Source organism: Lysobacter sp. P5_B12 (genome assembly GCF_056400425.1).
In genome coordinates this window covers 283,501-339,612 of record NZ_JBFULG010000001.1, presented here as the reverse complement: position 1 = coordinate 339,612, position 56,112 = coordinate 283,501, and the positions used below count along the sequence as shown (strand labels likewise).

52 protein-coding genes (2 of these 52 cut by a window edge) are annotated in these 56,112 nt (G+C 67.6%); 26 read left to right on the top strand and 26 right to left on the bottom strand.

Going from position 1 to position 56,112, the window contains the following annotated elements:
• Together fmt and def are read right to left on the bottom strand one after the other, a co-directional pair.
• A protein-coding gene (gene fmt / locus AC1DOM_RS01565; protein ID WP_498959546.1) for a methionyl-tRNA formyltransferase crosses the window boundary here: on the bottom strand, positions 1-641 show its 5' portion. Its footprint begins 286 nt before the window's first position; only the first 641 of its 927 coding nucleotides appear in the window; the start codon lies at positions 639-641; the stop codon falls past the left edge of the window.
• Between the two features lie 7 nt (positions 642-648).
• Positions 649-1,164, bottom strand: coding sequence for a peptide deformylase (gene def / locus AC1DOM_RS01560; protein WP_498959544.1), 516 nt, complete (start codon positions 1,162-1,164; stop codon positions 649-651).
• A 155-nt stretch (positions 1,165-1,319) separates the two neighbouring features.
• Here def and AC1DOM_RS01555 point away from each other — a divergent pair, with 155 nt between their 5' ends.
• From AC1DOM_RS01555 to AC1DOM_RS01520, 8 genes are all read left to right on the top strand, one after another.
• Positions 1,320-2,468: a LysM peptidoglycan-binding domain-containing protein gene (locus AC1DOM_RS01555; RefSeq protein WP_498960195.1), complete on the top strand. Its 1,149-nt coding sequence runs from the start codon at positions 1,320-1,322 to the stop codon at positions 2,466-2,468.
• An 82-nt stretch (positions 2,469-2,550) separates the two neighbouring features.
• Positions 2,551-3,453 (top strand): DNA-processing protein DprA, encoded by a 903-nt coding sequence (gene dprA / locus AC1DOM_RS01550; RefSeq protein WP_498959542.1) that lies wholly within the window; start codon positions 2,551-2,553, stop codon positions 3,451-3,453.
• A gap of 35 nt (positions 3,454-3,488) precedes the next feature.
• The gene (locus AC1DOM_RS01545) at positions 3,489-3,980 is read left to right on the top strand and encodes a DUF494 family protein (protein WP_498959540.1); all 492 of its coding nucleotides are present in this window, start codon (positions 3,489-3,491) and stop codon (positions 3,978-3,980) included.
• A gap of 184 nt (positions 3,981-4,164) precedes the next feature.
• Positions 4,165-6,654, top strand: coding sequence for a DNA topoisomerase I (locus AC1DOM_RS01540; RefSeq protein ID WP_498959538.1), 2,490 nt, complete (start codon positions 4,165-4,167; stop codon positions 6,652-6,654).
• Complete coding sequence (gene tsaC, locus AC1DOM_RS01535) at positions 6,654-7,217, top strand: L-threonylcarbamoyladenylate synthase type 1 TsaC (RefSeq protein ID WP_498959535.1); 564 nt, start codon at positions 6,654-6,656, stop codon at positions 7,215-7,217. The genes AC1DOM_RS01540 and tsaC overlap by 1 nt, the downstream gene beginning before the upstream one ends.
• 54 nt (positions 7,218-7,271) lie before the next feature.
• Positions 7,272-7,916: a DUF4124 domain-containing protein gene (locus AC1DOM_RS01530; protein WP_498959533.1), complete on the top strand. Its 645-nt coding sequence runs from the start codon at positions 7,272-7,274 to the stop codon at positions 7,914-7,916.
• Between the two features lie 25 nt (positions 7,917-7,941).
• On the top strand, positions 7,942-8,577 hold the full coding sequence (locus tag AC1DOM_RS01525; protein WP_498959531.1) for a DUF4124 domain-containing protein: 636 nt from the start codon (positions 7,942-7,944) through the stop codon (positions 8,575-8,577).
• Positions 8,578-8,733: 156 nt separating this feature from the next.
• The gene (locus AC1DOM_RS01520; protein ID WP_498959529.1) at positions 8,734-8,967 is read left to right on the top strand and encodes a KGG domain-containing protein; all 234 of its coding nucleotides are present in this window, start codon (positions 8,734-8,736) and stop codon (positions 8,965-8,967) included.
• Positions 8,968-9,019: 52 nt separating this feature from the next.
• On the opposite strand, the gene AC1DOM_RS01515 is transcribed toward AC1DOM_RS01520, so the two are convergent.
• A complete protein-coding gene (locus AC1DOM_RS01515) occupies positions 9,020-10,780 on the bottom strand; it encodes a PQQ-dependent sugar dehydrogenase (protein ID WP_498959527.1) in 1,761 nt (586 codons plus the stop codon).
• A gap of 77 nt (positions 10,781-10,857) precedes the next feature.
• Entirely contained in the window at positions 10,858-11,634 is a 777-nt protein-coding gene (locus tag AC1DOM_RS01510) for an SDR family oxidoreductase (protein WP_498959525.1), read from the bottom strand.
• Positions 11,635-11,690: 56 nt separating this feature from the next.
• On the opposite strand from AC1DOM_RS01510, the gene AC1DOM_RS01505 reads away from it, so the two are divergent.
• Positions 11,691-12,005 carry a hypothetical protein gene (locus AC1DOM_RS01505; protein ID WP_498959523.1) on the top strand — a complete coding sequence of 105 codons (315 nt, stop codon included), beginning with the start codon at positions 11,691-11,693 and terminating at the stop codon, positions 12,003-12,005.
• A 28-nt stretch (positions 12,006-12,033) separates the two neighbouring features.
• Here the strand turns inward: AC1DOM_RS01505 and sppA are convergent, their stop codons facing one another.
• Both sppA and AC1DOM_RS01495 read right to left on the bottom strand, forming a co-directional pair.
• A complete protein-coding gene (sppA, locus tag AC1DOM_RS01500; protein ID WP_498959521.1) occupies positions 12,034-13,932 on the bottom strand; it encodes a signal peptide peptidase SppA in 1,899 nt (632 codons plus the stop codon).
• A gap of 95 nt (positions 13,933-14,027) precedes the next feature.
• Positions 14,028-15,401, bottom strand: coding sequence for an MATE family efflux transporter (locus tag AC1DOM_RS01495; RefSeq protein WP_498959519.1), 1,374 nt, complete (start codon positions 15,399-15,401; stop codon positions 14,028-14,030).
• A gap of 89 nt (positions 15,402-15,490) precedes the next feature.
• On the opposite strand from AC1DOM_RS01495, the gene AC1DOM_RS01490 reads away from it, so the two are divergent.
• Both AC1DOM_RS01490 and AC1DOM_RS01485 read left to right on the top strand, forming a co-directional pair.
• Complete coding sequence (locus AC1DOM_RS01490; protein ID WP_498959518.1) at positions 15,491-16,660, top strand: DUF3667 domain-containing protein; 1,170 nt, start codon at positions 15,491-15,493, stop codon at positions 16,658-16,660.
• 1 nt (position 16,661) lies between these two features.
• Positions 16,662-16,973 carry a DUF4286 family protein gene (locus AC1DOM_RS01485; RefSeq protein ID WP_498959516.1) on the top strand — a complete coding sequence of 104 codons (312 nt, stop codon included), beginning with the start codon at positions 16,662-16,664 and terminating at the stop codon, positions 16,971-16,973.
• Positions 16,974-16,981: 8 nt separating this feature from the next.
• Here AC1DOM_RS01485 and AC1DOM_RS01480 read toward each other — a convergent pair whose 3' ends face one another.
• Positions 16,982-18,541 carry a DUF3106 domain-containing protein gene (locus AC1DOM_RS01480; protein WP_498959514.1) on the bottom strand — a complete coding sequence of 520 codons (1,560 nt, stop codon included), beginning with the start codon at positions 18,539-18,541 and terminating at the stop codon, positions 16,982-16,984.
• Between the two features lie 494 nt (positions 18,542-19,035).
• Between AC1DOM_RS01480 and AC1DOM_RS01475 the strand changes: the two genes are divergently transcribed.
• Positions 19,036-21,234 carry a primosomal protein N' gene (locus AC1DOM_RS01475; protein ID WP_498959512.1) on the top strand — a complete coding sequence of 733 codons (2,199 nt, stop codon included), beginning with the start codon at positions 19,036-19,038 and terminating at the stop codon, positions 21,232-21,234.
• 52 nt (positions 21,235-21,286) lie between these two features.
• Positions 21,287-22,540, top strand: a complete 1,254-nt coding sequence (locus AC1DOM_RS01470; RefSeq protein WP_498959511.1) for an NAD(P)/FAD-dependent oxidoreductase — start codon at positions 21,287-21,289, stop codon at positions 22,538-22,540.
• 54 nt (positions 22,541-22,594) lie between these two features.
• On the opposite strand, the gene rpoH is transcribed toward AC1DOM_RS01470, so the two are convergent.
• Positions 22,595-23,476 carry an RNA polymerase sigma factor RpoH gene (rpoH, locus tag AC1DOM_RS01465; protein ID WP_498959509.1) on the bottom strand — a complete coding sequence of 294 codons (882 nt, stop codon included), beginning with the start codon at positions 23,474-23,476 and terminating at the stop codon, positions 22,595-22,597.
• 395 nt (positions 23,477-23,871) lie between these two features.
• Between rpoH and AC1DOM_RS01460 the strand changes: the two genes are divergently transcribed.
• A complete protein-coding gene (locus AC1DOM_RS01460) occupies positions 23,872-24,435 on the top strand; it encodes an outer membrane beta-barrel protein (protein WP_498959507.1) in 564 nt (187 codons plus the stop codon).
• Positions 24,436-24,633: 198 nt separating this feature from the next.
• Complete coding sequence (locus AC1DOM_RS01455) at positions 24,634-25,254, top strand: hypothetical protein (RefSeq protein WP_498959505.1); 621 nt, start codon at positions 24,634-24,636, stop codon at positions 25,252-25,254.
• A 60-nt stretch (positions 25,255-25,314) separates the two neighbouring features.
• Here AC1DOM_RS01455 and AC1DOM_RS01450 read toward each other — a convergent pair whose 3' ends face one another.
• The 5 genes from AC1DOM_RS01450 to AC1DOM_RS01430 all read right to left on the bottom strand — a co-directional run bounded on the left by AC1DOM_RS01450 (position 25,315) and on the right by AC1DOM_RS01430 (position 28,327).
• Positions 25,315-26,352, bottom strand: coding sequence for an NAD(P)H-dependent glycerol-3-phosphate dehydrogenase (locus tag AC1DOM_RS01450; protein ID WP_498959503.1), 1,038 nt, complete (start codon positions 26,350-26,352; stop codon positions 25,315-25,317).
• 6 nt (positions 26,353-26,358) lie between these two features.
• Positions 26,359-26,862 carry a protein-export chaperone SecB gene (secB, locus tag AC1DOM_RS01445; RefSeq protein WP_498959501.1) on the bottom strand — a complete coding sequence of 168 codons (504 nt, stop codon included), beginning with the start codon at positions 26,860-26,862 and terminating at the stop codon, positions 26,359-26,361.
• A 92-nt stretch (positions 26,863-26,954) separates the two neighbouring features.
• Positions 26,955-27,389, bottom strand: coding sequence for a rhodanese-like domain-containing protein (locus tag AC1DOM_RS01440; RefSeq protein ID WP_498959499.1), 435 nt, complete (start codon positions 27,387-27,389; stop codon positions 26,955-26,957).
• Between the two features lie 71 nt (positions 27,390-27,460).
• Complete coding sequence (locus AC1DOM_RS01435) at positions 27,461-27,877, bottom strand: hypothetical protein (RefSeq protein WP_498959497.1); 417 nt, start codon at positions 27,875-27,877, stop codon at positions 27,461-27,463.
• 39 nt (positions 27,878-27,916) lie between these two features.
• Positions 27,917-28,327, bottom strand: coding sequence for a YiiD C-terminal domain-containing protein (locus AC1DOM_RS01430; protein ID WP_498959495.1), 411 nt, complete (start codon positions 28,325-28,327; stop codon positions 27,917-27,919).
• Positions 28,328-28,427: 100 nt separating this feature from the next.
• Here AC1DOM_RS01430 and AC1DOM_RS01425 point away from each other — a divergent pair, with 100 nt between their 5' ends.
• Genes AC1DOM_RS01425 through hemF form a run of 4 tightly spaced genes read left to right on the top strand, consistent with a single transcriptional unit; the run spans position 28,428 to position 32,441 of the window.
• Positions 28,428-29,207: a uroporphyrinogen-III synthase gene (locus tag AC1DOM_RS01425; RefSeq protein ID WP_498959493.1), complete on the top strand. Its 780-nt coding sequence runs from the start codon at positions 28,428-28,430 to the stop codon at positions 29,205-29,207.
• Between the two features lie 33 nt (positions 29,208-29,240).
• Positions 29,241-30,212, top strand: coding sequence for a uroporphyrinogen-III C-methyltransferase (locus tag AC1DOM_RS01420; protein WP_498959490.1), 972 nt, complete (start codon positions 29,241-29,243; stop codon positions 30,210-30,212).
• Positions 30,213-30,223: 11 nt separating this feature from the next.
• The gene (locus tag AC1DOM_RS01415; protein WP_498959489.1) at positions 30,224-31,462 is read left to right on the top strand and encodes a heme biosynthesis protein HemY; all 1,239 of its coding nucleotides are present in this window, start codon (positions 30,224-30,226) and stop codon (positions 31,460-31,462) included.
• A 34-nt stretch (positions 31,463-31,496) separates the two neighbouring features.
• Positions 31,497-32,441: an oxygen-dependent coproporphyrinogen oxidase gene (hemF, locus tag AC1DOM_RS01410; protein WP_498959487.1), complete on the top strand. Its 945-nt coding sequence runs from the start codon at positions 31,497-31,499 to the stop codon at positions 32,439-32,441.
• Here hemF and AC1DOM_RS01405 read toward each other — a convergent pair.
• Together AC1DOM_RS01405 and polA are read right to left on the bottom strand one after the other, a co-directional pair.
• A complete protein-coding gene (locus AC1DOM_RS01405) occupies positions 32,438-32,911 on the bottom strand; it encodes a DUF421 domain-containing protein (RefSeq protein WP_498959485.1) in 474 nt (157 codons plus the stop codon). The genes hemF and AC1DOM_RS01405 overlap by 4 nt on opposite strands.
• A gap of 306 nt (positions 32,912-33,217) precedes the next feature.
• Entirely contained in the window at positions 33,218-35,992 is a 2,775-nt protein-coding gene (gene polA / locus AC1DOM_RS01400) for a DNA polymerase I (RefSeq protein ID WP_498959484.1), read from the bottom strand.
• A 92-nt stretch (positions 35,993-36,084) separates the two neighbouring features.
• Here polA and AC1DOM_RS01395 point away from each other — a divergent pair, with 92 nt between their 5' ends.
• The gene (locus AC1DOM_RS01395; RefSeq protein WP_498959483.1) at positions 36,085-36,399 is read left to right on the top strand and encodes a DUF2782 domain-containing protein; all 315 of its coding nucleotides are present in this window, start codon (positions 36,085-36,087) and stop codon (positions 36,397-36,399) included.
• A gap of 21 nt (positions 36,400-36,420) precedes the next feature.
• Positions 36,421-36,618 (top strand): hypothetical protein, encoded by a 198-nt coding sequence (locus tag AC1DOM_RS01390; RefSeq protein ID WP_498959481.1) that lies wholly within the window; start codon positions 36,421-36,423, stop codon positions 36,616-36,618.
• 316 nt (positions 36,619-36,934) lie between these two features.
• On the opposite strand, the gene uvrD is transcribed toward AC1DOM_RS01390, so the two are convergent.
• From uvrD to AC1DOM_RS01360, 6 genes are all read right to left on the bottom strand, one after another.
• Positions 36,935-39,112, bottom strand: a complete 2,178-nt coding sequence (gene uvrD / locus AC1DOM_RS01385; protein ID WP_498959479.1) for a DNA helicase II — start codon at positions 39,110-39,112, stop codon at positions 36,935-36,937.
• 140 nt (positions 39,113-39,252) lie between these two features.
• Complete coding sequence (locus AC1DOM_RS01380; protein WP_498959477.1) at positions 39,253-39,894, bottom strand: TIGR00645 family protein; 642 nt, start codon at positions 39,892-39,894, stop codon at positions 39,253-39,255.
• A 68-nt stretch (positions 39,895-39,962) separates the two neighbouring features.
• The gene (locus AC1DOM_RS01375; protein ID WP_498959475.1) at positions 39,963-41,675 is read right to left on the bottom strand and encodes a GAF domain-containing protein; all 1,713 of its coding nucleotides are present in this window, start codon (positions 41,673-41,675) and stop codon (positions 39,963-39,965) included.
• Between the two features lie 16 nt (positions 41,676-41,691).
• Complete coding sequence (locus AC1DOM_RS01370; RefSeq protein ID WP_498959473.1) at positions 41,692-42,291, bottom strand: biliverdin-producing heme oxygenase; 600 nt, start codon at positions 42,289-42,291, stop codon at positions 41,692-41,694.
• Positions 42,292-42,406: 115 nt separating this feature from the next.
• Complete coding sequence (locus tag AC1DOM_RS01365) at positions 42,407-44,740, bottom strand: S9 family peptidase (RefSeq protein ID WP_498959471.1); 2,334 nt, start codon at positions 44,738-44,740, stop codon at positions 42,407-42,409.
• A gap of 125 nt (positions 44,741-44,865) precedes the next feature.
• Positions 44,866-45,549: a YdcF family protein gene (locus AC1DOM_RS01360; protein ID WP_498959469.1), complete on the bottom strand. Its 684-nt coding sequence runs from the start codon at positions 45,547-45,549 to the stop codon at positions 44,866-44,868.
• A 166-nt stretch (positions 45,550-45,715) separates the two neighbouring features.
• Here AC1DOM_RS01360 and AC1DOM_RS01355 point away from each other — a divergent pair, with 166 nt between their 5' ends.
• Genes AC1DOM_RS01355 through AC1DOM_RS01335 form a run of 5 tightly spaced genes read left to right on the top strand, consistent with a single transcriptional unit; the run spans position 45,716 to position 51,459 of the window.
• On the top strand, positions 45,716-46,936 hold the full coding sequence (locus AC1DOM_RS01355) for a beta-ketoacyl-[acyl-carrier-protein] synthase family protein (protein ID WP_498960193.1): 1,221 nt from the start codon (positions 45,716-45,718) through the stop codon (positions 46,934-46,936).
• Positions 46,933-47,712: a beta-ketoacyl synthase chain length factor gene (locus tag AC1DOM_RS01350; RefSeq protein ID WP_498959467.1), complete on the top strand. Its 780-nt coding sequence runs from the start codon at positions 46,933-46,935 to the stop codon at positions 47,710-47,712. The genes AC1DOM_RS01355 and AC1DOM_RS01350 overlap by 4 nt, the downstream gene beginning before the upstream one ends.
• Positions 47,709-48,551, top strand: a complete 843-nt coding sequence (locus tag AC1DOM_RS01345; protein ID WP_498959465.1) for a glycosyltransferase family 2 protein — start codon at positions 47,709-47,711, stop codon at positions 48,549-48,551. Before AC1DOM_RS01350 ends, AC1DOM_RS01345 begins: the two co-directional genes overlap by 4 nt.
• On the top strand, positions 48,548-50,215 hold the full coding sequence (locus AC1DOM_RS01340) for an NAD(P)/FAD-dependent oxidoreductase (RefSeq protein WP_498959463.1): 1,668 nt from the start codon (positions 48,548-48,550) through the stop codon (positions 50,213-50,215). Before AC1DOM_RS01345 ends, AC1DOM_RS01340 begins: the two co-directional genes overlap by 4 nt.
• An 8-nt stretch (positions 50,216-50,223) precedes the next feature.
• Complete coding sequence (locus AC1DOM_RS01335) at positions 50,224-51,459, top strand: cation:proton antiporter (protein WP_498960191.1); 1,236 nt, start codon at positions 50,224-50,226, stop codon at positions 51,457-51,459.
• A gap of 3 nt (positions 51,460-51,462) precedes the next feature.
• Here the strand turns inward: AC1DOM_RS01335 and AC1DOM_RS01330 are convergent, their stop codons facing one another.
• The 5 genes from AC1DOM_RS01330 to AC1DOM_RS01310 all read right to left on the bottom strand — a co-directional run.
• Positions 51,463-52,071: a hypothetical protein gene (locus tag AC1DOM_RS01330; RefSeq protein WP_498959461.1), complete on the bottom strand. Its 609-nt coding sequence runs from the start codon at positions 52,069-52,071 to the stop codon at positions 51,463-51,465.
• A 64-nt stretch (positions 52,072-52,135) separates the two neighbouring features.
• Positions 52,136-52,861: a 3-oxoacyl-ACP reductase FabG gene (fabG, locus tag AC1DOM_RS01325; protein WP_498959459.1), complete on the bottom strand. Its 726-nt coding sequence runs from the start codon at positions 52,859-52,861 to the stop codon at positions 52,136-52,138.
• The gene (locus AC1DOM_RS01320) at positions 52,858-53,301 is read right to left on the bottom strand and encodes a hotdog family protein (protein ID WP_498959457.1); all 444 of its coding nucleotides are present in this window, start codon (positions 53,299-53,301) and stop codon (positions 52,858-52,860) included. Before AC1DOM_RS01320 ends, fabG begins: the two co-directional genes overlap by 4 nt.
• Positions 53,298-55,637, bottom strand: a complete 2,340-nt coding sequence (locus AC1DOM_RS01315; RefSeq protein WP_498959455.1) for an MMPL family transporter — start codon at positions 55,635-55,637, stop codon at positions 53,298-53,300. Before AC1DOM_RS01315 ends, AC1DOM_RS01320 begins: the two co-directional genes overlap by 4 nt.
• Positions 55,634-56,112, bottom strand: partial view of a LolA-related protein gene (locus AC1DOM_RS01310; RefSeq protein WP_498959452.1) — the 3' portion only. 193 nt of this gene lie beyond the right edge of the window; the window shows 479 of its 672 coding nt (coding positions 194-672); the start codon falls outside the window, past its right edge; it ends in the stop codon at positions 55,634-55,636. The genes AC1DOM_RS01315 and AC1DOM_RS01310 overlap by 4 nt, the downstream gene beginning before the upstream one ends.

Below are 56,112 nucleotides of genomic sequence, written 5' to 3'. Positions count from 1 at the left end.
GACCAATCCAGGCGCGCTTCGGATTTCTCGAGCTTGCGCGCGTAAGTCGCACCGGCTTCGGGCTGCGGTTGCGGCACCGGGCGCATGCCCGCGCGCAACAGGCCGAGGCCATCGGCGAGCACCTGTGCACCGAGCGTCGAGAGGCGATCGTGCAATTGGCCGGCGGTTTCGTATTGGCCGATCTCGAGCGACTGCTTCAGCAGCACCGGGCCGGTGTCCAGGCCTTTTTCCATCTGCATCAGGCACGCGCCGGTCTGCGTGTCGCCGGCTTCGATCGCGCGCTGGATCGGCGCGGCGCCGCGCCAGCGCGGAAGCAAGGAGGCGTGCACGTTCCAGCAACCGAACTTCGGGATGTCGAGGATCGATTGCGGTAACAGCAGTCCGTAGGCGACCACGACGAGCACGTCGGGTTGCAGCGCGCGCAGGACATCGCGCGCGAGCTCGGTCTTCAGCGTTTCGGGTTGCAGCACGGGCACGCCGCGCTTCAGCGCTTCCTGCTTGACCGGCGAAGGCGTCAGCGCGCGGCCGCGGCCCGCGGGGCGATCGGGCTGCGTATAGACGGCAACCACTTCGTTGCGTTGCGCGGCCGCGACCAGCGACGGCACGGCGAATTCCGGCGTGCCGGCGAAGACGATGCGCATGCGTGCGTCAGGCGGCCGCGCTGCGGCGCGCTTTCGCGAGCTTCTTGCGGACCATCTCGCGCTTGAGCGGCGAGAGGTAATCCACGAACAGCTTGCCTTCCAGGTGGTCCATCTCGTGCTGGATGCACACGGCGAGCAAACCATCGACGTGCATTTCGAACGGCTGGCCGTTGCGGTCGAGGGCCTTGACGGTGATCTCGTTGGCGCGCGTGACGTCGGCGAAGATGTTGGGCACCGACAGGCAACCTTCCTGGTAGACCTGCTCGCCCGCGCGTTCGAGGATTTCCGGATTGACGAACACCAGCGGCCGGTTCTTCTCTTCCGACACGTCAATCACCATGAAGCGCTGGTGGACGTCGACCTGGCTCGCCGCCAGCCCGATGCCCGGCGCTTCGTACATGGTCTCGAACATGTCGTCGACCAGGCGCTGGAACGCCGGGTCCGCCACCTGTTCCGGCGTCATGGGGGCGGCCTTCGTGCGAAGACGCGGATCGGGAAACTCGAGGATGGGGAGAAGGGCCATGGTGTCGAAATGGGGGCGCCGGTCACAGGCGCAAGCGATGGGGTGTCCTAGGGTCGCGATTGTAACGCCGCGCGCTTGCAAAGGCCCGAGGATTGTGGGCTATAGTGGCCCGGCTTCAAGGGGAAAAACTCAAGGGGAGCGGGCACATGGCCGCCATGCTTAAACGGCTTCTTCCGGTTTGCGCGGTCGCGTTGCTGACGGTCGGCAGTTATGCCGCTGCCGTGGAAACGCGCGGCGACCATCCGGACACCTACGTCGTCAAGAAAGGCGACACGCTGTGGGATATCGCGGGCAAGTTCCTCAAGCGCCCGTGGCTCTGGCCGGAAATCTGGCAGGCCAACCCGCAGGTCCAGAACCCGCATCTGATCTACCCCGGCGACGTGCTGTCGCTGGCCTACCTCGACCGCGTCGCGGTGCAGGAAGGCCCCCGCGAGGAGGCGCCGATCACCGGCGTGCCGCTGTCGGAGGTCGAACCGTTCCTGAAGGACCTGCGCGTCGTCGACGAATTCGAGCACCTGCCCTACGTGGTCGCCCTCGAGTCGGACCGCAACCACGCGATTTCGGGAATGTCCGCCTACGTGAAGGGCCTGGAGGGCGCGCAGCCCGGCCAGCGCTACCTGATCGTGCGCCCCACCGTGCGCTTCACGTGGCTGGACCGCACGCAGTGCTGCGACTTCGGCTACAAGACCGACCTGGACTTCCGCGGCGTGCGCGTGTTCGCCGACTACCAGGAGTACTGGACCACGGCCGTCACCCCGGACAAGGGGTACGAGCAGCTGGGTTACGAGCTCCGGACGATGAACGCCGGTTCGGTGACCCAGGTGGCAGGCGGCGGCGTCGAAGCCACCACCGTCGTGATGGATGCCGGCGGCATGGAAGTGCGTGTCGGCGATCGCCTGATCCCGGTGCAGGCACAGCCCTACGACCTGCAGTTCTTCCCGCATCCGCCGCGCCAGCAGTTCGAATACGGCCGCGCGCAGGTGATCGGCGTGCCCGATGCGCTGTATACCGGCGGCACGCGCGATGTCATCGCGCTGTCGGTCGGTACGCGCGAAGGCGTCGACAACGGCACGGTGTTCTCCGTCTGGCGCGTGGGCAGCAACGTGCCCGATCGCGTGGAGTACTCCAACAACCGCAGCGAAGACCTGTTCGGCGATGCCAGCCGCGTGCGCCTGCCGGATGAATTCGTCGGCCACGTCATGGTGTTCCGCACCTTCGACAAGATGAGCTACGGCCTGCTCATGGACGGCATCAAGCCGACCCAGATCGGCTACGAGCTCAAGCATCCGGACGCGATGCAGTAAGACTCAAGAATCAGGATTCCCTGACGCAACAACGCGACGGCGCCCCAGGGCGCCGTCGTCGTTTGCATCGCACGCTTGCGCGATGCATGAACGCCTGACGCTCGACCACCCCGACTACCCCGCCTTGTTGCGTCGCCTGCCCGACGCGCCGGCGCAGTTGTACGTGCGCGGCGACGTCGCGTGCCTGTGGCATCCGGCCATCGCCATCGTCGGTAGCCGCACCGCCACGCCCAACGGGTTCGACAATGCGCGCACCTTCGCCCGGGCCTTCGCGCGTGCCGGCTGGTGCGTGGTGAGCGGGATGGCCGCCGGCATCGACACCGCCGCGCATCGCGGCGCGCTTGATCTGCAGGCGCCGACGGTCGCCGTGCTCGGCACAGGCATCGACCAGGCCTATCCGCCCGGCAACGCCGCGCTGATGGAAGAGATCGCGCAGGCCGGCGCGGTCGTCAGCGAATACCCGCCCGGCACGGCGGGCCACCGCGGCCAGTTTCCGCGGCGCAATCGCATCGTGGCGGCGCTCTGCCTCGGCACCGTGGTCGTGGAGGCGCAGTACAAGTCCGGCGCCCTCATCACCGCTCGCCTGGCCGCCGATGCCGGGCGCGAGGTGTTCGCCCTCCCCGGTTCGATCCACAACCCCATGGCGCGCGGCTGCCACCGGCTCATCCGCGAGGGCGTGCAACTGGTCGAGACCCCCGCCGAAGTCATCGACGCATTGAAGCCGCTGCTGACGGCCTACGCGGGCGACTTGCGCGCGCGCCTTCACGTCCCCAACTCATCGGTCGTGGCACGAAGCGATTCATCTGGCTTCGATGCGAACACCAAGCGCTTGTGGGATGCGCTCGGATACGACCCAACCCCTATGGACGTGCTGGCGGCGAGAACTGGATTGACGAGTGCGCAACTTGTCTCCATGCTGCTGGTCATGGAGCTGGAAGGGCGCGTGGTTTCCGAACACGGCCGCTACACCCGCAAGGCATCCTGAACCTCCACAGCGCCCACGGGCGCAGGCCGAGGGAAATGAAAGAGAGCATCCTGGACGTCCTGCTTTACCTGTTCGAGCACTACTTCACCAACGACACCATTCCACCGGTGGGCGACCGCGACACCCTCCAAAGCAGCCCGTTGTTCTCCGAACTCACCGGAGCGGGTTTCAGCCCTGCGGAAATCACCAAGGCCTTCGACTGGCTGGACGCCCTCGCAGAGCAGCGTCCCGAGTCGGCCGCGCCCCGCACCAACGGCCCCACCCGCGTCTTCCACGGCCCCGAACTCGAGAAGCTCGACGTCGAATGCCGCGGATTCCTGCTGTTCCTCGAACAGCACGGCGTCCTCGACCCCGACCAGCGCGAACTCGTCCTCGACCGTGCGATCGCGCTGGACCAGGACGAACTGGACCTCGACGACCTCAAATGGGTGGTCCTGATGGTCCTGTTCAACCAGCCCGGGTCCGAGGCGGCCTATGCCTGGATGGAGACCCAGATGTTCCTGGACGAGCCCGAACCGGTCCACTGAACGCCGGTCCGGGCTTCGATGGGGGTCGCCATTCGGGGGGATGGACGGCGGTCCGGCTTGACACGGCCGCCGGCCGCGTGACACCACTAAAAAAGGAATCCACTCACGCCCGTGGCCAGATGGCCCCGGGCGTCGCCTTCTTCGCGTTGGGAATTCCCGACGCCGCCGGACCCATCCAGCCCCCATGGCCAAGAACCTCCTCATCGTCGAATCGCCCGCCAAGGCCAAGACGATCAACAAGTACCTCGGCCCGGACTTCACCGTCCTGGCCTCCTACGGCCACGTGCGCGACCTTGTGCCGAAGGAAGGCGCCGTCGACCCCGACAACGGGTTCGCGATGCGCTACGACCTCATCGACAAGAACGAGAAACACGTCGATGCGATCGCCAAGGCCGCCAAGAGCGCGACCGCCCTGTTCCTCGCGACCGACCCGGACCGCGAAGGCGAGGCGATCTCCTGGCACATCGCCGAGATCCTCAAGGAGCGCGGGCTGCTGAAGGACAAGACGCTGCAACGCGTCGTGTTCACCGAGATCACGCCGCGCGCGATCCGCGAAGCGATGACGCACCCACGTGCGATCGCCTCGGACCTGGTCGATGCGCAGCAGGCGCGCCGCGCGCTGGATTACCTGGTCGGCTTCAACCTCTCGCCGGTTTTGTGGCGCAAGGTGCAGCGCGGTTTGTCCGCGGGCCGCGTGCAGTCGCCGGCGTTGCGCATGATCGTGGAGCGCGAGGAAGAGATCGAAGCCTTCGTCGCACGCGAGTACTGGAGCATCGAAGCCGAACTCGCGCATCCCTCGCAGAACTTCACCGCCAAGCTGACGAAGCTCGACGGCAAGAAGTTCGAACAGTTCACCGTCACCGACGGCGACACCGCCGAGGCCGCACGCCAGCGCATCATCAAGGCTGCCGGCGGCGCGCTGCACGTCACCGACGTCGCGAGCAAGGAACGCAAGCGCCGCCCCGCGCCGCCCTTCACCACCTCCACGCTGCAGCAGGAAGCCGCGCGCAAGCTCGGCTTCACCACCAAGCGCACGATGCAGGTCGCGCAGAAGTTGTACGAAGGCGTGGCGATCGGCGATGAAGGCACCGTCGGCCTGATCAGCTACATGCGTACCGACTCGGTGCATCTGTCGGCCGAAGCGCTGAGCGAAATGCGCGATGTCATCGCCCGCGATTTCGGCACGCGCGCACTGCCCGACAAGCCGAACTTCTACCAGACCAAATCCAAGAACGCGCAGGAAGCGCACGAAGCCGTGCGCCCGACCTCCGCGCTGCGCACGCCCTCGCAGGTCTCGCGTTATCTCAACGACGACGAGCGCCGCCTGTACGAATTGATCTGGAAGCGCGCGCTGGCTTCGCAGATGGTGCCGGCCACGCTCAACACCGTGAGCGTCGACCTGGCCGCGGGCAGCGAACACAACTTCCGCGCCAGCGGCACGACCGTCGTCGACCCGGGCTTCCTCGCCGTCTACGAAGAAGGCAAGGACACCAAGTCCGCCGACGACGAAGACGAAGGCCGCAAGCTGCCCGCGATGAAGACCGGCGATCGCATCCCGCTCGACCGCGTGCACGCCGACCAGCATTTCACCCAGCCGCCGCCGCGCTTCACCGAAGCGGCGCTGGTCAAGGCGCTCGAGGAATACGGCATCGGCCGTCCGTCCACGTACGCCTCGATCATCCAGACACTGCTGTTCCGCAAGTACGTCGAGATGGAAAGCCGCAGCTTCCGTCCGACGGATGTGGGCCGCGCGGTGTCGAACTTCCTCAGCAGCCACTTCACGCGCTACGTGGACTACGACTTCACCGCCAAGCTCGAAGACGAGCTCGATGCGGTGTCGCGCGGCGAAGAGGATTGGGTGCCGCTGATGGAGAAGTTCTGGGGCCCGTTCAAGGAACTGGTCGAGGACAAGACCGAAAGCGTCGACCGTTCCGAAGCCACCGGCGCGCGCGAACTCGGCATCGATCCCAAATCCGGCAAGCCAGTGAGCGTTCGCCTGGGTCGTTATGGACCCTACGTCGCCATCGGCACGGCCGAAGACGAAGACAAGCCGACGTTCGCGTCGCTGCGTCCCGGCCAGTCGATGCACACCATCTCGCTGGAGAATGCGCTGGAGCTGTTCAAGCTGCCGCGCAAGCTCGGCCAGAGCGACGGGCACGAAGTCAGCGTCGGCATCGGGCGCTTCGGTGCGTTCGCCAAGCGCGGCACCACCTACGCCTCGCTGAAGAAGGACGACGATCCGTACACGATCGAGCTGGCGCACGCCGTCGCCCTGATCGAGGAAAAGGAAGAGATCGCGCGCAACCGCATCATCAAGTCCTTCGACGGCAGCGACATCCAGGTGCTCAACGGGCGCTACGGCCCGTACATCAGCGACGGCAAGCTCAACGGCCGCATTCCCAAGGATCGCGAGCCCGCCTCGCTGACGCTGGAGGAAGTGCAGAAGCTGATGGAGGAAACCGGCAAGCCGATGCGCGGGCGCTTCGGCAAGAAGTTCGCTGCGAAGAAGACGGCGGCGAAGAAGGAACCGGTCGAGAAGGTCGCGAAGAAGACGGTGAAGAAGGCAGCCAAGAAGACGGCGAAAAAGGCCGCGAAAAAGGCGACCAAAAAGACCGCCGCTAAGAAAGCCACCAAGAAGACCGTTGCGAAGAAGACGGTTTCCAAAGCGACCTGATGCAACGCCTGTCGCCCGCCGCTGCCGCATCGCTGCTGCGCGGCGGCGGCGTGCTCGCCTATCCCACCGAAGCCGTGTGGGGCCTGGGCTGCGATCCCTTCGATGAAGCCGCGGTCATGCGCCTGCTCGCGATCAAGCAGCGGCCCGTCGACAAGGGCGTGATCCTCGTCGGCGCCGATGTCGCGCAATTCGACGAACTCCTCGCATGGGACCAGCTCCCACGCGAACGCGCCAGCCTCGTGCGTGCGCAATGGCCCGGCCCGCGTACGTGGATCGTTCCGGTGACCGCGCGCGTGCCGCGTTGGATCACCGGTACGCATACCGGCGTCGCCGTGCGCGTGAGCGATCACCCGGAGGTGGTGGCGGTGTGCCGCGCCTTCGGCGGCCCCATCGTGTCGACCAGCGCGAACCTGGCCGGCGAGCCCCCGGCCTTCACTTTCGATGCGCTGTCGCCGGCCGTGCTGGCGCAGGTCGACGGTGTCGGCAGTGGCGAAACCGGCGGCCTGCGCGCGCCCACCGCCATCCGCGACGCCGCCACGGGTGCCGAACTGCGCGCCGGCTGAACCGCCGGTCGGCCGCCCCGATCCGGCCGCTTTCAATCGGCGCAAGATGCGCGCATGGCACGTGCAACCCGCGAGATCGTCCTGCTGATCGCCGGCCTGGCGGCCCTGGGCGCGCTGCACGTCGCGCACGCACAGGACGTCACGATCTATCGCTGCATCGACGCCAAGGGCCACCTCACGCTGCGCGACACACCGTGCGAGAAGGACCAGAAACAAGAAGCGCGCACGATGGCGCGCCCGCAGGACGCACCGCGCAAACACGCCGCGCCTGCCGCCAACGAGCCGCCGCCGCAGCAGGACGAATACGAACAACCGCAGGTCGCCACGCGCGATACCTATCTCGCGCCGCCGCGCCCGATGTACGAATGCATCACGCCCGACGGCGTGAGTTACACCAGCGACACCGGCGACGGGAATCCGCGCTGGGTGCCGCTGTGGACGGTGGGTTACCCCGCCTTCAACCGGGTGGGCTCGGGAATGATCGGGCCGAGCTGGAGCGGACCGAGCAACTACAACGGCACCTACGTCCGCGACACCTGCTACATGCTGCCGCCCGCCGACGTGTGCGCGCGCACGCGCGACCGCCGCGACGAAGTGCGCACGCGCTTCTTCAACGCGATGCCCAGCGAGCGGGATGTGCTGCGCGTCGAGGAACGCAGCCTCAACGCGCGCCTGGACAACGATTGCGGCGGTCAATGACGTTTTCGTGTGGCACGCTTGCCGCATGAGCCGCGCCTCTTCCCTTGCCCTGTTCGCCTTGCTGTTGGCGCTGTCGCCTTTCGCCGGGCGGGACGCGCACGCAACCACGATCTACAAATGCACCGATGCCAAGGGCACGGTGACGATGCAGAACGACAAGCCGTGCGCACCGGGCGAGAAGCAGGAAGTGCGCACGATCGGCGAGCTGCCCACGGCGCCCGCGCCCGCACCGCGCGCGGAGACCGTGAAACCGCCGAGCGAGCCGCCCGCGGGCGCGTCCTTCGAACTCGTCCGCGGCCCGGCGACCGAGGCGCTGCCCGAATCGCAGGTGCCCGTGGCCGATCGCAAGCCGCCACCGCCCCTGTTCGAATGCAAGACCTGGGAAGCCAAGGTTTATCTCAGTGAAAGCGATACGCCCGAAGAGCGCTGCGCGCCCATGGACACCGTGGGCCTGAATGGCGGTGGTGGCGCCGGCCAAGCCTGCGAAATCAAACGCGATGTTTGCACCGCCCTCACCGACAAGGCGCTCTGCAGCGGTTGGCAGCGCCGCATCGACGAAGCGAAATTCCGCATGACTTACGCCGCGCCCGCCGACAAGGCGCAGCGCGAAGCCGATTTCGAGCGCCAACGCACTGCATTCATCGACAGCACGTGTCGCTGACACGGCGCTGAAACATTCCGTGCGTTGATGACGATTCGCGCCCGATGCGTGGATGAATTGCGCCGACTTACTATTTCTTGACCTGTACCACGCAACTTCCTAACTCACGCCTGCCTATGGTCGCTGTTCCCTCCCCCGAGCACCGAGGCGTACAGCATGGCGAACCAGACCCGCGGCACCAGCAATCGCGGATTCGCAAGCATGGATCCGGAAACGCAACGCAAGATCGCGCAGAAAGGCGGCGAAGCGGTGAGCCGCGATCGTGAACACATGTCGATGATCGGCCGGAAGGGCGGCGAAGCTTCCGGCGGCAACCGCGGCACCCAGAACACTCCGCAGAACGCGCCCCCCAACCAATTCGGCGGCAACGAACCCGGCGGTAACCGCTGAGCCACTGTTCGACCGACCACGCGAAGACGCCCGCGCATGCGGGCGTTTTCGTTCAGGGTTGTGCGGACTGCGCGCGCAGGCGCTCGTAGTACTTCCGCACGCACACGAAGCCCTGCCCGCCGATCACCATCTTCCCGTCGACCCACCGCACGGTGTGGCCGTCCCAGGCTTCTGCGCACCAATGGCGTTTCACCTGCGCCTGCTTCATGGCGGCGTTTTGACGTTGCGCGCGCGATTGCACGGGCACTGGCCGCGACGGACCCGGACCGGGCACCGGTTCGATCACGAAGATCTCGCCGTCCAGATCGGCGATGTACACGTTGCCCGACTCATCGGTTCCGAACGCGACAGGGTTGTCGATCACGCCCGCGTCCGGCGCGAACGTCGCATTGCGCAAGGTGAACAGGTCGCTCGTCACCGGCACGATCCCGTAGAGATCTTCGACCGGCAGCGACCACAGGTTGCCTTCGATGAAATCGGCGAACAGGTATTGGCCGCGCAACGACTCCACCGGCCCGCGATACACCACGCCGCCGATCACCGTGTTTCCCACGCGCGGTCCATTGCCATGCAGGTATTCGGCCGCGGGCAAGCGGTACGCCGGGCTGTCGGGGCCCTTGAAGGGCAGCGATCCCTCGCGCGCCGACCATCCGAAATTCACGCCCTGGTTGTCGTCGGGCCCGAGCATCACGTCGATTTCCTCGACCGCGGTTTCGCCGACGTCGCCGATGATCAGGCCGCCTTCGCCCGTGCCGCGCGGCCCGAAATCGAAGCTGGCGCGGAAGGGATTGCGCAGGCCCATCGCCCACACTTCCGGTGCGCCGCCTGCAACGGAGAACGGGTTGTCGGTCGGGATCGCGTAGTTGCGCGTGTCGTCGAGCGGGAAGTCGTCGTGCGTGACATCGATGCGCAGGATCTTGCCGAGCAAGGTATCGGGGTTCTGCCCGTTGTTGTCCGGATCGCCCGCGCCGCCGCCATCGCCGATCGCGATGTAGAGAAAGCCTGCTGCGTCGAACCCGATCCATCCACCGTTGTGGTTGATGCGCGGATGCGGTTGGCGAAGGATCACGCGCATCGTCGACGGATCGGCGACATCGTGGTTGGTCGCGCTCACCGTGTAGCGCCGCACTTCGATCGTGCCGACCGGGTCGGTCAGGAAGACGTAGAAGATGCCCGAGGTCGCGAAGTCCGGCGATGTCGCGAAGCCCAGCAGTCCGCGCTCGCCATTGGTCGAAACCTGGTCGTGCACGTCGAGGAAAGGCGTCGCCGCGAACGTGCCGGTATTCGGCGACAGGATGCGGATCAGGCCCGCAAGCTCGACAACGAAGACGCGCCCCGAACCATCGGGCACGGCCGCGACGAACACGGGGGAAGCCGCGCCCGCTACCACGCGCCGCACGCGGAACGCGATGCTGGCCCGATCGGTCACGGTGACGGTCAGCAGCATCTGCGATTCGACGATCCCATCGCTCACGCCGAGGACCACGCGATAGACGTTGTCGACACCGACGTCGGTGGGTGCTTCGAAATCCGGTGGCGCCGCGAACGACAACGCGCCGGCTGAGGTGATGCGGAACGCGGCCGCATCTTCACCGCCGGCAATGGAATAGCTGAGCGATTGCGCCTCCATGTCGGTGGCGGTGGCCGCGTAGAACGCGCCCGCCGTGTCTTCCTGCACGGAGACCGTACTGGGCGAAGTGAAGACGGGCGGCGCATTGCCGACGTTGATCGTGCCGCTGGTGCTGCCGCCGCCGCATGCGGCGATGGCGAGCGTGCCTGCAAGAACCATTGTCCTGGCGATGCGCAGCAGCATGGGCCCGACCTGTCTGGCGATGAGGCCGCAGGATGCCTGCCGATCCTGAAGCGGCAGGTGAAGCGACGCGCCGTTCGTCAGAAACCGTAGCGCAGGAATCCGCCGTCCACCGCGATGCACTCGCCGGTGACGTAGGACGCCGCCGGCAGGCACAGGAACGCGACCGCGGCGGCCACTTCCTCGGGTTCGCCGATGCGGCCCAGCGGCGTGCGCAGCAGCACCTCGTCGAGGTAATCGGGATCGGCGAGCTTGTCGTGCGTTCGCCGCGTGCGGATGTACCACGGCGCCACCGCGTTGACGCGGATGCCGTCCTCGGCCCATTCCACCGCGAGGTTCTTCGTCATCTGGTGCATCGCGGCCTTGCTCATGCCGTAGGGCGCGCCGCTGCGCACGTGCGTGAAGCCGGAGACGCTGCCGACGTTGACGATGCTCGACGCTGCGTGTTTCGTCAGCAGCGGATGGGCGTAACGCGAAAGCTCGAAGGCGGAGAACAGGTTGATCTCGAAGATCTTCCGCCACTCGTCTTCGGTGTAATCCACGGCCGCGCGGGTGAGATTGCCCCCGGCGTTGTTGACCAGGATGTGCAGGCCTTCGCCGAAGTCCTCGACCCAGTCGAGCAGTTCGCGGCGTTGGTCGTCTTCGGCGACATCGGCGACGAAGCCCTGGACGTCGCGATTGGGGAAGTCTTCGGACAGTTCGGCGCGCGTGGACTCCAGCGCCGCAGCATCGCGCGCGGCGAGCAACACGTCGGCGCCGAAGCCGAGGAGTTCGCGCGCGATCGCGCGGCCGATGCCGGCGCTCCCACCGGTCACCAGGGCGAGGTGTCCATCCAGCCGCCAGCGCTTCGGATCCATGCTGCCTGCCTCGTTTGCATCCGCCCGGGTCGGCGTAGGATAGCCGCTGACTTCCAATGGACGCCGCCGCGATGTCGCGAATCCTGGTTGCCGTGTTGTGCGTGCTGGCCCTGGGCGCTTGTTCCAAGCCCGAAAAGCCCGAGACCGAACGCCCGCCGGCCCCGCAGGCGGCGGCCAGCCTGCCGGATGCGGACACATGGAACGACGCGAGCAAGCGCGAGAAGCCCGCGACGGAACTCAGCGACGCGATCCAGCGGCCGATCAACAAGGCCAAGTCGGTCGAAGGCACCACGCTCGAGGCGGCCGACGAGCAACGCGCGGCCATCGATGCGCAGGAGCGGGGCGATGCCCCGCCGCCGTCGGATCAGTAACGACCGCGCGCGTCGCGCCTGACGCGTTTCAGAGTTCGCAGAAGCAGTACGCCAGCGCCTTCACCGGCGCACCCGGGCGGCGCTGGAGCGCGGCGTCGAGGAAACGCAGGTCCGCATCCATCTGCGGCACGCTGCGCGCGACGATCGCGCGTGCGACGCCTTGCGCGAAACCCGAGTCGCGCATCATCGTCGCGCCCGCGCGGCTGGAAACGAAGCCGGCGAAGAAGCGTTCGAACGGCGTGGCTTCGCGTTCGATGTAATGCACGTTGTAGGCGTCGGGCTTGCCGAGTTTCGCGCGCGCCGCTGCATCGGTGATCGCCGTCTGCAGCCCGCCGAAATCGTCGACCAGGCCGCGTTCGCGGGCCTGCGCGCCGGTCCACACGCGGCCACGTGCGATCGCATCGATCTCGTCGACCGAACGCTTGCGCGCCTGCGCCACGCGACCGGTGAAATCGCGATAGCCCTTGTCGATCACCGATTGCACGATGTCGCCGACGGCCGGATCCAGTTGGCGCGTGATGTCGAACGCACCGGCGAAACGCGTCGTGCCCACGCCGTCGGTGTGCACGCCGATCTTGTCCAGCGCGCGCGGCAGCGTCGGGATCACGCCGAAGATGCCGATCGAACCGGTGATGGTCGACGGATCGGCGTAGATGCGATCGGCGTTCATCGAGATCCAGTAACCGCCCGATGCGGCGAGGTCGCCCATCGAGACGACGACGGGTTTGCCGGCGGCTTTCAGCGCGACGACTTCGCGGCGGATCTGTTCCGAAGCGAAGACTTCGCCGCCGGGCGAATCCACGCGCAACACGACGGCCTTGACGTGTTCGTCGTCGCGCGCTTCGCGCAACAGCGCGGCGGTGGACACGCCACCGATGTGGCCCGGTGGCTTCTCGCCACCTTCGATTTCGCCCTCGGCGACGACGACGGCCACCTGCGGGCGCAGGTCGGTCGACGGCAGCGTGGTGTCGATGTGGCGCAGGTAGGTTTCGAACGCGACCTGGCGGAAACCGCCTTCGGCATCGGCGTCGGCGACGCCGCGTTCGGTGAGCAGGCGGTCGACTTCCTCTTCGGTCTTCAACCCGTCGACGAGCTTCTGCTGCAGCGCATAGCGACCGAGATCACCGCGCGCGGCGGCGAGGCCTTCGGGCAGCGTGTCGATGCCGGCGGCGAGTTGCTGCGCGGACAGGTCGCGCGCCTTGGCGACGTCGCCGAGGTAGCGCTGCCACACATCGTTCATCCAGTACAGGTCGGCTTCCTTCGCCTGCGGCGACGCGGCGTCGAGCACGTAGGGCTCGGCGGCCGACTTGTATTCGCCGACCTTGAACAGATGCACGTCGACGCCGAGCTTGTCCTGCAAACCTTCGCGGTAGTACTGGCGATAACGGTCGAGGCCTTCGAGCACCAGGCCGCCCATCGGATCCAGGTACACCTCGTTGGCCTGCGCGGCGAGCAGGTATTGCTCCTGCATGAAGCTTTCGCCGAACGCGACGACTTGCTTGCCCGACGCGCGCACCTTCGCCAGCGCCGCGGCCAGTTCGCGCAGCGATGCATAACCGGTGGGCTGCAGGCGGTCGAAGCGTACGAAGACGCGCTCGATGCGCTTGTCGGTCGCCGCGGCGTCGAGCGCGCGCAGCAAGTCGCGCAACTGCACTTCCTCGTTGCCGCCATCGCCCATCGCCTTCGACAGCGCGCGGCTGGCGATGTCGGTGCTGTACTGCTCGACCAGTCGGCCTTCCGGTGCGATCACCAGTGTCGTGCGGTCGTTCAGCGGCGCCAGCGAACCGCCGGAGAAGGCGAACATCAGGAACAGGATCAACAGCGCGAAGAACACCAGGTTGAACACCAGGCGCCGCGTGAAATTCATGGCGTCCCAGATGCCCACGATGGCGCGGGCGATGGGGCCACGACGGCTGGGTTCGTTCATTGCGGTGGAGCTCCTTGAAAGGGGTGCGCCGGGGCGGTCGCCCGGAGAATGCGACAGGTTAGCGGCAGGCGTGTGTGGACTTCATGCGCCGTCGGTCATGGCGACGATTCGCTGACCGTGCCTGCGTTCATGGGGACACGGCGCGAGGAGCGCAAGAAGCGCGTGGACAACAGGACGGCCGCGGTCGTGAGGCCGACGATCAGCCCGACCCACATGCCTTGCGGGCCCCAGCGCAGCCCCAGCCCCAGGCCCGCGCCGAGCGGCATGCCGACCCCCCAATAGGCGAGTGCGGCGAGCAGCATCGGGCGGCGCGTGTCGCGCAGGCCGCGCAAGGCGCCGGCCGAGAGCACCTGCACGCCGTCGGGGAACTGGAAGGCGGCCGCATACAACAGCAGCGTCGCCGCCAACGCGGCCACGGTCGTGTCCGCGGTGTAGAGCCCGGCGAGCGCGTGGTTGCCGAACAACAGCAGGAGGCCCGACACCGCCTGGGTGGCGAACATCAGCACGAAACCAGCGAAGGCCGCGCGGCGCAGGCCGTCGCGATCGCCACGGCCCAGCGCATGGCCCACGCGGACCGTGGTCGCCTCGGCCAGGCCGAAGGGAATCATGAAGCACAGGCTCGCGACGTTGATCGCGATCTGGTGCGCCGCCACTTCCACGCCGCCGAGCCGCCCGATGAGCAACGCGGTCACGATGAACAAGCTGCCTTCCATCATCACGGTCACGCCGATGGGCAAGCCGGTGGCGAGCAGGTTGCGCAAGTCGGGCCAGCGCGGTCCTTCGAATTGCGCGAACAAACGCAGCGATTCGAAACGTTTCGAACGCCGCAGATACAACGCGAACGCGATCGCCTGCGCCCACATCATCGCCGCCGACGCCAGCCCCAGCCCGCCCGCGCCGAGTTCCGGCAATCCCCCGACGCCCCACGTGAGGGCGTAGCCCAGGGGCACGAGCACCACCAGGCCGCCGAAGCCGAGCACCATCGTCGGCAGCGTCCAATGCAGGCCGTCGCTGAGATAGCGCATGCACAGGTACAGCGTCAGCGCCGGCACGCCCCAGCGGATGCCATGCAGGAATGCGACCGCGCCAGGGCGGATTTCCGGCGCGATGCCCATCGGTTCCAGCGCGATGGTCACCACGCTCAGGAAGGCGAACAACACCACGCCGAGCATCGCCGCCAACCACAGCGCCTGGCGGAACAGGGGCGCGATCTCGTGGCGTCGCCCCGCGCCATCCAGTTGCGACACCGCGGGCGGGAAGGCCATCAGCGTCCCCATCGGCACCATCATCGGCAGCCAGAACAACGCCGTGCCCACGGCGACGGCCGCGAGCGTGCGCGTGCCGTGGTGGCCGGCGATCACGCTGTCGACGAAACCGATCAGGCCGGTCGACAGGTGGCCGAGGACGAGGGGCACGGCGAGGGTCGCGCTGGTGCGCAGTTCCCGCGCGAACGGAGGCTGGGGAGGCATCGCAAGGGCTTGATCGGGAAGGGGCGCGGGGATTTTTGGGCGCCGCGTACTATCTTAGCCGCCAGACGGGGAGCCTCATGGGCAGCGAGATGACGAACACCAGCGCCGCCGCGCCGCCCAGGCCGACGTGCCAGAACTGCGGGGTTCCGCTGCTGGGCGAGCACTGCCACGCCTGCGGCCAGCCGGTGAAGGGCCTGGTGCGCCACTTCAGCAGCATCATGGGCGACCTGCTGGACACGGTCTTCAACATCGACGCGCGCGTGTTCCGCACGCTGTGGCCGCTGTTCACCAAGCCCGGTTGCCTGTCGCTGGAATATTTCTCCGGCCATCGCATCCGCTATGTCAGCCCGGTGCGCCTGTTCGTGTTCATCAGCATCGTGACGTTCTTCGTCGCGCAGTTGTCGGTCGACTTCAGCGGCATGAAGGTGGGCTTCGACGGCGGCGGCGACCAGGAGATCGCGAAGGCGACCACCGTCGCGCAGGTCAACGCGCGCCGCGACGGGGCGGTGCGGGAACTCGAAAAGGCGCGGAAGGAAACCGCGGAGACGCCGGGCGTGAGCGTGGGCCTGGATGCAGCGAAGACCGCGATCAACAAGCAGGCCGACCGCCGCATCGCGATGCTGGAAGCCGCGTCCAAGGCCGGTCGCCCGCCGCCGCCGCCGGGCGTGACCTCACCCGACGGCGACGAGGCCGACGACGACATCTCCTTCAACGGCAAGCCCTGGGATCCGGTCAAGAACCCGGTGCACTTGAATTGGCTGCCCGCCCCCGCCAATCGGAAACTCAACGAAATGGCCGGCCATTTCCGCGACAATGTGCGCCGAGGCGAGAAGGACCCGAACCTCATCAAGGATGCGGTGCTGAGCACGGTGCCCACGGCACTGATCGTGATGCTGCCGTTGTTCGCGCTGATGTTGAAGATCGCCTACGCCTTCAAGCGCAGGCTGTACATGGAACACCTGATCGTCGCCCTGCACAGCCATGCCTTCCTCTGCCTGGCCTTGCTGGTGATGTTCGGATTGATGGCGCTCCAGGATTCGCTCGGCGCCGTCGCTTCCCCGTTCCACTCCCTCATCAAGCTGGGCGAGGTGGGGCTGGGGATCTGGATGCCGCTGTACCTGCTCATCATGCAGAAACGTGTCTACGGTCAAGGCTGGATCATGACCCTGTTGAAATACTGCGTGCTGGGCCTTTGTTATTCCGTCCTGCTCAGCATCGGTGCCGCGTTCACCATGCTGGCGGGCCTTGTCTGGATGTGAAATGGTCGTTTACGAAGTCAACCTGGAATTCGACGTCGCCATCGCCGGCCCCTACCGCGAGTGGCTCGCCGCGCACGTGCAGGAATTGCTCGCGCTGCCCGGCTTCCTCTCGGCGCAGGTGCACGATGTCGTCGATCCCTTGCCCACCGCAGGCCGCCAGGGCTTGTGCGTGCGTTACATGGTGAGCGACCTGGGCGCGCTCGAAACCTACCAGCGCGAACATGCGCCGCGCCTGCGCGCCGAAGGGCTGTCGCGCTTCGGCGAGGAAGGCGTGCGCTATCGGCGCCGCATCCTGCGGGACGTGGCGCTGTAACCGAGCCGTTACTGCGCCAGGCGCACCTGCAACCACGCGGTGCGCTGGGCATCGGCGGTCGACAACAAGGCTTGCACCAGGGCCGCGCGGTCCTGTGGCGGCACGCGTTGCGCGAGTACCGACAGGTCGGCGCGCTGCGCGTTGTCCATCCGGCGCAACAAACGCAACATCGGCGCGTGCTGCGCTTCGGGCAGTTGCGCGAGCAGGGCGTGCAACTTCGGGTAGTCGCCGCCGATCGCCGGGCCCAGCAACCATCCGCGTTGCGCGATCGGATCGAGCGCGTCGAATTGCGCGCGCAGCGCCGCCTGTTCCTCCGGCGTGCGATGCGCGAAGGCCTGCACGGCGCTCTCGATCGCTTCGGCCGACACCGGATCCAGCGCGCGCCACGCGGCGTAGCGTTCGCGCAGGCGCACCCGCGTTGGCCACGGCTGCGCATCCCATTGCGCCGCGCGTTGCTGGAAATCGCGGCGTTGCGTCGGCGAGAAGGCCTGCCATAGCGACGCCTGGTCGCGCAGGTCCTGCTGCAGCGGTGCGGGAACGCGCGCGATCGCCGAGCTCGTCGATTCGGGCAGCGTGATGCTGCGCGGGATCGGCAGCGGCGTCGCGTGCGGCGGTGCGACGAATGCCGGCGCCGGTTCGGCGAGCGCTGCGGCCGGCACGACGGCCGGCTCCGGCTTCGCCTGCGCGGACGCATCGGCGGCCGGCTGCACCGCGAGCGTCGCGGCATACCAGGCGAAGAAGGGGAATTCGTCGGCGCGGCGCACGCCGTCGGGATCGGCGATCGCGAGGAAATCGCGATGCGTCCATGCCGCGAGGTCCCCGTCGTAGCGCGCGATGGGTTCGTCGGCAGGCGGCAAGGTCGTGCTGCGCACGAGCTCCCCGCGGAAGGGCAAGGCGTCGAACCACTGCGGACGGAGCAGGACGATCGCACCGATGCCTGCCGCCAGCGCGACGAGGGCGCCGATCGCGAACCTGCGCCGCGCTGGCGCGCGCGCGGGGACCGATGGCGGTGTCGGCGCCGCCGGCATCGCGCGGGGCGCCTGCGGCGGCGCATGCAGCCGCGCGAGACGTTCGGCCGACATCCCTTCGGTGGCCGCGCGCACGTCGGCGACCCAGACCTGCCAAGCCTCGCGATCGGGCGTGCCATCTTCGCGATAGGGCACCGCGCGCTGCAGCGCTTCGCGATACGCGTCGGCCGAAACGCCCAGCGCCGCGGCCGCATCGTCCATCTCCAGCGCGGCCACCAGGCGCAACAGCAGCGCCGCGCGCGGCCCGTTGCCCAGCGACGCCAGCGACGACCAGGTGGACGGCCATGCGGCTTCGGCGGCGGGGCGGCGCAGGTCCGGCGCGGCGAGCAACATCGACCAGAAGGCGACCGGCCAGGTCGCCATCGGCGACTCCGGCGCGATCCGCGTGAAGGCGCGCAAGACGGCGGCGACGGCCGCATCACCGCGATCGGCCGATCCGCATTGCAGGACTGCGAATACGGCGGCGCGGCGTTCGACCCCGCGCAGGAAGGCCGCCGGCGCACCCGTCGCCGTGCTGCCTGGTGACGACGTGCTGGTCATTCTTGCGGCGTACTCATCGGCTTGGATGATAGCCACGCAGCGCCCGCGAATGCGATCCGCAACGCGCGTTAAAAATGTCTTGACGAACGGTCAACGCGCCGCTCCTCCAAGCCCCGCGCGGCTTTCGTCGAAAACGGTTGTGCACAGCGATAACAGGAACGTCACATTGGCGCCCCGCGGGGTGCGACGCGTCCGTGTTGCAACTTGGTTTCACGCCCAAGGCATTGATTCTGCAGGCTTCTTATGGGATGGCACTTTTTTCACCATCGTAGAGTTAATTCGCATTTTTTGCCTTGCCCAGTGCTTTGGAATCGCGCCATGCACAGATTTATCCACAGATCGTGTGGATAAGGACGAAAGGCGTTACGTGCCAATCACTTGCATGACTTACGTCACGAACACGGAAACAATTTCCGGCAAACCGATGGTGGGATTGCGGGACACCTTGGGAGACGCATTCATGTCGCTTGCTGCGCGCGCTTAGACTGCACGCGATGTCCTCCGACGACACCGTCTTGCGTGTGGCCTTGCCCGTGCCGCTGGCTCGACTGTTCGACTATCGCGCGCCCGATGGCGCGAGCGTCGACAGCGTGCAGGTGGGCGCGCGCGTGCGCGTGCCCTTCGGTCCGCGCGAACTCATCGGTGTCATCGCCGATGTCGGGCCGGTCGATGCGGACGCGCGCGAAACCAGGTCGGCATTGGCCGTGCTCGATCAAACCCCGTTGCTCCACGGCGAACTGCTCGACTCGCTGCGCTGGTTGTCGCGCTACGCGCATGCGCCACTTGGCGAGGTACTCGCCACCGCGCTGCCCGCGGCCTTGCGCCAGGGCGGGCCGCTGCCGGATACCGATGAGATCGTCTGGCGCCTGGTCGCGGGCGCCTCGCACGACAAGCTCAAGCGCGACGCGATGCCACATCGCGTGGCGGCTTTGCTCGCCCAGCGCGATCGAAGCGAAGACGAACTCGACGATGCCCTGCCGGGCTGGCGCACCGCCGCACGCGCACTGTCGGCGAAAGGCCTGGCCGAATCGCTCCGCACCACGCCTGCGCGCAGTGCGGTCGGCGGCACGCCGGGCCCGGCGCTCAACGACGAACAACGCATCGCCGTCGACGCGATCCAGGCGCAGGCCGGTTTCGGCGCCGTGCTGCTCGAAGGCGTAACCGGCAGCGGCAAGACCGAGGTCTACCTGCAGGCGATCGCCGACTGTCTCGCGCGCGGGCGGCAGGCGCTCGTGCTCGTTCCGGAAATCGGATTGACGCCGCAGACGCTCGCGCGTTTCCGCGCGCGGCTCGGCATCGACGTGCACGCGCTCCACTCGGGCCTCAACGACAACGCGCGCGCGCGCGTCTGGGCGGCTGCTTCGCGCGGAGAAGCGCGCGTGATCGTGGGCACGCGCTCGGCGGTGTTCATTCCGCTGCCCGAGGCAGGCCTGATCGTCGTCGACGAAGAGCACGACGGCAGTTACAAACAGCAGGACGGCATCCGCTATCACGCGCGCGACTTCGCGCTGGTCCGCGGCAAGGCGCTCGGCGTGCCGGTGGTCCTGGGCAGCGCGACGCCGTCGCTGGAAACGCTCCACAACGCGCAGGCAGGGCGATACACGCATGTGCGCCTTTCCAAGCGCGCAGGCGATGCGAAACCCCCGAACGTGCGCGTCCTCGACGTACGCAAGCGTGCGCTCGATGCGGGGCTTTCCACGGAGTTGCTGGCGAAGATCCGCGCGACCGTCGACGCCGGCGGCCAGGTGCTCGTCTTCCGCAATCGGCGCGGCTATGCGCCGGTGCTGTTGTGCCACGACTGCGGCTGGAGCGCGGCGTGCAAGCGCTGCAGCACCCCCGATCAACCGCGCCCGATGACGGTGCATGCCGGTGGACGTCGGCTGCAATGCCACCATTGCGGCGCGCGCCAGCCTTCGCCGATGGCGTGTCCGGATTGCGGTGGCCTGGCTTTGCAACCGCAGGGCGTGGGCACCGAACGCCTGGAGGAACGCCTCGTCGAGTTGTTCCCCGACGTGCCCGTGTTGCGCGTGGATCGCGGCAGCACGCGCAAGCGCGACGCGCTGGAATCGCTGCTGGCGCAACTCGGCGATCGTCCCGGCATCCTCGTGGGCACGCAGATGCTCGCCAAGGGCCACGATCTGCCGAACCTCACGCTCGTCGCGGTGGTCGGCATCGACGAAGGCCTGTTTTCCGCGGATTTCCGCGCGGGCGAAAAACTCGCGCAGTTGCTGATCCAGGTCGCCGGACGCGCGGGCCGTGCGCATCGCGCGGGCGAAGTGTGGTTGCAGACGCACCATCCGACGCATCCGTTGTTGCAGACGCTGATCGCGGGTGGTTATCGCGCCTTCGCCGATGCCGAACTCGCCGAGCGCGAAGCCGCGGGGTTCCCGCCGTTCGCGCACCTGGCGTTGCTGCGTGCCGAGGCGAAATCCGCCGATCCGAATACGCGCTTCCTGGCGTTGGCGAAGGCGTGCATCGAGGATGCGCGCATTGCCGGCGTCGAGGTGTTCGGCCCCCTGCCGGCGCCGATGCCGCGGCGTGCGGGATTCCAGCGCGCGCAACTGCTCGTATCGGCCCCGCAGCGGCGCGCGCTGCACGCGGCGCTCGACGCCGCGTTGCCCGCGCTGCGCGATGCGCCCGAAGGCAAGCGCGTGCGCTGGTCGCTCGACGTGGACCCGGTCGACCTCTACTGATCGGCGCACGCTTGCGCCAGAATGCGCGCAACGACGGAAACAGCAGGACGCGATGGCCGACGTGCCGCATGTCGTGATCGTGGGAGGCGGCTTCGCCGGCCTGTGGGCGACGCGTGCGCTGGCAAGCGCGCCCGTGCGCATCACGCTGCTGGATCGCGGCAACCATCACCTGTTCCAACCCCTGCTCTACCAGGTGGCCACCGCCGGCCTGTCGGCACCGGACATCGCCGCGCCGCTGCGCCACATCCTGCGCGGGCAGCGCAACGTCACCGTGCTGATGGGCGAGGCAGTCGGCATCGACAAGGCCGCGCGCAGCGTGCAGCTCGCCAACGGCACGTCGATCGCCTACGACACGCTGCTCGTGTGCACGGGCGCGACGCACGCGTATTTCGGCCACGACGAATGGGCGCCGCACGCGCCCGGCCTGAAGACGCTCGACGACGCGCTCGCGATCCGCCGCCGCATCCTCACTGCCTTCGAACGCGCCGAAGCCGAGTCCGACCCCGCGCGGCGCGCCGCGCTGCTCACCTTCGCCGTCGTCGGCGGTGGCCCGACGGGCGTCGAAATGGCGGGCACGCTCGCGGAAATCGCGCGCCACACGCTGCGCAAGGAATTCCGCAACATCGATCCGGGCAACGCGCGCGTGATGCTGCTCGAAGCGGGACCGCGCGTACTCGCAACGTTCCCCGAACAACTTTCGGCGAAGGCGGCGCGTTCGCTCGCGCGCCTGGGCGTGGACGTGCGCACGGGCGTTCCGGTGTCGCGCATCGATGCGTCGGGATTCGTCCTCGGCGAAGAACGCATCGACGCACACACGGTGTTGTGGGCCGCGGGCGTTGCGGCGTCGCCGCTGGCGCGCACGCTCGACGTGCCGCTGGATCGCGCCGGACGCGTGTCGGTCGAACCGGACCTCACCTTGCCCGGCCATCCGGAGATCTTCGTCGCAGGCGACCTGGCGACGGTGAAGTGGGGCGAACGCCTGGTCCCCGGCGTCGCACCGGCGGCCAAGCAGATGGGCAATTACGTCGCGCGCGTGATTCGTGCGCGATTGGCGAGCAAACCCGCGCCGCCGGCCTTCGGCTACAAGGACTACGGGAACCTCGCCACGATCGGCCGCCGCGCCGCGGTCGTCGATCTGCACGGCTTCCGCTTCTCAGGCTACTTCGCGTGGGCGTTCTGGCTGATCGCGCACGTGTTCTTCCTGATCGGTTTCCGCAACCGCGTGGTCGTGCTGCTCGACTGGGCGGTGGCGTACTGGACCTACCAGCGCAACGCGCGGATCGTGCTGGGCCGCGAGCAGAAATAAAAAAAAAACGGCGCCTCGAGGGCGCCGTTTTTCTTCAATGCTACGCGAGTCGCGTTACGCGGTGAACAACGCCCGCATCTTCTTCAGCGCGTTCGCTTCGACCTGGCGGATGCGCTCGGCCGACACGCCGTATTCGTCGGCCAGTTCCTGCAGCGTCACCTTGCTGTCGGGATCCAGCCAGCGGCGCTTGACGATGTCGCGCGAGCGCGCATCCAGGCGGGACATGCCTTCGCGCAGCAGTTCGAGCTGGTTGTCTTCGCTGTCGGCGCGCTCGTAGGCCATCGACGGGTCTTCGTCGTTCGCCATCAGGTACGACACCGGCGCGGGCGGCATGTGGTCTTCGTCGCCGCTGTCGCTCGGTGCATCGAAGCCGATGTCGCGGCCGGACAGGCGCGACTCCATCTCCATCACTTCGCGTTCGGAGACCTTCAGGTCGGCTGCGACGGCACGCACTTCCTCGGCATTCATCCAGCCCAGGCGCGTCTTGCTCTTGCGCAGGTTGAAGAACAACTTGCGCTGCGCCTTGGTCGTGGCGACCTTGACGATGCGCCAGTTCTTCAGGATGTACTCGTGCATCTCGGCGCGGATCCAATGCACCGCGAAGCTCACCAGGCGCACGCCGACCGCGGGGTCGAAACGCTTCACCGCCTTCATCAGGCCGATGTTGCCTTCCTGGATCAGGTCGCCGATCTGCAGGCCGTAACCGTTGTAGCCGCGCGCGACGTGCACGACGAAGCGCAGGTGCGACAGCACGAGTTGGCGGGCCGCATCGAGGTCTTCGCCGTCGCGGAAGCGGTGCGCGAGCGCCTGCTCTTCTTCGACGCTGAGGACGGGGATCTGGTGCACCGCACCGATGTACGCGTCCAGCGAGCCCAAGGCACTGGGGATCGGGAGGTTGTTCGCGACGAGGGCGGTGGAAATCGGGTTCTGGGTCATGGCAGGGATTCTAGCAATGGCCTTCTTGGATACAACGGGGTAGGAAAAGTTCGCAGTGTTGCATTCATGCAACAAACGCCGGTCCTGGGCCGATACGCCGCGGACCTTCGTATGCCACACCGGGTGTCGGCGATCCGTCAGGCCGACAGGCCCGCGATTGCCTTCGAAACTCCCCTTCACACGGATTGGGGACGCTTTTGCGGGCCACAAGGGCCGCGGGCCAATGGAAAAGAGAGTGCGCACGCGTGGACCGGGCCGCTGCGGAAAAGTTCCTGAACTCGCCGGTTCTGTATTCAGGAAGCGTTCGTAACGAAATTGTAAGGATTGCCGCCGCTGAGCTTCCCGACCAAACAAGGGAAGCAGGCACATCCCCCAATGATCGTTGGAGTTTTCGCATGAAGCGTTCCTTCCTCCTCCTGGCCGTCCTCGCGGCCGCGCCGTTCGCCGCCTCGGCCGCCGACGGCATTTCCTGGAACTACGTCCAGGGTGGCTACGTCGCCACCGACCCGAATCACTCCGGCCTCGACGCCGACGGCTTCGGCCTCGACGGCTCGGTCGCCATCCACGACAACTTCCACCTCTTCGGCGGCTGGCAGAACCAGGACTTCAAGGACATCAACGGCGACTTCGACCAGTACCGTTTCGGCGTCGGCTACAACCACACCATCGCGCCGAAGATCGACCTGGTCACGCGCGTGGCCTACGAGAAGCTCGATGCGGGCGCGAACCTCGACATCGACGGTTACAGCACCGAAGTCGGCGTGCGCGGCGCTGCGAACGACATGTTCGAAGGCTATGCGATGGCCGGTTGGGAAGACTTCGAGCGCGTGGACGGCGACTTCTACGGCAAGGTCGGTGCGCAGGTGAAGTTCAACCAGAACTGGGGCCTGGCCGGCGACATCAAGTTCATCGAAGGCGGCGACAAGCAGTACTTCATCGGCCCGCGCTTCACCTGGTAATCGCAGCACCGGATTCGCGCTGCAGTCTCCCCCTCCTCCAGCAGCGCGATGCGAAGCCCGGCGAAAGCCGGGCTTCTTTTTTGTGCGCCCGCTTCCGGTCACTCCCCCATCAGTCATCTACGACAAGCGTTGCCGTTTTGTTACGGTGCGCGCCGCCGCCGGGGAGGCGGCGTTTTTTCAACCAAGGCTGGGGAACAAATGAAGAAGCAGCTTCTCGCGGCGGCCGTGCTGGCCTTCGCATCGTTCGGCGCGTGCGCGCAGGACATCACGCCGAGCAACCTGACGTCGGTTTCGTGGACCTACGTCGAAGTGGGCGCGGCCCGCACGTCGCTCGACGATTCCGGCTTTTCGATCGATTTCGACGGCTGGAACGTCCGCGGTTCGGTCGACGTCGCCGATGAGTACCACGTGTTCGGCGGGTTCCAGGAGACGAAGAACAACGAGACCGTCGACTTCGACCTGAAGGAAGCGCAACTCGGCATCGGCTGGCATCCGAAGATCTCGGCCAATGCCAACGCCGTGGTCGAATTGAGCTGGATCCGCCAGGACCTGTCGGCCGACTTCCTGGGCGTGGACGTCGACGACGAACAGGACAATCTCTACCGCGTGTCGGCGGGCCTGCGTGGCGCGCTCGGCGAACACTTCGTGGGCAGCCTGAAGGCCAATTACACCGACTCCAACGATTGGCACACCGACGGCGAGTTCGGTGGCACCGGGGGTGCGGAAGTGCGCTTCAACCACACGTGGTCGCTCGTGGGCGAAGCCGACGTCGGCGAACACCAGGAACACTATTCGGTGGGCGTGCGCGCGTCGTTCTGATCGCAACGCGACCGCTTCACGAAAGAGCCCGGCATTTGCCGGGCTTTTTTTCGCCCGCACTCAGCGGAAGAGCGCTTGCGGATACTCGGGTTTCTGGTCGCGCGCGAGCAGGCGCTGCAAGCCTTCGGCAGGCGTGATGTCGCCATGCAGGACGGCCTGCACCGCCGCGGAAATCGGCAACTCGATGCCATGGCGATCGGCCTGGCGCATCACTTCGTCGGCGGTCTGGATCGATTCGACCACCTGCCCGATTTCGCGCACCGCATCGTCGAGCTTCTGACCGCGCCCGAGCGCGAGGCCCAGGCGCCGATTGCGCGACAGATCGCCGGTGCAGGTGAGCACCAGGTCGCCCAGGCCCGCCAGGCCCATCAGCGTTTCGGCCTTGCCGCCGATCGCCGCGTTGAGGCGCAGCATTTCGTTGAGGCCGCGCGTGATCATGCCCGCGCGCGCGTTGAGGCCGAGCTGCATGCCGTCGGCCACGCCCGTCGCGACGGCGAGGACGTTCTTCATCGCGCCACCGAGTTCGGCACCGAGCATGTCGTCGCCGGTGTAGGCGCGGAACGCGGGGCCGTGCAGGACTTGCGCGACCTGCTGCGTGAACGCAGGCGAGTCGCCATGCACCGTCAGCGCAGTGGGCAAACCCTGCGCGACTTCCTTCGCGAACGACGGGCCGGTGACGACCGCGAGCGGCACATCGTCGCCAAGCACTTCGCCGGCGACTTCATGCAGGAAACGCCCCGACCCCGGTTCGAACCCCTTCGTCGCCCACGCCACGCCCGCATGCGCGGGACGATGCGGCGCGAGTGCGCGCAAGGTTTGCGCGAATGCGTGCGAAGGCACGACGACAAGCACGAGGTCGCATCCGGCGAGGGAGGCGGCCATGTCGTGCGTCGCGCGCAGCGAAGCCGGGAGTTGCACGCCCGGCAGGTAGCGGGTGTTCTCGTGCGATGCGTTCAGCGCATCGATCGCCGCCGCGTCGCGGCCCCAGAGCACGGTGTCGTGCCCGTGGCGCGCGATCAGCGCGGCGAGCGCGGTGCCCCAGGACCCCGCGCCGAGGACGGCGACCGACAACCGACTGTCAGATGCGTCGCTGCCCATGGGCGGTCAGGCGTTGCCGACCGTCTCCGTGCCGCCGAGGTCGGTTCCCGAACCGATCTGGGCCGCGCGCTGGCGCAGGTTTTCCGCATACAGTCCTTCGAAGTTGATCGGCTGCATGAAGAACGGCGGGAAACCGCCCGACTGGATCAGGTGGCTGACGCTGGCGGCGGCGTAGGGATAGAGCAGGTTCGGGCACTGCGTGCCGAGCATCGCGTCGATGCCGGCGTCTTCGAAGCCCGCCAGCGTGAACACGCCGGCCTGCTGCACTTCGGCCAGGTACGCGGTCTTGCCCGCGATGTTGCAGGTCAGCGTGATGCCGAGGACCACTTCGAAAGCGGATTCGCTCAGGCGCTGCACTTTCTGGTTGAGGTTCATCTGCAGCTCGGGCGCGCCGGCTTCGTTGAACACCTGCGGGGCGCCGGGCGCCTCGAACGAGACGTCCTTGACGTAGATCTTCTCGACCGTGAAGGAAGCGCCGGCCTGCGGCTGCTGCGTGGTCTCTTCGGACATCGTTGTTGCTCCGGGAACTGCTGCGAAAAAGAGGGCGATTATGGCATGCGGCCCGCGGTCGTTCCGGGGGCCGCCGCCTCAGGAATGGGGACTCAGCGGCCCTTTACCAGCGGCAGCTCGGCCTGCTGCCAGGCGGCGATGCCGCCGTCGAGCCAATAGACGTGTTCGAAGCCGGCCTTCTTCAGTCGCTTGGCTGCACCTTCGGAAGCCTGGCCCGTGCGGCAGACGGCGACCACCGGCAGCGACTTGGCGTTGGCCAGCACCTTGTTGTCCGGGTCGAACTGGCTGAACACCACGTTCTTGCTGCCGGGGATGTGGCCCTTCTCGAAATCGTTGATTGCCGAGAAATCCACGACCAGCGCGTTCTCGCGGTTGATCAGGTTGGTGAGCGCGGCCGGGCGCAGCGCCTTGAAGGGGCGGAACAGGCGCGCGATTTCGGTGTAGCCCAGCGCGAGGGTGATGCCCACCAGGGCGATCACATAGAAGATGTGGCGTTGGGCGAAATCGAGCAGTTCGGCGTAATTCACTTCGGTTCTGCGGGTGGCGAGCGGGCGGGGATTGTCGCCCGCGCCGCCCCCGCACGCAAAAGGGCCGCCGCTCAGTCCTGCCAGAGGTCCGGCAGGCCGACCACCAGCCACCACTGCTTGGTCAGCGGGTCGAAATGCCAATGCTCGGTGTAGCGGGTCTGGCGCTGGGTGAGGTTGTGGCGATTCACCACGTCGATCTCGATCTCGCGCACCACGTCGCCGTCGGGCAACGTCTGCGTGGCCAGGTCGCGATAGCCGGCGATCTGGATTTGCTTGTAGCGCTCCAGCTCCACGTCGCTCAGCGGGTGCGCTTCGCGGTACTTCGGATCCACCAGCGTCCACGCGCCTTCGAAGTCGCCCCAGCGGATGGCGGCCGAATACGCGTAGGTCTGCGTGTCCAGCTTGTTGGTGTCGCCCTTCGACGACGCGCAGCCGGCGAGCGCAAGCACGCACAGGCACAGCCCCAGCCACATGGACCACAAGGTCATCTTCCGCATGTCGTTGTCCCCGGTCGCGACAACCGCATCCTAGCCTTTCCGGAAGGCGACGAACCGCGCGGTGAAGGTCGCCGCATCGCCGCCCTCGGGAAGCGGGACGCGCGCCACGAGTTCGGCGCGCGCGCGGCCGCGTTCGGAGAGGGTGGCGAGGAAGGCGTGCCAATCCACGTCGGGCCCGGCCTGCGCCTGCGCTTCGAGGTCGGCGTACAGCGGCGCGAGGTAACGCACCTGGCAATCGGCGATGTACACCTCGGCCTCCATGCCGGCGCCCTGGATGTGCAGGGACACCACGCCCCAGGCCGCGAGCGTCATCAGCGACGAGAGGCTGCCGCCGAACGCGCAGCCCTTGTCGTTGACGTTGCGCGACAACGGCGCGCGCAGGCGCAGCGCCTGTCCGTCGTAGCCGGCGATCGCCACCTCCATCGCGGCCACCGGAGGCATGCCTTGGTAGTGGGCGTGGAGGTGGGACAGAAGGTGTTCGTGCGACATCGGAAGCGAACCTGCGATTGCGGGGCGGCGCGGCACGCCGCAAGCTGCGCGCATGCGCGAGGCGGCAAGTCCACGACCGGCGGCATGGTACGTCATCTCCCTGCGCCCGCTGGGGCAGCACGGCGCCGTGCGTCGCGCCGCCGCGCGCGCGGGCATGGACTGCGTGGCGTTGTCGACGATGCGCATCGTTCCGCGCGACGACGCGCAGTCGTGCCGGCGATTGCGCGAAGCCCTCGCCGCGCCGCGCGTGGTGTTCACCAGCCCGAATGCCGTGCGTTGCGCGGCGGCGATGACGCCGCTGCGTCGCAAGCGCGCGCAACACTTCTTCGCGATCGGCGCGGGCACCGCGGCGGCCTTGCGTCGCGCGGGCATCGCCGATGTCCAGGTCCCTGCGCACGCCGACAGCGAGGCCTTGCTCGCGATGGATGCGCTGCAGGACATCGACGGTCTCCGCGTGGGCCTGGTGACCGCGCCGGGCGGTCGGGACCGAATAGAGCCCGGGCTGCGCAAGCGCGGCGCGCAGGTGGTGCGCGCCGATGTCTATGCACGACAAGCCCAGGCACCGTCGCCGCGCGCCTTCGCAGCCCTGCGCGCCGCGCGCGGCCGGTGGGCGATCGCATTGAGCAGCGGCGAAGCGCTGCAGACCCTGATGGACCACGCGCCCGCCGACCTCGCGCCGAAACTCCGCGCCGCGCGCGTCCTCGCCGGCAGCGCGCGCCTGGCCGACGAAGCGCGCGCACTCGGCTTCCGCGACCTGCGCCTGGCGGCCGGTGCCCGCCCCGCCGATCTGGTCGCCGCGCGTGATGGCCGTCCACGACGCGGCATCCGGTAGCATCGTCCGCACCCTTCGCGACACCTCCAGGCCGTGCTCGATACCGACCCCCCGCCCGAACCGCCGGTCCGTCGTTCCCGCGCGCCCCTCGCGTGGCTCGTCGTGTTGCTGCTCGTGCTGGGCGGCGCCTGGGCGTGGCATGCCTGGAACACGCGCGCCAAGCACGAACGCGCCGCGGCCGACGATGCCTCGCAACGCCTGGCCGCCGTCGAGGATCGCCTCGCCACGCTGCGCAGCGAACAACGCGCCCAACAACAACGCCTGCAGCAAGCCGAAGCGACCAACCGCGTGCTGCGCGACGAATTGCTGGGCGTCGGCCAGCGCGCAGCCTTGCTCGAGGACAGCGTGTCCAAGCTCGCCGATCCCGATCGCCACGGCGCGCAGGCGATCCGTCTGGATGAAGTCGAGATGCTGCTCTCAATGGCGCAGCAACGTTTGCAACTCGCATCGGATCTCGACGGCGCGCGGCGCGCGTATGCGCTCGCGGCGGGCATGCTCGACGGCATCGACGATCCGGCTTACCTGAGCCTGCGCCAGACGCTCGCGCAGGAGCGCGGCACGCTCGATGCGAAAGGCGTCGATCCGGTGCACGAGGCCGCCGCAAAACTCACCGCTTTCGAATCCGCGCTCGCCCGCCTGCCGGCGGCGCAATCGCTTCCCGACGCCAGCGACCAACCCTGGTGGCGGCGCGTCGCCTCCAAGCTGGTCGACGTGCAGCCCTCCGATCGTGCGCAGTTGCGCGCGGCGAGCGACCGCTCGGCGGCGATGGAAGCGCTCGGCATCGAACTCACGCTGGCGCGCGCCGCCCTGGAACGCCGCGATGTCGACGCCTGGCGGGCCTCGCTGGTCCGCGCCGATGCGTGGCTGCCGCGCCTGTGGCCGGATTCACCGGCGCTGCGCGCGCAACGCGCGATGCTGCGCGGGCTGCGCGCGCAACCGTTGGCGATCGCCTCGCCGGTCGTGGGCACGACGCTCGCGCAATTGCGCTCGATGCGGGCGCGCTGACAGGAGGTCGCATGAACTTGTTCCGCAACCTGTTGTTCTGGATCGCATTGGCACTGGTCGGCGCGCTCGTCGCGCAGGTGCTGGTGCAGGATCCGGGCGAAGTGCTGGTGCGCTTCCGCGGGCACGATTACCGCAGCACGGTGGTCGGCGCGTTCCTGCTGCTGTTGCTCGCCGTGTTCGCGCTGTGGCTGCTGTGGACGGTGCTCGCCTTGCCCTTCCGCGGGTGGCGCGGTTTCCGCAATCGGCAGGCGCGCCTGCGTTTGACCGACGGCCTGGGCGCGCTGCAGCTCGGCCACTGGGCGCGCGCGGAAAAACAACTCGAACTCGCGGCCGACCGCGATGAAGCCGCGGCCGTGGCGCGCGTCGGTGCGGCGCAGGCGGCCGAAGCGCGCGGTGATTCGGCCGCCGTGCAACGCCATCTGGATGCACTCGCCGACCGCGCACCGCTGGCGAGCGCCATCGCGCGCGCCGAACGCGCGCTCGCAGGCGGCGATCCCACCGCCGCGCTTACCATCCTGGACGCGCCCACCGCACAACCGCTGCCGCCGCGCGGGCTGATCCTGCGCGCGCAAGCGTTGGCCGACCTCGGCCGCGCGCATGAGGCCTACGGCATGCTCGGCGCCATGCGCCAGCAGCAGGCGCTGCCGTCCGATCGCCTCGATGCATTGCAGGCGCGCTGGGCCGCCGCCTCGCTCGCGCAGGCGCCGGATGCGAATGCGCTGGCCGATCGCTGGGATGCGCTGCCCAAGGCGCTGCAATCCAACGCCGCCGTCGTCGGTGCCTACGCCGCGCGCGCCTCGGACATGCGCTGGGACGTGGCCGCCGCGCGCAACATCGAGCAGGCGCTGGCCACGCAATGGGACGAGGCGCTGGTCGATCGCTACGGCGCGCTGCCGGTCGCTTCGCCCGAAGCACGCCGCACGCAACTGGAAACCTGGCTCGCCGCGCATCCGGAAAGCCCGGCGACGCTGCGCGCACTCGCACGCCTGCAACCCTGGCCGATCGCCGAGGGCTCGCTGCACCGCGCGGTCGCGCAGGGCGGTGGCGCATCGGCGTGGGAAGCGCTGGCCGAAGGCTATACGGCCGCGGGCGACGCCGAAGCCGCGCGCCTGTCCTACGCCAATGCCCTGCGCGCGACACGTGGCGAACCCACGCTCGCCCTGCCCAACCGCGGCCTGCGCGATCGCATCGCCGACGAGGCCGCGATCGAAATCCGCGACGCGCACGGCGTCCCCCGCCTGCGCGAATGAAACCCGGCCGGCGGCGTCGCCTAGAATGCCGCGCATGTCCACGCCCGCCGAACAGGAAGACGACGCCGGTTTCGCCCGCGTCCGCACCTATCTGACCGATCTGCAGGACCGCATCTGCGCGGCCATCGAAGGCGTGGACGGTGTCGCGCGCTTCCGGGAGGACACGTGGACGCGCAGCGAGGGCGGCGGCGGACGCACGCGCATCCTGCGCGAGGGCGCGGTGTTCGAACAGGCGGGCATCGGATTCTCCGACGTCTCGGGTTCGAAGCTCCCGCCCTCGGCGACCGCCGCGCGGCCGGAGCTCGCCGGCGCGACGTGGCGCGCGGTCGGCGTCTCGCTCGTGTTCCACCCGCGCAATCCGTACATCCCCACGACCCACGCCAACGTGCGCCACTTCCGCGCGATGCGCGATGGCCGGACGGTCGCGTGGTGGTTCGGCGGCGGCTTCGACCTCACGCCGTATTACCCCTTCGACGAAGACGTCCTGCACTGGCATCGCACGGCGCGCGCGTTGTGCGAGCCCTTCGGCGGGAACGAACGCTACGAAGCGCACAAGCGCTGGTGCGACGACTACTTCTTCCTCAAGCATCGCGACGAAACGCGCGGCGTCGGCGGCTTGTTCTTCGACGACCTGCACGAGGATTTCGAACGCGACTTCGCGTACCAGCGCGCAGTCGGCGACGGCTTCCTCGCGGCCTACCTGCCGATCGTCGAACGGCGCCGCGCGATGCCCTCCGGCGAGGGCGAGCGCGATTTCCAGCTCTATCGGCGCGGGCGCTACGTGGAATTCAACCTGGTGTACGACCGCGGCACGCTGTTCGGGCTGCAGAGCGGCGGACGCACCGAATCGATCCTGATGAGCCTGCCGCCGCTGGTGCGGTGGGAATACGGCTTCCAACCGGACGCCGGGAGCGATGAGGCCAGGCTGGCCGACTACCTGCGCCCGCGCGATTGGCTGCGGGAGCTCGGTGCAGGCTAGTCGGACTTGTGCTTCGGCACGACGCTGATCTGCCCGTCGGTTTCCAGGATCGCGAAACGCACGTCCTTCAGCGACAGCTCGCCTGCCTGGCGCAACGCTTCGTCGAAGTCGTTCTCGCTCACCAACTCGCGGCGCAGCACCTTCTTGAACAACAGGCCGTCCTTGGCGAGCACGATGGGCTCGCCTTCGATCACCTTTTCGGCGATGCGGCTGCGCGAGGCGATGAAACCGGTGATCCAGTTCAGGCTGATCAGCACCGCGGCGAGCAGCAGTCCGCCGATCAGCGAGGTGTCCTTGCCGAGCAGCGCGTTCTGCACCGCGTTGCCGAGCAGGACGATCAGCAACATGTCGAAGGGCGTGAACTGGCCCATCGTGCGTTTGCCGGAGATCCGGATCATGCCGAGAAGCACGACGTAGACGATGACCGCCCGCAGCAGGTACTCCCACACGGGCATGGACAGCTCGAACATGCATTCCCCCTCGGCGGCCGTGGCCTGCACTGTATCGCAGGCCCACTTTTCCACAGGCAATAAAAAGCCCCGCTGGCCAGGGGGAGACCGGCGGGGCTGGGGAACGGGACTTGGGGAGGAGTCACCGCTCCGGGGATCACTCCAGGGGAGGGAGAGATCTGCGTCAGACCTTGCATCTGACGCGAGCTATATGACCATCCCGTACATGGATGGTTCGTGAAGATTCAGGTTAAGGAACCGTTGGATTCAGTTTTAATTCATTGCTTCCGGAGAGGCCTCACAAACCTAAGCCCTGAGACGCGCTCGTCAGTGCGCTTCGTCCCAGTTGGCGCCGGTTCCCGCATCCACCAACAGGGGGACGCGCAACTCAGCAGCAGCGGCCATCCGCGTCCTCGCGCCAACGATGAGTTCGTCGACGAAACCGGCGTCGGCCTCGAAGACAAGCTCATCGTGGACCTGCAACAGCATCAGCGCACGTGCGTCGCCGGCGAGCCACCGATCGATCTCGATCATCGCGCGTTTCACGATATCGGCCGCCGTGCCCTGCATCGGCGCATTGATCGCCGCGCGCTCGGCGCCCGCGCGCAGGCCCTGGTTGCGGGCGTGGATGTTCTCCAGGTGCAGCCGGCGGCCGAAGACCGTCTCGACATACCCCTTCTCGCGCGCGTCCTGCCGCGTGCGTTCCATGTAATCCCGCACGCCGGGGTACCGCGAGAAGTAGAGCGCGATGTAATCCTGCGCCTCGCCACGGCCGATACCGAGCTGCCGCGCCAGGCCGAAGGCGCTCATGCCGTACATCAGGCCGAAGTTGATCGCCTTCGCCGCGCGGCGCTCGTTGTTGGACACATCGTCCATCGCCTTGCCGAACACTTCCGCCGCGGTCGCGCGATGGATGTCCGCGCCGCTGCCGAAGGCCTTCAGCAGGTTCGGGTCTTCCGACAGGTGCGCCATGATCCGCAGCTCGATCTGCGAATAGTCGAGCGCGACGATGCGGCGGCCTTCCGGGGCGATGAACGCCTTGCGGATGCGGCGCCCGTCGTCGGTGCGGATCGGGATGTTCTGCAGGTTCGGGTCCGACGAGGCCAGGCGCCCCGTGGCCGCACCGGCCTGGTGGTAGCTGGTGTGCACGCGGCCGGTGTTGGGATTCACCATGTCCGGCAGCTTGTCGGTGTAGGTGCTGCGCAACTTCGCCAGGCCGCGGTATTCCAGGATGATCTTCGGCAGTTCGTGCAGATCGGCGATGGCTTCGAGCGCTTCTTCGTTCACGCTCGGCTGGCCGGTGGAGGTTTTCACCTGCACGGGCAGCTTGAGTTCGTCGAACAGCAACTGGCCCACCTGCTTGGGCGAGTCCAGGCTGAAGGTGCGGCCCGCGAGCGCGGTCGCCTGCTGCTGCGCTTCGAGCATGCGCTTGCCGAGATCGGCGGACTGGCGGCGCAATTCGGCGACGTCGACCAGGATGCCGTTGGCTTCCACGCGCTCCAGGACCTGCACGAGTGGAATTTCGATGGTGCGGTAGACGCTTTCCAGCGAAGGCTCCGCGGCGAGCTTCGGGCCCAGCACCGAATGCAGGCGCAGGACGATGTCGGCGTCTTCGGCCGCGTAGCGCGTCGCATCCTCGAGCGAGACGTGCGAGAACGGGATCTGCTTGGCGCCCTTGCCCGCGACATCCTCGTAGCGGACGGTGTCGTAACCCAGATACCGCTTGGCGAGCGAATCCATGTCGTGCCGGCTCGCACCGGCGTTGAAGACGAAGCTCTCGAGCATCGTGTCGTCGTCGTAGCCGTGCACGGTCACGCCGTGGCAGCGCAGGACGTGGAGGTCGTATTTGCCGTGCTGGCCGACCTTCTTCTTCGACGCATCGGCGAACAGGGGGCGCAGTGCGTCGAGGACTTCCTCGCGCGGCAGTTGCGCCGGTGCGCCCGGGTAATCGTGGCCGAACGGGATGTAGGCGCCCGCGTAGGGTTCGGTCGCGATGCTCAGGCCGACCAGGTTGGCGCAGAGCGCGTCCAGCGAATCGGTTTCGGTGTCGAAGGCGAAGGCGTCTGCCGCCTGCAACTTCGCCAACCATGTGTCGAAGTGCTCGCGCGTAAGGATGGTTTCGTAGCCGACCTTCTCGCCGAGCTTCGCCTCCGGCGCCTCGGCCGGCGCCGCACCCGTGCGCGCCCACCCCGCCTCGGTGCCGCGCATCGAGACCTTGCGTTCGCTCGCCGACGGCGGCGGCGTACCGCCGAGTTCCTTCAGCGCCGCGTTGAAGCCGTAGCGCGCGTAGAGGATCTTCAGCGTGTCGACGTCGCGCGGGCGCAGGCCCAGCTGGTGCGCCGCCGAATCCAGCGCGACGTCGGTCTTGATCGTCACCAGTTCGCGATTGAGCGGCAGGCGCGGCAACGCCGTGCGCAGGTTTTCGCCGATCTTGCCGCCGATTTTTTCCGCATTGGTGATCACGCCATCGAGCGAACCGTATTCGGCGAGCCACTTGGCCGCGGTCTTCGGGCCGCACTTGTCCACGCCCTTCACGTTGTCCACCGCATCGCCCATCAGCGCGAGCATGTCGACGATCTGGTGCGGAAGGACGCCGAACTTCGCCATCACGCTTTCGTCGGAGTCCAGGACGCTGCCGCTCATCGTATTGACCAGCCGGATGCTGCCGCCGTTGTCGAACGGCCCGAGCAATTGCGCGAAGTCCTTGTCGCCGGTGGAGATCGTGACCTCGCTGCCGTCGCGCGCGGCTTCGAGGGCGAGCGTGCCGATGACATCGTCGGCCTCCACGCCATCGACGCGCAGGAGCGGGAAGCCCAGCGCCTGCACGATCTCGCACATCGGCTGCACCTGCGCGCGCAGGTCGTCGGGCATGGCCGACCGGTTGGCCTTGTACTCGGGATACAGATCGTCGCGGAAGGTCTTGCCCGGTGCGTCGACGACGAAGGCCGCGCAGTCGGGCTGCTCGGCGAGCGTGGCCCGGAGCATGTTCACGACGCCGAACAGGGCCCCGGTGGGCTCGCCGGCGCTGTTGGTGAGGGGCGGAAGCGCGTGGAACGCGCGGTACAGGTACGAGGACCCGTCGATCAGGACCAGTCTTGGCATCCGCGGATTCTACGCGCCCGGGTCGAACACCCGGGCTTTACGGCGGCCGGACCTATGCTTGGGTTCCGTAACCCGCAGGGAGGAGGGCTCACATGATCCGTCATCGCTCCGCGCACCGGTTCGCCGCCCTCGCCTTGCTGGCGCTCGCCGCCGGCTGCGCCACCGCCCCGCAGGATCCCAATGCGTTGCCACCGGTGCCCGAAGGCGCGCAGCAGGCCACGCGCACCGAGTCCAACGGCGACGTCGTCACCGAGTACCGCGTCGGCGGTTCGCTGGCGATGGTGCGGGTGGTGCCGAAGAACGGCCCGACCTATTACGTGACCGATTCCGACGGCGACGGCCGCCTGGACCGCAACAGCGACGGCACGCGCAACGTGCCGGTCTATTTCAAGCTTTATGGCTGGTGATTCTCTTCCGGGGAGCACGCGATGACCAAGCTCGACAAGCCCATGCGCCGCGAAGTGCAGATCGGCGACCAGGTGTACACGCTGACGATCGGCCCGGATGGCCTGAAGCTCGTCGAGAAGGGCCGCCGCAAGGGGCTGGAGCTCGCCTGGACTGCGTTGGTCAGTGGGGATGCTGCTTTGGCCAGTGCGTTGCAGGCTTCGGTGGGTGACGCGCGCTGATTGGTCTTTCGCAAAAAGCCTTCTTCGGGCTGACGACTCGCCGCGCGAATCGATGTGGTGCCCCTGCCGCTCCTGGAACGCCATCCATGGCCACCAAGTCGCGGGCGCAAGGCCATCCATGGCCTTGCTCTGGTGCACCACATCGCTCCGCACGTCGAGTCTCACCGAGGCTTCGTTCTCTGCACCTTCGGTGACCAAAAGCTTGAGCAGCCGAAGCGGTCGCATTCTCAGTTGAAATTAGGTGGATGGCGTGTCGGGAGCGGCAGGGGAACCACACCACGTCACGTGGCGCGCCGTCCTTCCGAAGCCGAAATCGTCAAGCAGGCGTCAAGTTCGCGTACGCCAGCACCAACCACTTCGAACCGACATCGTCGAAGTTCACCTGCACGCGCGCATGCGCACCGCTGCCTTCGTAGTCGGTGACCACGCCGGTGCCGAAGGTCGGGTGCCGCACGTTCGCGCCGAGCTTCACCGGTGGAACCTCGACGGCGGCCATCGCATATTCGCGACGCCCCGAATGCGGCGTGTAGGCGCTGGACACCTTCACCCGCGGCCGCACTTCGTTGATCAGCGGCGCCGGGATTTCGCGCAGGAAACGCGAAGGAATCCCGTACATGTCCGAACCGTGGATGCGACGCGCTTCGGCATAGGTGAGCACCAGTTTCTGCCGCGCACGCGTGATGCCGACGTACGCCAGCCGGCGCTCCTCTTCGAGGCGGCCCGGTTCTTCCTGTGATTTCGTATTCGGGAACAGCCCTTCTTCCAGGCCCGCGAGGAACACCAGCGGAAACTCCAGGCCCTTCGCGCTGTGCAGCGTCATCAACTGCACGCCGTCCTCGCCCGATTGCGCCTGGCCCTCGCCCGCTTCGAGCGCGGCGTAACTGAGGAAGGCGACGAGCTCGCTGAGCGCGGCCGACTCCTCGTCGTCGCCGTGCACGAAACGCGAGGCGACCGACACCAGTTCGTCGAGGTTGTCGGTGCGCGAATCCAGTTGGCCCTTCGACTCGTTCGCGTAATGCTCGCGCAGTCCGCTGCGCATGAGCACGTGGTCGATCTTTTCCTGCAGCGGCAGCGCGGCGGTTTCCACCTGCAGGCCTTCGATCAGCAGGAGGAAGCCGGCGAGCGCGTTGCGGGCGCGTGCAGCCAATACGTTGCCTTCGCTCGTCGCGCGTGCGGCATCCCACAGCGACAGGCTGCGTTCGCGCGCGGTGCGGCGCACTTCGTCGAGCGTGCGCTCGCCGATGCCGCGCGTGGGCGTGTTGACGGCGCGTTCGAACGCGGCGTCGTCGGCGCGGTTCGCCACCAGGCGCAGGTAGGCGAGCGTGTCCTTGATTTCCGCGCGCTCGAAGAAGCGTTGGCCACCGTAGACGCGGTACGGGATCTGCTCGCCGAGCAGCGCTTCTTCGAAGGCACGCGACTGTGCGTTGCTGCGGTAGAGAATGGCGCAATCGCCGTGGCTGCCGCCGTCGCGCACCCATTGGCGAATGCGTTCGACCACGTAACGCGACTCATCGATTTCGTTGTACGCGGCGTACAGGTCGATCGGATCGCCTTCGCCGGCATCGGTCCACAATTGCTTGCCGAGGCGGTCCGGGTTGTGCGCGATGACGGCGTTGGCTGCGTTGAGGATGTTCGACGTCGATCGGTAATTCTGTTCCAGGCGCAGCGTGCTGGCGCCCGGGTAGTCGCGCAGGAAGCGCTGCACGTTCTCCACTTTCGCGCCGCGCCAGCCGTAGATCGCCTGGTCGTCGTCGCCGACCACGAACACGCGGCCGGTATCGCCCGCGAGCAGGCGCACGAAGCCGTACTGGATCGCGTTGGTATCCTGGAATTCGTCGATCAGCAATTCGCCGAAGCGGTGGCGGTAATGCGCGAGCAGGCCGGCGTTGTCGCGCAGCAATTCGTGCGCGCGCAGCAGCAGTTCGGCGAAATCGACGAGGCCCGCGCGATCGCAGCGTTCCTGGTAGGCGGCATACGCCTTGCGCATCGTGTCCATGAACCAGTCGCTGCCCGGCTGGATGTGCTGCGGGCGGCGGCCTTCGTCTTTCTGCGCGTTGATCCACCAGGCGATCTGCCGTGGCGGAAAGCGCGTGTCGTCGAGCTCGAGTTGCTGCACGACGCGTTTGACCAGGCGCAGCTGGTCGTCGGAATCGAGGACCTGGAAGCCTTCGGGCAAGCCTGCATCAGCCCAATGCAGGCGCAGCAGGCGGTGGGCGAGGCCGTGGAAGGTCCCGATCCACATGCCGCGCGATCCGTTGCGCAGCAGGTGGTCGGCGCGATGGCGGAGTTCGCCTGCGGCCTTGTTGGTGAAGGTCACGGCGAGGATGCCGTGCGGGGGCACGCCCATCACTTCGTTGAGCCACGCGATGCGGTGCATCAGCACGCGGGTCTTGCCGCTGCCGGCGCCGGCGAGGACGAGGTAGTGACCGGAAGGCGCAGTGACGGCTTCGCGCTGGGCCGGGTTCAGCGCGTCTAGCAGGTGGGAGACATCCATGGGGGCATTTTACGGTGCATCGCACCGCGTGCCCGCTTAAAAGCGGGAATGGGGAATGGGGAATGGGGAATGGTTGGTACGTGGCGACTTGGAACGATGGCGACCTACGGCGAATCAACTATTCCCTATTCCCCATTCCCTCAATGCGCGTGCACGTGCTCGCGCTTGCTGGCAGCCCCGGTCATCAGCTTGTCGGTCCACGCGATCCCAAGCGCGGAGATGATGAAAACGCTATGGATGATCGTCTGCCACAACACGCCGTCCTTCGTGATGGTCGTGCAGGCCTTCATGTTGAGGCCCGCCTCGCCCATGGCGCGCACCGCGGCGATTCCGTCGGCCGTACTGCACAGCGGCAGGCCGCCGACCATGCCGACCTCGATGAAACTCTTGAGCAGGTGGATCGACGAAATGCCGATGATCGCCATCGCCAACTTGACCTTCAGCACGCTCGCGTTGACGTGGCTCAGCCACTCCGGCTGATCCGGATGATCTTCCAGGCGCAGGCGCGAAACGAAGGTTTCGTAACCGCCGACGATCACCATGACGAGCAGGTTGCTGATCATCACCACGTCGATCAGGCCCAGCACGATCAACATGATCTCCTGCTCGCCCAGGTGCGGCGTCGCGGCGATCAGGTGCAGCAGCTCTTTCACGAACAGGTAGACGTACACGCCCTGCGCGACGATCAACCCGAGATAGAGCGGCAACTGCAGCCAGCGCGAAGAGAAGATCAGCGAAGGCAGCGGATTGAGCGCGCGCGTGCGCGGGGCGACATCGGACATGGGGGATTCGCGGGGGGAGGTGCCCCGAGGTTACCGGCCGCTGCGCGCGTTTGCCAAGCCGCGCGCCGTCATTCGATCGGCGCGCGATGCATCAGTTGGCGCAATTCGGCTTCCAGTTCGGCGATGCGTGCACCAATGCGAGCAGTCTCCGCATCTTCCAGATAGCCGAGGCCATCGAGCAATCCGCCGAGTTGATCCAGGCGCGATTTCTGCTCGGCGATCACGTGGCGGCGGCGGAACAGGCGCATGTCGCGCACGTTGCCCGCTTCGTTTTCGTTGGGCAACGGTTGCCACGGACGTTCCTGCAACAGCCAGCGCAGGCGTTCGGCGGCGGCGCGTTCGGCGTCGGTCCACGGCGAAGCATGGCCGCGCACCGTTTCGCGCCAACTGGCGAAGCTCTTGCGCGGCGCGATGCGCACGCCGTCGTCGGTCGGCACCATCGACTTGTGCGGATCGCCGGCCCACACCACGTCTTCGACCTGTTCGCAGCGGAAGAAGAACAACCAGTCGTCGCGTCGGCCGAAGGGCACGGCGAGCACGCCGGCGAGGCCGTCGTTCGCATCGGGCACTGCCCACGGTGTCGCGTGGTCGATCGCCGGCAGGCGATCCACGCCCTGCGTGCGCGCCCATTCCAGCGCGCGCGACAAACCTTCCAGCGAAGGCACGCGGCCGTGCGTCGACCACTGCCCGTCGCTGCGCAGGGCGATGCCATCGGCAGGCACCATCTCGGCGAGGATCGGCATCGCTTCGGCGAGCGCGGTCGACAAGCCTTCCTGGCCCGTGAGGCGCAGCGCAAGACGTTCGCGCGCCTGGCGTGCGCGGTCGTCCTGCTTCGATGCGATTTCCTGGTCGGCGGCGCTCACGCGCATCGACACGAACAGGCTGAACATGTCGGCGGCCGCGCGGATCGACGGCGGCACCAGGCGCGGTTGCCGATGGTGGCAGGCGATCAGGCCCCACAGGCGCCCGCCGCTGACGATCGAAATCGACATCGACGCGGCCAGGCCCATGTTCTTCAGGTACTCGATGTGCACGGGCGAAACGCTGCGCAGGATGTGCTGGCTCAGGTCCAGCGGCGCGCCCTTCGCATCGTGGTCGGGCAGGATCGGCACCGGCACGTAGGCGACATCGGGAATCACGCGGATGCGGTTGCGCACGTACAGCGCGCGCGCCTGCGCGGGAATGTCGGCGGCCGGGAAACGCAGGCCGAGGTAGGGCTCCATGTCTTCCGCGCGCGATTCGGCGATGACTTCGCCGGCATCGTCGTGGCGGAAGCGATAGATCATCACGCGGTCGTAGCCGGTGAGTTCGCGGATTTCGTCCGCGGTGTGCTGGTGGAAGCCGCGCATGTCCGCGCTGCCGCTGGCGCGCGCGATCATGCGCTGCGCGACCACGGTGGGTGCCTGTCGCAAGGGAATGCTGGAGCGCGGTTCGAGTTCGACATGCACCAGGTCGCCGGCCACGTGCACGACGAAATCGCATAGGTGCGCCATCGCGCCGATATTGCCGATCGCCGCGCGCTGCGGCGGCGCGCCCGAGGCCATCATGTCGAGCACTTCGAGCAAGGGTTGCAGGACTTCGTCGGCGACGTGTTCGCGCAGGCTGCGGCCGATGACTTCGTCGGGCGGCATGTCGAGCAGTTCGGCGACGTTCGCCGAGGCATGGCGCACCGTCCAGTCCGGCAGGGAGCAGCTGATCAGGTAGCCGTGCGGCTGGATCGCACCACTGAGGTGGATCGGTTCGCGCGCGCAGTCGGCCTCGGCGCCCGAAGCGCTCGGCATTGCGTGGTCCATCGAATCAAGGTCCGTCGGTAAAGGTGGAGTGCGCCAGTTCGGCGCGATGGAATTCGTGTTCGGCGCAGGCGAAGGCGCGCGCGGCCGATTCGAGCATCGCGCGTTCGCTGCCCGGATCGAAGTCGGCACTTTCGAGCGCCGAAACGAAGGCGCGCCACCGCTTGCCCGCGCCGAAACCGCCATGGCGCGACAGGAAGGTCGCACCCGTTCCCGGGCCGTGGCCCAGCGCCTGGGCATCGCCCAGCAATTGCGTGGCGCCCAGGGCGGAGCCTTCGATCACGTACATCAGTCCGGCGGCGCCGGCATCGTTGGCGACGGACATCGGCGGGCCGTCGGCGAGCGCGCTCAGCCCGATCGCGGACAGATCCTCGTCGAGCCAGCCGGTGCGCGCCGGATCGCGCCACGCACGCCAGGTCGGGCGCAATTCCGCCCGCGCCAGCGCCCGCTCGGCGTTGGCGACGAAGGCGTGCATGCCGAGCACATAGGTGCGGTACTGCACGGGCGTCCGGATGCCTTGCGCGAAACGCGTGTCCAGGCGCACGTGCGCCGTGTTGGTGGCGCCACGCAGGCGGTCGCGATATCCGTTGTCGGCGGCTGCTGTCATCGTGAAGAACGATACAACATCACATGCACGTCGATTTCACCAACAAAGACGGGGCCTGAAGGCCCCGTCTTCACGCGCGGGAAAACCGCGCGGTTGCCGCAATTGCTGCGCTGCGTTACTTCGGCAGCTTCACTTCGTAGGCATCGGGATGTTCGGCGCCCAGCAGGTTCTGCACGAAGTAGTCCCAACGCTTGCGCATCACGTACGGCGAGTATTCGCCGTAGCCGTGGCGCGCGTTCGGCAGGAGCAACAGGTCGAAGTCCTTGTTGGCCTTGATAAGCGCGTCGACCACGAGCAGCGTGCTCTGCGGCGGCACGTTGTCGTCCATCAGGCCGTGCATGAGCAGCAGCTTGCCCTTGAACTTGGCCGCGTGGTTCTGGTTGGCCTGGTCGTCGTAGTTCGACTTGCCGTCCTTGCCCGCGACCAGCAGGCCCTGCCACTTCTCCGCCCAGTCGTCTTCGTAGTTGCGGTTGTCGTGGTTGCCGCTTTCGGCGATGCCGACCTTGAAGAACTCCGGGTAACGGAACATCGCCGTGCCCGTGGCGTTGCCGCCGCCGGAATGGCCCCAGATGCCCACGCGCGTCAGGTCGATCCAGGGGAAGCGCTCGCCGAGCTGCTTCATGCCGGTGATCTGGTCGGGCAGCGTGTTGTCGCCGACGTTCTTCGCGTAGGCGTCGTGGAAGGCCTTCGAACGATACGGCGTGCCCATGCCGTCGATGGCCACGACCACGAACCCGAGTTCGGCGAGCGCCTGGTTGTCGCCGTGCGAGGGCGAGAAACCGTAGGTGCGCACCGAGCCGACCTGCGGACCCGGATAGATGTAGTTGACGATCGGGTACTTCTTGTTCGGATCGAAGTTGGACGGCTTGAACAGCATGCCGTACAGGTCGGTCTTGCCGTCGCGCGCCTTCACGACGATCGGCTCGGGCGCCACCCAGCCGGCGGCCTTCAGGCGCGTGATGTCGGCCTTCGCGATTTCGGCCAGCACCTTGCCGTCGTTCGCGTCGCGCAGCACGGTGACCGGCGGCACGGCGGTGGTGGAGTACGAATCGACGACGTACTTGCCGTCCTTCGACAGGGCGAAGGTGTGCTGCGCATCTTCCGGCGACAACAACACCGGCGCGCCGGCATCCAGGTTCACCTTGTACAGGTGCTGGTGGTAGGGGTGGTGGCCTTCCTCGCGGTTGACGCCGGTGAACCACACCGTGCGCGATGCCGGGTCGAGACGCAGCACTTCGGCGACGTTCCAGTCGCCTTCGGTCACCTGGCGCTTGAGCTTGCCGGTGCCCAGGTCGTACAGGTACAGGTGGCCCCAGTTGCTGCGCTGGCTCCACCACAGGATCTCGTTGCTCTCCGGCAGGTAACGCCAGTTGATGGCGTTGATGCCCGATTCGAACCAGTTCTTCGCGCTTTCGTCGAAGACCTCATGCACCGCGCCGGTGTCGACGTCGGCCGTGCGCACCCAGCTCTTGGTGTGGTCGCGCGCGGTGGAGACGAAGGCGATCGACTTGCCGTCCTTCGCCCACTGCACGTCTTCCCAGCCGCCGAAGCAGCTGACGTCGTCGCACTGCGTCGAACGATGCTGGTCGGCCGGCATCTTCAGGCGCACCAACTTCTGGCTCGGCACGTCGATGACGACGCGCTCGATCATGGTCACGTCCTTGTCGCCGACGAACGGGTACTTCCACGTTTCGATCTTCGGCGCACCGATGTTGGTGCCGACCAGCGCCATCGTGCTGGTCTTGCGCTGGTCCTGCTGGAAGGTGGCGATCTTCGACGAATCCGGCGACCACACCAGGATCGCGCTGTCGTCGTGCACCCAGCCGGCGTTGTTGGTGGCGTAGCCGAAGTTCTCGACGCCGTCCTTCGTCAGCTGCGTTTCCTTGCCGGTGGCGATGTCGCGCACCCACAGGTTCCAGTTGCGGATGAAGGCTTCGCGCTTGCCGTCGGGCGAAACGTTGCCCGGGCCGTCGCCGTCCTGCGCCTTCGCGACGGGCTTGGCGACGCAACGCGGCTTGGCGACGTCGCACAGGTAATGCGTGCCCTTCACCGAGAAGTCGTAGCGGCCATCGGCGTTGAGGCCGACGCCGTAGAGCGACTTGTCGATGCGCTTGGCGTCGACCGGCTTGCCCGTCGCGGCCGACAGGGCCTTGGCCATGCGCGCGACGTCGAACGCGGCGACCGACTTGCCCGTCGTCGCATCGGTGCGCACCACGCGCACGCCGTTGGCGTCGTTGTCGAACCAGACGAAAGACTTGTCGTCGAGCCAGGTGACGCCCTTGGCGTCGTGGTCGACCAGCGGGTTGGTGTTCTGCGAAAGCATCTTCACCGCGCGGTCGTAATCGGCGGCGGTGACCTTCGCAGGCGATTGGGCGAAGGCGCCCGAGGAGAGCGCGAGACCCGCGCCAATGGCCAGCGCGCAAGCGCTGCGATCCAACTTCACACCCATGCCCCTGCTCCGATACGGATACGTAAGCGCCCGATCCTAGCGCACCCACCCCCGTCGCCGGCCCATGCCGGTGGTCCTGTACGCAAGGGACGGGCGTCTCGGTTTGGCGGAAGCTCCCGACGCCCTCAGGTCACGCGCGCGAGCATCCTGTCCGACCCGATCAGCCGCGCCCAGCGCGTGCCCAGGTCGGTCCAGCAGACGAAATACGCTTCGGCGGCGATGTGCAGCAGCGTCGCGGGCTTCAGGCGCAAACGCGGTTCGGCGGCGCACAGCTCCCAGTCGTAACCGAGCTGACGTGCGAACAGGGCGCAGCGCGCAAGGTGGTAGCGGCTGCTGAGCAGGGTCACGCGGCGCGTGTTCTCGCCGACCATCAATGCGCGGGCGTTGCGCAGGTTCTGCAGGGTGTCGCGCGATTGCGCTTCCAGGCGCAGCGCGGGGCCGGCGTCGAGGTTGCGTGCGAGCAACGAAGCCCGTGCGACTTCGGCTTCGGTGGGTTGGTCGGGCGCGCCGCCGCCGAGAAGGATCACTTCACGGGGCGGGTGTTCGCGCCACAACACGGCGGCGCGTTCCAGGCGCGCGGCGAAATCCGCGTCGATGCGCCCGTGCGGTGCGTGTTTGCCGAAGACCAGGACGGTGTCGCCGTGCTCGGGCGTGGTCGGCGCGCGACGCGCCACGCGCAGGACGTGCCAGAAGTAGCCCAGGTAGACCACGCCGGCGCTCAACATGCAGGCAAGCAGCGTCACGACGCCCGTGTGAAGGACATCGCGGTCGACGGCAAGGCGCAAACGATGGGAGACGTGGGACGGCATGGCCGCTTGATGGGGGCGTGGGGTCGAAAAGAAAGCGTGCCCGAAGGCCGACATCATCCGACTTCCGCGGCGGATGCGCCACGCTGGCCGGCGACGGGGCGATGGCTATACTCGGCCCGTCTTTCGATGAACCCGCATTCCGGAGCCTTGTTTGCATTTGTCTTCCCTGCCACCAGGCTCGCCCGACACGACCGTTCCGCCCCTTGCGATCCGTCGCTACACCGCGACCACCGCATTGGGCCGCGGGCGCGATGCACAACTGAATGCGCTCCGGGACCGGCGCGGCGGCTTGCGTCCCAATGATTTCGGCGGCGAAGACCGCCTGGACTGCTGGATCGGCCGCGTCGACGGGCTCGAGACGGAAGGGCTGCCCGAATCGCTCGCGCATTGGGAATGCCGGAACAACCGGCTCGCCTGGCTCGCGCTGCAGCAGGACGGGATGCTCGATGCGGTGCGCGAAGCGCGCGATCGCTTCGGCGCCGACCGCGTCGCGATCGTCGTCGGCACCTCCACCTCCAGCATCGGCGCCAGCGAGGAAGCCTACGCGCGCCTGGAGACGACCGATGCCGGCCCGGCTTTCCCGCGCGACATGCAGCGCCCGATCGTGCACACGCCGCATTCGCTCGGCGATTTCATCGCGCATGCAACCGGGCTCGAAGGGCCCTGCGTCACGGTCGCGACCGCGTGTTCTTCCAGCGCAAAGGTCTTCGCGCAGGCCGCGCGCCTGATCCAGGCGGGCCTGGCCGATGCCGCGCTGGTCGGCGGCGTCGACACCCTGTGCGGCAGCGTGCTGTACGGCTTCAACGCGCTGGGCCTGGTCTCGCAGGGCAAGTGCAAACCCTTCGATGCCACGCGCGACGGGCTGTCGCTCGGCGAGGCCGGCGGTTTTGCATTGCTCGAACGCGTCGAAGCGGGCGAATCGCCCGGTCTGTCGCTGCGCGGCTACGGCGAATCGAGCGATGCGCACCACATGTCCGCACCGCATCCCGAAGGCCTGGGCGCGCGCCTGGCGATGGGCGATGCACTCGCGCGCGCGGGCGTGCAGGCGGCCGACATCGGCTACCTCAACCTGCACGGCACCGCGACGCCCGCCAACGACACGATCGAAGCGCAGGCCATCGCCGCCCTCTTCCCCGACACGCTGCACGCCAGTTCGACCAAGGGTTGGACCGGGCACACACTCGGCGCGGCCGGCATCGTCGAATCGGTGTGCGCGTTGCTGGCGCTGGAACATGGCGTGCTGCCCGGCATTCTCAACAGCGAGCAGCGCGATGGCGCCTGCGGTGCGCAGATCCGCTTCGACAATGCACAACGCACGATCCGTTACGCGATGAATAACTCTTTCGGCTTCGGCGGCAACAATTGTTCGCTGGTGTTCGCCGCATGACGCCCTTGTCCGCCACCATCGAAGGCATCGGCTTCTGGAGCAACGGCCTGCCGGATTGGAGCGCTGCACGCGCCTACGTGCGCGATGGCGCGATGCCGGAAGGCGCGCCCGCGCGCCCGTCGCCGCAATTGCTCGCGCCCAACGAACGCCGCCGCGCGCCCGACACCGTCGCGGTCGCGCTCGAGGTCGCACTGGCCGCATGCACCGCCGCAGGTCGCGACCCGCGCGATCTGCCGTCGGTGTTCGCCTCCACGCACGGCGACCTGGGCATCACCGATTACATGTGCGCGACGCTCGCCGCCGACCCGCGCGCGATCTCGCCGACGCGCTTCCACAACTCGGTCCACAACGCGGCCGCCGGTTACTGGACCATCGGCGCGGGCTGCACCGAAGCGACCACGGCGATCAGCGCCTACGACGCCACCTTCGCCGAAGGCCTGATCGAAGCGCTCGTGCAATTGGCGGCCGGCGAGGAAGCGGTGCTGCTGGTCGGTTACGACGGCGGCGCCACGGGCCCGTTGACGTCGATTGCCAGGAGCGCGGGGTTGTTGGGCGGCGCATTGGTGTTGTCGCGCACGCCGAAGGCCGATGCGCCGCGGATCGAAGTCACGTTGCAACAAGGGCAACGACCCGCCGACGCGGCGCGTCTTTCCGATGTCGCGGGCGGCAACGCGATGGCGCAGATGCTGCCCTTGTTCGAGGCACTCGCCGGTGCGCGGAGTGAAGCGCATCTGTTCGCCGGACGCGGGCGCACGCTGCAGGTGGCGATCGCATGAGCGGCATGACCGATCTCGCGCGTCGCACCTGCATCGTCATCCCGGCGCTCAACGAGTCGCTGCGGATCCGCGAAGTGGTCGAAGGCGCGCTCGCGCATTGCCCGAACGTGCTCGTCATCGACGACGGCTCCGACGACGGCACCTCCGACTGCGTGCGCGACCTGCCGATCACCTTGATTCGCCACGAACAACGCCGCGGCAAGGGTGCATCCTTGCGCGAAGGCTTCGCCGACGCCCTGCGCCGTGGTTTCGACGGCGTGTTGACGATGGATGGCGATGGCCAGCACCACGCCGACGACATTCCGCGCCTGCTCGAGGCCGCGCAGTTGTATCCGGGCGCACTGATCATCGGTTCGCGCGTGCGCAAGCGCGTGCAGCAGCCCAAGCATCGCCGCCTGGCGAACGAATTCGGCGACTGGGGCATCGCGTGGGGATGCGGCTACCGCATCTGCGATACGCAAAGCGGCCAGCGCTTCTATCCGGCGAATGTGTGCGCGCTGGACGACGTTCCCGGCGAAGACTTCGTGTTCGAAGCGCAGATCCTGATTTCCGCCGCGCGCCAGCTCGGCGTGCGCGTGGTGTCGGTGCCCATCGAATCGCGGTACCAGGGCCCCGGCGCCGCCGCGCAGTTCCGCAAGAGCCACTTCCGTCCCTTGCGCGACCTGTGGCGCATCACCTCGCACGTCGCCCGGCAGATCCTGCGCTACGGCAACGCGATGGAGGAATATCGCCGCACCCGCGCGCACCCACCGGTCATTCATGATCCGACCGGCGAGTTCGGCACCGTGGGCGCCTCCCTGCAACCCATACACGAACACTCCTTACAGGATCGCCCATGAGCGCGCAGGCCGACGTCGTCATCCTCGGGGGTGGCCTCGCCGGCCTGACTCTCGCGATCCAGTTGCGGCAGCGCGATCCGTCGCTGGCGGTCACGGTGCTCGAGCGGCGCACGCATCCGGTGCGCGAGGCGGCGTTCAAGGTCGGCGAATCGACGGTCGAAATCGGCGCGCACTACTTCGCCGACGTCCTGGGGTTCCGCGAACACCTCGAAACGCAACAACTGCGCAAGTTCGGCTTCCGGTTCTTCTTCAGCGAAGGGCGCGAGGACCTCGACCAGTGCACGGAGCTGGGCGTGAGCGAATTGCTGCCCACGCATTCGTGGCAGCTCGACCGCGGCCGCTTCGAGAATTTCCTCGGTGAACAGGCGCGCGCGCTCGGCGCGAAGTTCCTCGACGGCACGACGGTGCGCACCATCGAGCTGTCGAAGGACGACGCGCCGCACGTCGTCGGTTTCGACCGCGGCGGCGCTTCGCACACGATTTCGGCGCGCTGGGTGGTCGATGCCGCGGGGCGTGCCGGCCTGATCAAGCGCAAGCTCGACCTCGCGCAGCCCAACGACCACGACGCGAACGCCGTGTGGTGGCGCGTGGATGGTTACATCGAACCGCAGCAGTGGTCCGACGATCCGCAATGGCTCGCCCGCTGCAATCCGCCGGCGCGCTGGCGCTCGACCAACCACATGTGCGGCCCGGGCTACTGGTTCTGGCTGATCCCGCTGGCGTCGAACGCGCATTCGCTGGGCATCGTGTGCGACGCGAAGATGCATCCGCTCGACACGATGAACACGCACGCCAAGGCGATGGACTGGCTGCGCGAACACCAGCCCGGCGTCGCGCGCGCCGTCGACAAGCCCGAACACGCGCTGCAGGACTTCCTGTTCTTCCGCCACTTCTCCTACGGTTGCAAGCAGGTGTTCTCCGGCGACCGCTGGGCGCTGACGGGCGAGGCGGGCCTGTTCCTCGATCCGTTCTATTCGCCGGGCAGCGACTTCATCGCGATGAGCAACACCTTCATCGTCGACCTGATCGAGAAGGACCGCGCGGGCCAACCGGTGGCGCCCTACGCCTCGATCTACGAACAGTTGTACGTGTCCTTCTACGAGAACACGCTGACGCTCTACCAGGATCAGTACCCCCTGTTCGGCGATGCGCAGGTCATGCCGCTCAAGGTCATCTGGGACTACACCTATTACTGGGCGCTGCTGGCGCCGGTGTTCTTCGCGGGCCGGCTCACGGCGATATCGCTGCTCGGGCGCCTGCGCGATGCGTTCATGCAGGGCCGCGACCTGAATCTGTCGATGCAGGCGCTGCTGCGCGAATGGGGCGAGCGCAACACCGGGCCGCTCGTGCCCGACCGCCGCTTCCTCAACCAGTGGGGCATCGACTGGTTCCACGAGATGAATCGCGCGCTCAACGACACGCTCGACGATGCGCAGTTCGAAGCACGCCTGCGCGCGAACGTCGTGCGCATGCGCTGGTTGGCGGCGGAGATGCTCGAGGAGGCGCGGCGCACCCACGCCGACATCGACGATCACGGGCTGGATGCGCAGCTGGCAGCCTTCCGCGACGATGGTCCGCCTTCGCCGTGCCTGGCCGACGCGTGGTATGCGCGCACGGCGGCCGCCGCGCCCATGCACGCGCCCGCGCCGGCGCTCGCACCGTGAGCCATTCGATGCTGATGCTGCAGCTGGTGATCATCCTCGCTGCGGCCCGCGGCTGCGGCCTGGTGCTGAAGTATTTCGGCCAGCCCGCGGTGATCGGCGAAATGGCCGCGGGGCTGTTGCTCGGGCCCATCGTGTTCGGGGCGCTGGCGCCGGAGATCCACGCGCAATTGTTCGCGAAGGAATCGCTCGGCGGATTGTCGGCGTTGTCGACCGTCGGCCTGGTGCTCTTCATGTTCATCGTCGGCGTCGAATTGCGCGCGCCCGAAGGCGTGCGTGCGCAGGTCAAGGCGGCCGGTTGGGTCGGCATCTTCGGCGTGTTGTTGCCGATGTGCGCGGGCATCGGCATTTCGCCGGCCTTGTATCCGCTCGCGCCGGCCGGCGTGGGCTTCTGGCCGTTCGCGTTGTTCATGGCTGCGGCGTTGTCGATCACCGCGTTCCCGGTGATGGCGCGCATCCTCAAGGATCGCGGACTGACGCAAACGCGCATCGGTCGTCTCGCGCTGAGTTCGGCGGCGATCGCGGACGTCTTCGCGTGGGTGATGCTGGCCGTCGTCGTCGCGCTGGCGGGCCTCGGTGGCGGCACGTCGGGGCTGCTGCGCACGACGGTCGGGATGCTCGCGTTGCTGGCGCTCGTGTTCGGCGGGTTGCGCCCGTTCTATGCGTGGTTGCTGCGCCGCTTTGCACCCTCGGGCGAGCCCTCGCAGATGCTGCTCGCGGCGCTGCTGCTCGGCGCGCTCGGTTGCGCGGGGCTCACCGAATGGCTGGGCTTGCACGCGGTGTTCGGTGCCTTCCTGTTCGGTGCCTGTTTGCCGCGCGACGATCGCCTGCTGCGCTGCCTGGTCGAGCGGCTGGAATACATCGCCATCGTGTTGTTGATGCCGATCTTCTTCGCGCTGGCGGGTTTGAATACGACCGCCGATGCTTTCGTCGGTACGGGCCTGGGCGCGTTGTTGCTGGTGTTGCTCGCTGCAGTCGTCGGCAAGATCGCGGGCGGTGCGCTCGGTGCGCGCGTCGCGGGTTACGGCTGGCGCGAAAGTTTCGCGACGGGCGCGTTGATGAACGCGCGCGGCCTGATGGAACTGATCGTGCTGAAGGTCGGCCTGGATGCAGGCCTGATCGGGCCGTCGCTGTTCACCATGCTGCTCGTGATGGCGCTGGTGACCACGGTGATGACGAGCCCGCTGCTGACGTGGTTCGCGGGACGATCGCCGGGTCTTGCCGACCCGGCGTCGTCGCGTGCGTAAGAATCAGACGCCGTCTTCGGGGTGGATCGTCAGCACGGCCTTGTCGACCGGCAGCATGACAGTCCACTTCCTCAGGTAGTCGGCCTTCTTTTCTTCGATGCTGGCCTTGTTCTTCTCGTACCAGCGCACGTTCGATTCGGTGGCTTCCACGACGTTCGTGTTCGCCATCCACTTCTTGAAATCGGCGCTCTGCGTGCTGTACTCGGCCTTCGCATCCGGATGGATCGGCAGCAGCGAGAAGCGTGCCTTCCATGCGCCCATGCGCGGGCTGACCAGGATGTAGTAGGTCTTGCCGGCTTCGAGCGTGGCGTCGACGAAGTCGGCGTTCTCGGCGATCACCATGAAGCGGTGGACGCCCGGCTCGGCCTGGTAGGCCACCTTCTGCTTGTTCTGGATGATGCCGATGAACTTGGTTTCGGCGTCGGGCGCATCGTAGACCGACGCGCTGATGCCCGAACCCACGAAAGAGGAACGCATGAAGACGACGAGCGCCTTGCCTTCTTCCGGAACGGGCGATTGGTTTTCGGCGTGCTTGCCGGTTTCGGCCGCGATGGCCATCGTGGAGGCGAGCAGCAGCGACAGCAGCGCGAACAGGCGCAACTTAACGATCATTCGGTGATTCCCCTGAGACTTGAGTGAGATGCCGGCACCCCTGCCGGCGCGCGCAGGATAACCGTCAGGTCATGCCACCGTCGACGCCGATCACCTGGCCGTTGACGTAACTCGCCGCATCCGAGCACAGGAAGCGCACGAGCGCGGCGACTTCATCGGGGCGTGCGGCGCGGCCCGCGGGCACCATCTGCTTCACCAGTTCGGGCGGGAAACTTGCATCGGCCATCGCGCCCTGCACGACACCGGGGGCGACGACATTCACCGTGATGCCGCGGCTGCCCATCTCGCGCGCCAGGGATTTGCTCGCGCCGTGCAACGCGGATTTGGCGGCGGCGTAATTCGCCTGGCCCCGGTTGCCGAGGACGGCGGCGACCGACGAGACGCTCACCACTCGGCCCCAGCGCGTGCGCGCCATCGGGAGCAACAAAGGTTGGGTGACGTGGAAGAAGCCATGCAGCGAGACATCCACGACACGCTTCCATTGCTCGGACGACATGCCGGCCATCGGCGCATCGTCGTGGATGCCGGCGTTGTTGACGACGACCTGGATCGGGCCGTCGGCGAGCAAGGCATCGATGGCGGTGCGGGTCGCGTCGCCATCGGCGACATCGAAGGCCACCGCCTGCGCGCTGCCGCCGGCCGCGTGGATCTCGCCGACGACGCTTTCGGCGCGCGCGATGTTCGCGTTCGCGTGCACGATGACGTGCAGGCCATCGGCCGCGAGTTGCCGGCAGATCGCGCCGCCGATGTCGCCGCTGCCGCCGGTCACGAGTGCGCGCCGCTGGGTCATGCCGATCTCTCCTGTGGCTGCAGCATCACGGCCGCGCGACCTTCGGCCAGCACCGTGCCCTGGTGGCGCAGGGTGAAACGATACTGCTGCGCGCCCTCGCCGGCGATCACGGCCTCGGCCTCGCACTCGAGCGCGCCCTGGAGATCGTCGATGCGCGCGCAATGCAGCTCGACGCCGCGCAGGGCCACGAGCATCCCCGGCGGCGCCGATCCGCCGCGTTCGCGCGCGATCAGGCCACCATGGACCGCCATGGCCTGGGCGCCGTACTCGCAGAGATGGATGGCGCGCAGTTGTTCGTGACTGCGCAGGGGATGCGCCGGATCGCGGTGCCCGTGGCTGCGCAGGGTGATGCGTTGCGCGTCCCACGAGACCACTTCGTCCCACAGGCACATCGCACCTGCGTGCGGCACGAGCGATTCGATGGTGGCGCGATCGATCATGCGTCCTCCCGGTGCGGATGGCGCGCGATCAGCAGGCCGAGCACGAAGTTCGACACGACACCCAGCGTCACCGTCACGCCGATCGCGCGCAACACGGGAATCGACGACAGCCCGAGCAAGGCGAACACCAACAACGTCATCGCACTGCACACCAGGAGCGCATGCAGAGTGCGCAATTGTTCTTCGCGATCGTCGCCGGCGTGTTCGAAGAACAGCGCGTAGTCCAGGCCCAGGCCCGCGGCGAGGATCAGGGCGACCAGGTGGAACAGCGTGAGCTCGACGCCCGCGATGCGCAGCGCGGCGAGGATCACCAGCGTGGTGACCGCCATCGGCGCGAGCACGCGCCACGCGCGGTGCCAGGAGCCCAGCGCGACGCGCACGGCGACGATCAACAACACGGCCGCCAGCCCCAGGGCCCAGAGCACGCGTTCGCGATACGCGACGACCAGCGATTCGGATGCGGCTTTCAGGTCGACGAGTTGCGCGCCTTCGCGCTGCGCGAGCGCGGCGACTTGGTCCGGCGCGTCGAGCCCGATGAGCGACACCAGCGCGGTCGCGTGGCCTTTGCGTTCGCGCAGCAGGCCATCGATGCGGATCTTCAGCGGCGTGCCGGCGAGGTCGGCCGGCACCAGCGGTCGTGCACGACGCGCGGTTTCGACATCGGCGAGGAAGGGTTCGAACACGTCGGTGCGGAAGGGGGACGCGGCCACCGCGGTGTCGAGCGCGGTGCGCAGGACTTGCGGCGCCGGCAACTTCGCCTGGCGTGCCTGTTGCGTTCGCGCGCTCGGCAGATATTGCGCCGCGTGTTCGAAACCGGCGAGCCAATGTTGCGCGCGCGCCTGTTCGAGCGCCGCGCCGAGGCGTTCGCTCCGCTGCAAGGCATCTTCCACATCGCGGCCGTGGATCGCGATGACGTAGCGCACGTCCGGCGCGCCGAGCTCCTGGCGTACTTGCGCATCGCGCGCGAGTGCGTCGGCCGGCACCGGCGTGAGGCGCGAAAGATCGTTCTGCCAGAACGGGCCGGGCGCGAAGGCCGCGATGCCCGCCGCCGCGAGTGCGAGCACGACGATCGCGATGCGCGGTTGCGGCAGTCGTGCGACCCATGCGCGCAGACGTTCGAGGAGCGCCGATTGCGCGGGATCGCGCAGATCGGGATCCACGAGCGCCGGCAACAGCAAGCGCGTCGTCGCCGCCGCGGTTCCCAGCCCGACGATGGTGAACACCGCGAGTTGCTCCAGCCCGTCGACGCCGGAGACGAAGAAGGTCGCGTACGCGATGCACGTGGACACCACGCCCGTCGCCAGCGTCGGCCACAGCGCGCGCACGCTCGCATACGGCTTCACGCCCGTGCGCTGGTGGCTGAAGAAGTGGATCGGATAATCCTGCGCCACGCCGATCAACGTGAAGCCGAATGCGACGGTGATGCCGTGCACGCCATCGAACATCAACGCAACTGCCCCCAGGCCCGCGAGACCCGCGCTCGCAAGCGGCAACGCGCCGAGCACCGGGATCTTCCAGTTGCGATACGCGACGAACAACAGCACCAGCAGGCCAAGCGAATCGACCATGCCGATCCAGTTGGCTTCATTCTGCGTGCGTCCGCCGATTTCGACAGAGAAGGCACCGGGGCCGGTCATCGACAAGGCGCCCACCTGGCCGTGCTTCGCCGCCGCGTACGCCGACTCGATGGCAGCGACCGCGTCGCGCTGGCCCGTCGGATCGAAACCCGCGGCGCGCGTTTGAATCGCCAGCAGTGCGCGCTTGCCTGCGCGATCGAACCACACGCCTTCGATGCGTTGCGGCGCGGTCGCCGGTTCCCAGGTTTCGGCGAGCACGAGCGTTTCGAGCGTGGGATCGCTCGCTACCAGCGGCTCGACAAGGCCGGCGGCGGGCGAACCGAGATCGGCCACGCGCGACTGCACTTGTTCGGTCAGATACGCCGCATCGAAGCGCTGCGTGTCGAGCGTCGGCGACAGGAGATAACGGTAGGGACGCAGGTGTTCGGGAAACGCTTCGAGCCCGCCTTCGCCATTGGCGACCAGGGTGAAGCGCGCGTCCTTCGAAAGCGTGGCGCGCAAGGCGCGCGATTGCGCGGCGAGCGTCTGCGCATCCGGCACACCCGACAGCGTGACCAGCAACAGTCGCGATCCCGGGCCTTCGCCGAGTTCGTCGATCAGCAGCCTTTGCTCCGGCGTGCGCGCGCTCGGCATGAACTTGCGCAAATCACCGCTGAGCTGAAGATGTTGCGCGATCCCCCAGCCGGCGACGAGCAGCACCGCCAACCAGAGTGCGGCGAGCGCGATGCGCGCGCCCGGCCGCAACGGGGCATCGCTCATTGCGCGGTGCACAGTGCGGCGAGCGCCGCGCCGTCGGTCGCGTCGTGCGCGTTGCGCGCGGCGCTGGCGAGCAGCGTGCGCTGCATCTCACCCTTCACCGGGCGCGTTTCGATGCAACGCAGTTCCGCACCGCGGCCGCGCAGCACGATGTCGCGCACCTTGGCGGCCAGCGCGCGATCGCGCGGCGACAGCCGCAAGGTCCACGCCTGGCGCGTGCCGCTCGCGTCGATCGTGTAATAGCGTTCGAGTTGCGTGCGGTCACCGGCGAGCATCGCGCCGAAGCTCGCCTGCAGGCCCTGCAATTCCGGCGCGCGCGCCAGCGAGAACGAACGCGCCTTGCCGTTGCGTTCGATGGTGGCCTGCCCGTTGCGGATCGTGGTCGTCTCCGCGTAGGGCGCGCGCACCGCGCGCACCAGCGTGTCCTCGGTCGGCCGACGGTATTCGCCTTCGATGCGCAGCGGCGTCTTCAGCAACG

Coding starts and splice junctions, on each gene's coding strand:
- def (WP_498959544.1), bottom strand. CDS start 1,164: ATGGCCCTTCTCCCCATCCTCGAGTTTCCCGATCCGCGTCTTCGCACG.
- AC1DOM_RS01555 (WP_498960195.1), top strand. CDS start 1,320: ATGCTTAAACGGCTTCTTCCGGTTTGCGCGGTCGCGTTGCTGACGGTC.
- dprA (WP_498959542.1), top strand. CDS start 2,551: ATGCATGAACGCCTGACGCTCGACCACCCCGACTACCCCGCCTTGTTG.
- AC1DOM_RS01545 (WP_498959540.1), top strand. CDS start 3,489: ATGAAAGAGAGCATCCTGGACGTCCTGCTTTACCTGTTCGAGCACTAC.
- AC1DOM_RS01540 (WP_498959538.1), top strand. CDS start 4,165: ATGGCCAAGAACCTCCTCATCGTCGAATCGCCCGCCAAGGCCAAGACG.
- tsaC (WP_498959535.1), top strand. CDS start 6,654: ATGCAACGCCTGTCGCCCGCCGCTGCCGCATCGCTGCTGCGCGGCGGC.
- AC1DOM_RS01530 (WP_498959533.1), top strand. CDS start 7,272: ATGGCACGTGCAACCCGCGAGATCGTCCTGCTGATCGCCGGCCTGGCG.
- AC1DOM_RS01525 (WP_498959531.1), top strand. CDS start 7,942: ATGAGCCGCGCCTCTTCCCTTGCCCTGTTCGCCTTGCTGTTGGCGCTG.
- AC1DOM_RS01520 (WP_498959529.1), top strand. CDS start 8,734: ATGGCGAACCAGACCCGCGGCACCAGCAATCGCGGATTCGCAAGCATG.
- AC1DOM_RS01515 (WP_498959527.1), bottom strand. CDS start 10,780: ATGCTGCTGCGCATCGCCAGGACAATGGTTCTTGCAGGCACGCTCGCC.
- AC1DOM_RS01510 (WP_498959525.1), bottom strand. CDS start 11,634: ATGGATCCGAAGCGCTGGCGGCTGGATGGACACCTCGCCCTGGTGACC.
- AC1DOM_RS01505 (WP_498959523.1), top strand. CDS start 11,691: ATGGACGCCGCCGCGATGTCGCGAATCCTGGTTGCCGTGTTGTGCGTG.
- sppA (WP_498959521.1), bottom strand. CDS start 13,932: ATGAACGAACCCAGCCGTCGTGGCCCCATCGCCCGCGCCATCGTGGGC.
- AC1DOM_RS01495 (WP_498959519.1), bottom strand. CDS start 15,401: ATGCCTCCCCAGCCTCCGTTCGCGCGGGAACTGCGCACCAGCGCGACC.
- AC1DOM_RS01490 (WP_498959518.1), top strand. CDS start 15,491: ATGACGAACACCAGCGCCGCCGCGCCGCCCAGGCCGACGTGCCAGAAC.
- AC1DOM_RS01485 (WP_498959516.1), top strand. CDS start 16,662: ATGGTCGTTTACGAAGTCAACCTGGAATTCGACGTCGCCATCGCCGGC.
- AC1DOM_RS01480 (WP_498959514.1), bottom strand. CDS start 18,541: ATGACCAGCACGTCGTCACCAGGCAGCACGGCGACGGGTGCGCCGGCG.
- AC1DOM_RS01475 (WP_498959512.1), top strand. CDS start 19,036: ATGTCCTCCGACGACACCGTCTTGCGTGTGGCCTTGCCCGTGCCGCTG.
- AC1DOM_RS01470 (WP_498959511.1), top strand. CDS start 21,287: ATGGCCGACGTGCCGCATGTCGTGATCGTGGGAGGCGGCTTCGCCGGC.
- rpoH (WP_498959509.1), bottom strand. CDS start 23,476: ATGACCCAGAACCCGATTTCCACCGCCCTCGTCGCGAACAACCTCCCG.
- AC1DOM_RS01460 (WP_498959507.1), top strand. CDS start 23,872: ATGAAGCGTTCCTTCCTCCTCCTGGCCGTCCTCGCGGCCGCGCCGTTC.
- AC1DOM_RS01455 (WP_498959505.1), top strand. CDS start 24,634: ATGAAGAAGCAGCTTCTCGCGGCGGCCGTGCTGGCCTTCGCATCGTTC.
- AC1DOM_RS01450 (WP_498959503.1), bottom strand. CDS start 26,352: ATGGGCAGCGACGCATCTGACAGTCGGTTGTCGGTCGCCGTCCTCGGC.
- secB (WP_498959501.1), bottom strand. CDS start 26,862: ATGTCCGAAGAGACCACGCAGCAGCCGCAGGCCGGCGCTTCCTTCACG.
- AC1DOM_RS01435 (WP_498959497.1), bottom strand. CDS start 27,877: ATGACCTTGTGGTCCATGTGGCTGGGGCTGTGCCTGTGCGTGCTTGCG.
- AC1DOM_RS01430 (WP_498959495.1), bottom strand. CDS start 28,327: ATGCCTCCGGTGGCCGCGATGGAGGTGGCGATCGCCGGCTACGACGGA.
- AC1DOM_RS01425 (WP_498959493.1), top strand. CDS start 28,428: ATGCGCGAGGCGGCAAGTCCACGACCGGCGGCATGGTACGTCATCTCC.
- AC1DOM_RS01415 (WP_498959489.1), top strand. CDS start 30,224: ATGAACTTGTTCCGCAACCTGTTGTTCTGGATCGCATTGGCACTGGTC.
- hemF (WP_498959487.1), top strand. CDS start 31,497: ATGTCCACGCCCGCCGAACAGGAAGACGACGCCGGTTTCGCCCGCGTC.
- AC1DOM_RS01405 (WP_498959485.1), bottom strand. CDS start 32,911: ATGTTCGAGCTGTCCATGCCCGTGTGGGAGTACCTGCTGCGGGCGGTC.
- polA (WP_498959484.1), bottom strand. CDS start 35,992: ATGCCAAGACTGGTCCTGATCGACGGGTCCTCGTACCTGTACCGCGCG.
- AC1DOM_RS01395 (WP_498959483.1), top strand. CDS start 36,085: ATGATCCGTCATCGCTCCGCGCACCGGTTCGCCGCCCTCGCCTTGCTG.
- AC1DOM_RS01390 (WP_498959481.1), top strand. CDS start 36,421: ATGACCAAGCTCGACAAGCCCATGCGCCGCGAAGTGCAGATCGGCGAC.
- uvrD (WP_498959479.1), bottom strand. CDS start 39,112: ATGGATGTCTCCCACCTGCTAGACGCGCTGAACCCGGCCCAGCGCGAA.
- AC1DOM_RS01380 (WP_498959477.1), bottom strand. CDS start 39,894: ATGTCCGATGTCGCCCCGCGCACGCGCGCGCTCAATCCGCTGCCTTCG.
- AC1DOM_RS01375 (WP_498959475.1), bottom strand. CDS start 41,675: ATGCCGAGCGCTTCGGGCGCCGAGGCCGACTGCGCGCGCGAACCGATC.
- AC1DOM_RS01370 (WP_498959473.1), bottom strand. CDS start 42,291: ATGACAGCAGCCGCCGACAACGGATATCGCGACCGCCTGCGTGGCGCC.
- AC1DOM_RS01365 (WP_498959471.1), bottom strand. CDS start 44,740: ATGGGTGTGAAGTTGGATCGCAGCGCTTGCGCGCTGGCCATTGGCGCG.
- AC1DOM_RS01360 (WP_498959469.1), bottom strand. CDS start 45,549: ATGCCGTCCCACGTCTCCCATCGTTTGCGCCTTGCCGTCGACCGCGAT.
- AC1DOM_RS01350 (WP_498959467.1), top strand. CDS start 46,933: ATGACGCCCTTGTCCGCCACCATCGAAGGCATCGGCTTCTGGAGCAAC.
- AC1DOM_RS01345 (WP_498959465.1), top strand. CDS start 47,709: ATGAGCGGCATGACCGATCTCGCGCGTCGCACCTGCATCGTCATCCCG.
- AC1DOM_RS01340 (WP_498959463.1), top strand. CDS start 48,548: ATGAGCGCGCAGGCCGACGTCGTCATCCTCGGGGGTGGCCTCGCCGGC.
- AC1DOM_RS01335 (WP_498960191.1), top strand. CDS start 50,224: ATGCTGATGCTGCAGCTGGTGATCATCCTCGCTGCGGCCCGCGGCTGC.
- AC1DOM_RS01330 (WP_498959461.1), bottom strand. CDS start 52,071: ATGATCGTTAAGTTGCGCCTGTTCGCGCTGCTGTCGCTGCTGCTCGCC.
- fabG (WP_498959459.1), bottom strand. CDS start 52,861: ATGACCCAGCGGCGCGCACTCGTGACCGGCGGCAGCGGCGACATCGGC.
- AC1DOM_RS01320 (WP_498959457.1), bottom strand. CDS start 53,301: ATGATCGATCGCGCCACCATCGAATCGCTCGTGCCGCACGCAGGTGCG.
- AC1DOM_RS01315 (WP_498959455.1), bottom strand. CDS start 55,637: ATGAGCGATGCCCCGTTGCGGCCGGGCGCGCGCATCGCGCTCGCCGCA.